Here is a 57,671-nt window from a genome sequence, read left to right as displayed (position 1 = left end):
ACGTTCCAGGCAACGCTGGGCGCAGCACAGAACACGTTCCAGGCTGCGATCTCGACGACGCAAACCCAGGCAACCAACATGACCGCCGCTCGCTCGCAGATCACCGACGCGGACTTCGCGACGGAAACGGCGAACCTGAGCAAGGCTCAAGTGCTGCAACAAGCTGGTATCTCGGTTCTGGCGCAAGCGAACTCGCTGCCGCAGCAAGTCCTGAAGCTCCTCGGCTAATCGAGCAGCACCCGCGGCGGGCCACGTGCCCGCCCGCCTCCGGGCACGGCGGCGTCGCCATGCGACGCATCGCGACGCCGCCGAAACCGCCCAGACCGGAATTCTCCAGGGAGGCACGCCTCCCTCTTTGCATTGAACCGCGGCGCCCCGCCGCATCGCGCACGTTGATTGCGCGGACGACCGGAGCAACGGCATGGCCACCACCCCCGTCAGCAGCACGGACATCAGCACCATCCTGGCGAATGCAGGTCAATCGATCATCAGCGGCGCGACCAATTCGACGCTCGACGTCAATACGCTCGTCACGACGCTGGTGAACGCGAAGACGGCCGGGCAATTGCAGGCCCTGCAGACCCGACAGACGAACGACAATACGCAGCTGTCCGCGATCGGCCAGCTGAAGGGCGCGCTGTCCGCGCTGCAGACCGCGCTCACCGGCCTCTCGGACGGCACCGCGCTCGGCAGCCTCGCCGCGACGGCGAGCGGCACGGGCATCGCGACGACGATCAAGAGCGGCAGCGGCGCGGTGGCCGGTTCGTATTCGGTCAATGTCACGCAGCTCGCGACCGCCAACAAGCTGTCGTCGGCCGGCGTGACGTCGGCGGACACGATCTCGGCCGGTTCGCTGAGCATCACCTTCGGCAGCAACCCCGCGTTCAACGTCAACGTGGCGGCCGGCGCATCGCTGTCCGACATCGCGTCGTCGATCAACTCCGCGTCCGGCAATGCCGGCGTCACCGCGTCGGTCATCACCGGTTCGGACGGCCAGCATCTCGTGATGCAGTCGAACGTCACCGGTGCAGCCAACACGATCTCGATCACGGGCACCGGCGTCAACTCGAAACTGACGTCGGGGTACACGACGGTCACGTCGGCCGCCGACGCGAAGCTGACGATCGACGGCACGCCGGTGTCGAGCGCGTCGAACAACGTGTCGGGCGCGCTGACGGGTGTCACGCTGGCGCTGTCGCAGGCCGCGGTCGGCACGACGCAAACCATCACGCTGTCGCAGGACACGGCCGCGGCGACGACCGCGATCAACAATTTCGCGACCGCGTATACCAACTTCGTGAATACCGCGAAATCGCTGTCGAGCTACGACTCGACCGCGAAGACCGCCGGCCCGCTGCTCGGCGACGCGATGCTGAACACGATCAGGAGCACACTCGCGACGACGCTCAGCAGCGGCGTCACGACGGGCGGCACGACCTATGCGCTCGGCAGCATCGGCATCAACGTGGACTCGACCGGCGCGATGTCGGTCGACACCGCCGCGCTGACCACCGCGCTCAAGTCGAACAGTTCCGCGGTGACGGCGATCTTCAACCAGACGAACGGCATCGCCCAGGCGCTCAATGCGAACATCAACTCGTACACGCAGACGTCCGGCCTGATCGACCAGCGCACCAACGCGATCAACGCCGATCTGAAGAGTGTGCAGGGTCAGGCGACGCAGCTGCAGAGCTACTCGGACCAGTTGACCAAGCAATACAATGCGCAATTCACCGCGCTGAACACGCTGATGGCGACGATGGCGAACAACACCCGCTACCTGACCCAGCTGTTCGGCGGCCAGAACAGCGCCGGCGCGATGGCCAACAACAAGTAAGCGTTGGCCGCCCCCTTCGGAGCAGAACCATGACGAACGACACCCTGTCCCGCGCCTTCGACCTGACCCGTGCCATGCAGTCGGCGGCCGATGCGCGCGACTGGGTGCGCGTCGCGGCCCTCGCCGACGAACGCTCGCCGCTGCTGATGAACCTGTCCGGCGAGCAGACCCCGGACGTGCTGGACCAGGTGCGGCAGATCATGGCGATCGACGCGTCGATCACGGAGCATGCGCAGACGGACCGTGACCGCCTGGCTGCGGAATTTGCGCAGTCCCGGGAGCGGATCAAGGCCGCGAGCCAGTACCAGAAAGCCGGCATGCTGTGACCGGCCGGGCGTCTCGCCCGCCGCGCATTTCGAATTAAAAGACGCCGCCAGTCGAGCGGTCCGTTGTCGCCGTACCGTCGAGCCGCTTCAATGCGGCTTTTTTTTCGCGTGCAAGCGGGAGCGCGAGCCGGATCGCGCCGGCTACGCCCGCGTCGCCCGCTCGCCGGCCGCGTCGATCATCTCGGGCGGGCGGCCCGACGATGCGCGAGCGCGGCTTCCAGCCGTGGCGCGATCCCGCTCGTCACGCGTCCCGGGGCGCCGTCTCGCCGGCCGCGTAGCGGGTCCACATGCCGTGCAGCGCGTCCTCGAGGTTGCGTGCGAAGCGCGACGCATCGCACAGCGGCGACGCCAGCGCGCGCTCGCGCAGCGTTGCACGCAGCGTCGCCAGCCCGTCGCGGTCGCGCGCGAACGCGACGGCCTTCGCGAGGTACGCGTCCTCGTCTTCCGCGATCCAGTCGCCCATGCCCGCCGCGTGCAGCAGGCTTTCGCAAATGTGCGTGACGAACCGGCCGCCCTTCATCCCGAGCACCGGCACGCCCATCCACAGCGCTTCGGCCGTGGTCGTGCCGCCCGGATACGGGAACGGGCTCAGCGCGATGTCGATGCGGTTATACGCGGCGAAGTACTCCGCACGCGGCGAACCGCCTTCGAGAATCAGCCGATCCGCGCCGATGCCGTGCCGCGCGAAGCGGTCGAGCGTCGCCTGGTTCACGTCGCCGGCGCCGAGCTCATGGGCCTTCAGCAGCAGGCGTGCGTCCGGCAGTGCGTGCAGGATGCGCGACCACAGCGCGACGACCTCGTCGCTGATCTTGATCAGCTTGCCGAAGCAGCCGAACGTGACGCCGCCATGAGCCGCCATCGGCAGCGGGCCGACCGCGACATCGTACGGCGGCGGCGTGAAGCATAGGTAGCTGTCCGGCAGCCGCCACGGCCGCTCGGTGAAGTGATGCGCCTCGTCGGCCGGTAGCGTATACGCATCGCCGATGAAATAGTCGATCGCGCGGCAACCGGTCGTCGCGAAGAAACCGAGCCAGCTCGCCTGCACCGGCGCGGGCTTGTGCCCGAAGATCGGCAGGCCGCTCCAGTTGGTATGGCCTGCCATATCGATCAGGATGTCGATGCCGTCGTCGCGAATCAGTTGCGCGGCCTCCTCGCGGCCCAGGCTGACCACCTTCTTCCAGCTCGCGAAGTTCGGCCTGAGCCGCGCGGTCACGTCGTCCTCGCCGACGAAGGTCACATAGGCATGCGGCTCGATGCGCGACCGGTCTATCCGCGCGAGCACGCTTTCCAGGAAGATGCCGACCGGGTGCTGGCGCAGGTCGCCCGACACGAAGCCGACGCGCAGCGGCCGCCCCTGCGCCTGCGCGACGCGCTGCGCGCGGTCGTGCTCGAACGGATGCGCGTCGCGCTCGAGATGCTCGCCGTAGCGGCGCGCTTCGGCGACCCACTCCTGCGGCTCGAACGCGGGTGAGCTCGACATGTTGAACAGCATCCGCGAGTACGCGCGATGCAGGTCGTGCCGGATCGCCGAGCGGAACGCATCCAGCGCGCCGGCGAGATCCCCTTTCGCCCACAGGATGTCACCGAGCGTCATCTGGACCTTCAGCGGATCGATGCCGAGCGCCCTCGCGATCTCGGTGTGCTTCATCGCCTCGTCGAGCTTCTCGAGCCGAAACAGCGCGGCGGCGAGATTGTGATGCGCGTCGGCGTCGTCCGGGTTCAGGTCGATCGCATGCCGATGGCTCAACTCCGCGGCGGCCAGCAAGTTGAGGTTGTGATACGCGAAGCCGAGGAAGTTGTATGCGTCGGCCAGTTCGGGATCGACCTCGATCGCACGCCGGCACACCTGCACCGCCTGCCCGTATTCGCCCTGCTGGTTGCGCAAATCGCCGAGCCACGCCCATGCCTGTGCATGCGCGGGGTCGATCGCGACCGCCTGCTCGAGCAGTTCGAGCGCCTTGTCGAAATCGCCGATGCGCTGCAGCAACCTTGCCAGCACGCAGTGCGCGTCTGCGTCGCCCGGATCGAGCCCTTCGCGCGCATGGTCGATCGCGCCGTGCAGATCGCCGGCCGCGCGCAGCGTCGCGCTCAGCCCCCGGTGCGCGACACGGAAGCCCGGTTGCAGCGCGATGGCGCGGCGATAGGCATCCGCGGCATCGTCGAATTTATCCTGCGCATGCAGCGCGTTGCCGAGATTGCAGTACGCATCCGCGTACTGCGGCTGGTGCGCGACGGCCTTGGCGTAGCTCGCGGCCGCCGCTTCGTGCTCGCCCAGGTCCTGCAGCGCATTGCCGAGGTTGTTGTACGCCTGCGCATAGCCGGGGCGCAGCTCAATCGCGCGCGCGCAGCTCTGCATCGCGGCCGCCGGCTCGCGTGCGTCGCGCAACGCGTTGCCGAGGTTGTTGTGCGCCTCCGGATAGTCCGGCCGCAGCGCCACCGCGCGCCGATAGTGCGCGATCGCGTCGTCGAGCCGGCCGCTTTCGCGCAGCATGTTGCCCAAGTTGTTGAAGTACGACGCATCCGGCCGCTCGACGAGCGATTGCTCCATCAGCGCGAGCCCCGCGTCGTACTGCTTCAGCTGGCATGCGAGCAGCCCGAGGAAATGCAATGCATCCGGCTGGCCCGGCTGCGCGGTGAGGATCGCGTCGTACAGTGTCTTCGCTTCCGCGAGACGCCCCGCCTGATGATGCGCGAGCGCGGACTGCAGCGTGTCGTGGATATCGTTCATGCTTCCTGCTCCGAGTTCGTATAGCGTTGCCACATGGCGAGGAACGCCGCTTCGAGATGCGCCGCGAACCGGCGCGCGTCGCACAACGGCGACGCGAGCAGCTGCGCACGCAGGCTCGCGCGCAGCGCCGCGAGGCGCTCGCGATCGTGCACCGCCGCGATCGCCTTCGCGACATAGCTGTCCTCGCCGTCAGCGACCCATTCGCCCATGCCCGCCGCGTGCAGCACGCTTTCGCAGATGTGCGTGACAAAGCGTCCGCCCTTCATGCCGAGCACCGGCACACCCATCCACAGCGCTTCGGCCGTGGTCGTGCCGCCCGGATACGGGAACGGGCTCAGCGCGACGTCGATGCGGTTATATGCGCGGAAGTATTCCGCGCGCGGCGAACCGCCCTCGAGGATCAGCCGGTCCGCGTCGATGCCATGCCGCGCGAAGCGCGCGGCGGTCGCGTCGCGCACGCCCTCGCGACCGAGTTCGTGCGCCTTGAGCAGCAGCCGCGCGTTCGGCAGCGCGTGCAGGATGCGCGACCACGCGCGCACGACGTCGTCGCCGATCTTCACGAGCTGGCCGAAGCAACCTAACGTCGGATGGCCGCTCGCCGCCATCGGCAGCGGGCCGACCTCGACGTCGCAGGCCGGCGGCGTGAAGCACAGGAAGCTGTCCGGCAGCCGCCACGGCTTCTCGACGAAGTGATGCGCTTCGGCGTCCGGCAGCGTGTAGCGGTCGCCGATGAAGTAGTCGATCGCGTCGCAGCCGGTCGATGCGAAGAAACCGAGCCAGCTCGCCTGCACCGGCGCGGGTTTCCAGCCGAACACCGGGAGCCCGCTCGACTGCGTATGGCCCGCGAGGTCGACGAGAACGTCGATTTCGTCGTCGTGGATCATCCGCGCGGCCACGTCCGGACCCAGCGCGGCGATCGAGCGCCAGCCGTTCGCGTGCGGCTTCAGTTTCGCGGTGATCGCGTCCTCCTCGTCCGTGGTCACGTACACGCGCAGGTCGATGCGCGTGCGCTCGAGGTGCGCGAGCACGCTTTCCAGGAAGATCCCGACCGGGTGCAGGCGCAGGTCGCCGGACACGAAGCCGACGCGCAGCGGCCGCCCTTGCGCGCGCGCGCGCCGCTCGCGCGGATCGTGCGCATGGCGCGTCGAACGCGCGGCCAGGTGCCGGCCGTAGCGCCGCGCGTCGGCCAGATAGTCGGCGGGGTTCACGCAAGCGGACGCCGCCGCGCTGAACAGCAGCCGGTTCAGCACGGTCGCCGCCACGTCGTCGGCATCGTCGCGCACCAGCGCAAGCGCGTCGCGATACGCGTGAACCGCGGCATCGACGTTGCCCTGCGCGCGCAGGATGTCGCCGAGATTGACGTGCATCAACACGGCCGGCGGGCCGGCCTGCAACGCCTGCCGGCAATACACGAGCGCCTCGTCGAGCCGCTGCAGCTTCAACAGCACGACGGACAGGTTGTGGCACGCGCCGGCGTCCGCCGGATTGAGCGTGACGGCCGTGCGATGGCACGCTTGCGCATCCTCGAGCCGGTTCAGTCCGTGATACGCGTTGCCCGCGTGGTTATGTGCGTCGCCGAGGTTCGGCGCGTGCCGGATCGCGTCCTGCGCATGCGCGAGCGCTTCCGCGCAGCGCAGTTGCTTGTGACGCACGGCGCTCAGGTTCGCATGGGCCATCGCCATCGACGCATCCAGCTCGATCGCGCGGCCGTAATGCGCGGCGGCGCCATCGAGGTCGCCCAGATCCTGCAGCGCATTGCCGAGGTTGTTGTACGCCTGCGCATAGCCGGGGCGCAGCTCAATCGCGCGCGCGCAGCTCTGCATCGCGGCCGCCGGCTCGCGTGCGTCGCGCAACGCGTTGCCGAGGTTGTTGTGCGCCTCCGGATAGTCCGGCCGCAGCGCCACCGCGCGCCGATAGTGCGCGATCGCGTCGTCGAGCCGGCCGCTTTCGCGCAGCATGTTGCCCAGGTTGTTGAAGTACGACGCGTCCGGCCGCTCGACGAGCGATTGCTCCATCAGCGCGAGCCCCGCGTCGTACTGCTTCAGCTGGCACGCAAGCAGCCCGAGGAAATGCAGCGCATCCGGCTGGCCCGGCTGCGCGGTGAGAATCGCGCCGTACAGCGTCTTCGCTTCCGCGAGACGCCCCGCCTGATGATGCGCGAGCGCCGCCTGCAATGCCTGTCCTGTTCCGTCCATCTCGTCTGTCCTGCTCAATAGGGATGCGGTTCGCGTCGGAAGTCGATCGGCCTGCCGCCGTGCCGATCATCACGGCCGGCGCCGCAATCCCATCGCGCGCCATCCCGACGACGGTGTCGCGCACGCGCCGCCGGTCGGCATGACGATCGCGTCGGCCGGCGCGGTGTTCGGCGCGAGGGGCGCCATGTTCCGCTTGCCGCCAACGTGGAAATGCCCACGCACGTCAAGTCGCGAGCGGCCTCACACGGTTGCGGCCGGCGTGGCTTCGACGTGCTGCGCCCACATGCCGTGCAGTGCGTCCTCGAAGTGGCGCGCGAAGCGGGGCGCGTCGCACAGCGGCGACGCGAGCACCAGCGCGCGCAGCGTCGTGCGCCGCGCCGCCAGCTCGGCAGGCTGGCCGACCTGCGCGACGGCCTTCGCGACATACGCGGCGTCGTCGTCCGCGATCCACTCGGGCAGCCGCGCCGAATGCAGCAGGCTCTCGGCGATGTGCGACAGGAAGCGCTCGCCGCGCCGGCACAGCACGGGCACGCCCATCCACAGCGCTTCGGCGGTCGTCGTGCCGCCCGGATACGGGAACGGGCTCAGCATCAGGTCGACACGCCCGTACGCGGCCAGATATTCGGCGCGCGGCGAGCGGCCTTCGAGGATCAGGCGCTGCGCGTCGATGCCGTGCGCAGCGAAGCGCGCGGCAAGCGCCTGCTGCTCGCGCGGATCGTCGAGATGCTCGGCCTTCACGAACAGCTTCGCGCCCGTGACCGATTGCAGCACGCGCGACCAGACCGCGACGACGTGATCGGTGATCTTCGCGAGCTTGCCGAAATAGCCGAAGGTCGGATGGCCGTTCGCGAGCATCGGCAGCGCGCCGACGTCGACAGGCTCGGCCGGCGGCGTGAAGCACAGATAGCTGTCCGGCAGGTGCCACGGCCGCTCGGTGAAATGCGCGGCCTCGGCGGGCGGCAGCACGTGACGGTCGCCGATCACGTAGTCGATCGCGCCCACGCCGGTGCTCGCGAAATAACCGGGCCAGCTCGCCTGCAGCGGCGCCGGCTTCCACGCGAACAACGGCAGGCGGTTGTAGACCGTGTGGCCCGCCGCGTCGAGCAGCACGTCGATGCGGTCCGCGCGGACACGCGCAGCCGCCGCTTCGTCGCTCAGGCCGGCGATGCTGGTCCATGTCGAGAAGGCCGGCTTGATGCGGGCGGTCACGTCGTCCTCGACGTCGCGCGTCGGGTACGCATGCATCTCGATCCGGTTCGCGTCGAGATGCTTCAGCATGCTCTCGATGAAATAGCCGACCGGATGCGACTTCAGGTCGCCCGACACGATGCCGACCTTCAGCGGCCGCCCGCCCCGGGGAGCCAGGTCGACGAGCCAGTCCGTCCACGGCTTCGCGCAGCGCGTGACGAGTTCGTCGTAGCGCGCGGCCTCGGCGAGATAGGCGTCGTGGTCGAACGCTTCGCTGAAGTGGCTCGCGAACAGCAGGTTGCTGCGCGGCTCCGGCAGTTCGGGGCGCAGCGCGACCGCGTGCCGGTAAGCCTCGAGCGCGGCCGGAATCTCGTTCAGGTCGAACAGCGCATTCGCAACGTTGTTGTAGGCCTGGCCGTTGTCCGGCTTCAGCGCAATGGCCTGGCAGAACGCATCGACGGCCGCGCGGACGTCGCCGGCGAGCCGCAGCGCGTTGCCGAGGTTGTTGTACGCATCGACGTAGTCGGGTCGCAGCTCGATTGCGAGACGGAAGCACTCGGCGGCGGCGGCGTAACGGTTGTCCGCCTGCATCACGTTGCCGAGGTTGTAGTAGTACATCGCGTCCGGCCGGATCTCGATCGCCGCCATGATCAGGTCGGATGCCTCCTGATAGCGCCCGTACTGATGGCCGATCAGGCCGAGGAGGTGAAGCGCGTCCGCGTGCCGGGGATCGGTGTCGAGGATCTGCCGGTACAGCGTCTCGGCCTCTTCCAGCCGTTCGGCCTGATGGTGCGCCAGCGCCTGTTCGATCGTGGCGGCGGCGGGGGAGGTGAGCATCATGAGCTATGTCGTCCTGGTAGCCAATACGGGATTCGAATCGCGGCCGGCGCCGCTGCGTCGGCACACGTCTTCGCCCGCGGACGCACGCATCGACGGTCTCCGACGTGTCCGAATTCTCCACGCGCACGCCGCGTTCCAATTTGGCGAGCAGGTGCTGGAATTGGTCGCTATTCCCGCGACTGCAAGCCGCGCCCGCGGGCGCCCCGAATTCGCGCCGGACACGCGCGCATCCATCGAAATGCGGGGTGAAACCACCCGCTAATCCGACATTCGATCCTGGCGGCGCTCGCTAGACTTGATCGTAGAAAGATGTCCGACCTGCGACGCTCGGACGGTTGCGCATTCCGATGCCACCGCGCCGACACGCGCTCGTCCGGTCACACCCTTTGTGCCTGGAGCCCTGTGTATGCACGAATCAGCGATCATCACCAACGCAGATGGCGATCAGCTCGCGGCGCGCCGCGAACTGTTCGACCTGATGCAGACCTACCCCGCGACGCGCGAGGAACTGGAACGGTCGCTCGGCCTGTTCGTGCGCGGCTCGCTCCTCGCACGCATTCTCGCGACCTTCGAGATTTATCAAAAAATCGTGCCGCTGCCGGGCGCGATCCTCGATCTCGGCACGTGGCGCGGGCAGACCGCCGTGCTGTGCGAGAACTTCCGCGCGATTCTCGAGCCGCTGAACTTCCAGCGTCGGATCCACGCATTCGATACGTTCACGGGCTACACGGGCTTCGCCGAGCACGACACGCGCGACCGCAAGCTGTTCTCCGACGGCACGTACTCGCTGTCCGGCGAGTACGCCGACCTGCTGCGCAAGCTGCTGAACCTGCACGAGCGCAGCAACGCGATGGGACACGTGCATGACAAGCACCACGTGTGGGAAGGCGACTGCCGCGACACGCTGGCGGCGTTCGACGAAGCGCATCCCGGCGAGATGGTCGCGCTCGCGTGGTTCGACCTGAACGTGATCGAGCCGACCCGGCACGCGTTCGACGCGGTGATGGAGCGGCTGGTGCCCGGCGGCGTCGTCGCGTTCTGGCAGCTCACCCGCGGCGGCCAGCTGCCCGCGGAAGGCGTCCATTACCTGCGCGACCTGCTCGGCAACCGTCCGCACCAGATCCACAAGGCTGCAGCCTATCCGTCGCTCTGCTACCTGTCATTCCCCGAAGGTGGGGGCACACGCAAATGAAAATCGCAATCCTCGGCAACGGCATTCTCGGCCTGATGACGGCCCGCGCATGGCAGCAGGCCGACGCGGGCGTCGAGCTCGTGATCGTCGGCCACGCGCACCGGCCCGGCTCGGCCACGCGCGCCGCGGCGGCGATGCTCAATTCGTTCACCGAGCTGGAAGGCGATTCGCTCGGCACGCCGATCGACCGCTTCAAGTTCGAGCTGAGCCGCGGCGCGACGGCGGCCTGGCCCGCCGTATTCGCTGAAATCTGCACGCCGGAGCGCGCGGTCGCGCACGGCTTCGGCACCTTCGTGCTGAACAACGCGGCGACCGACGCGCTCGACGACGAGAACTTCGCGGCCATGCAGCGGTTCTGCCGCGAATTCGAGGAGCCCTGCGAGGCGGTCGATCCGTCAGGGATCCCGAACTATCATCCGGACCCGCGCTATCGCGCGCTGAAGGCGGTCTTCCTGAAGCGCGAAGGCTGGGTCAATCCGAAACAGTTTCTCGACGCGCTGACCGCGTCGGTCGCGCAAGCCGGCAACGTGCGCTTCATCGACGCCGAGGTCGAGCGGCTCGACACCGCGGCCGGACGCGTCACCGGGGCGCGCCTGTCCGATGGCAGCGTGCTCGGCGCGGACCGCTTCATCCTCTGCAACGGCGCCAACGTGACGCGCGTGCTGCAGGCGAGCCTGCCCGAGCTGCCGGTGCAGCGGATGTTCTACGGCATCGGCATGTCGATCGAACTGCAGAGCACGGAGAACGTGCACACGCACTGCGTGCGCACGACCAACCGCGGCCTCGCGTGCGGTGTGTATTCGGCGCCGTACGGGCCCGACCGGACCCTCGTCGGCGCCAGCAACTACATCAGCCCGGTGCCGCACGAGCACGGCCACGCCGGCAGCGCGTACACGCTGCTCAAGTCCGCGATGGACCAGATCAACACCCGCTTCTCGCGCGCGAACCTAGTCAATGTCAACGTCGGCTGGCGACCGACGACGTCCGACCTGTATCCGCTGTTCGGCGAAACCAGCGTGCGCGACCTGTGGATTCTCGGTGGCACCAAGCGCGACGGTTTCCACCTGTCGCCGGTGCTGTGCCGCGATCTCGTCGCGGCGATGCGCGGCGAGCCGATCGATCCGCGCTACGCGGAACTCGCGCCCGAACGCCCGCTGATCCGCAACATGACGCGCGAGGCCGCGATCGCGAAGACGGTACGCCATCAGCTCAATGCCGCGTACCAGCACGACTTCGTGCCGGCGCGCAACCGCATGGTCGAACAGCTTCGGAACGCGATGCGCGCGGACCTGGAGGCGCTGCACGACAAGCTGGGCGCAACGGACTGGGGCATTCCGCCCGAGCTCGTCGACATGTACCGGTACGGCCACATTCCGGCATGAGCGGTGCGACCATGAACCGCGACGCGAAGCGGGTAGCGATCGTCCAGTCCAACTACATTCCGTGGAAGGGCTACTTCGACCTGATCGCCGCCAGCGACGAGTTCATCCTCTACGATGACGCGCAGTACACGCGCCGCGACTGGCGCAACCGCAACCAGATCAAGACGCCGCAGGGCGTGCAATGGCTGAGCGTGCCGGTAAAGGTGAAGGGCAAGTATCACCAGTCGATCCGCGAAACCGAGATCGACGGCGCCGACTGGGCGCCGCTGCACTGGAAGGCCCTGCAGCAGAACTACGCGCGCGCGCCGCACTTCGCGCGCTATGCGGACGAGCTCGAAGCGCTCTACACCGGTCGCACCTACGGGATGCTGAGCGAGCTGAATTTCGCGATGCTGACGTGGGTCCTGCGGCAACTGGAGATCGGCACGCGCGTGTCGTCGACGTCGGACTATGCGCTGCACGGCGACCGCACCGAGAAGCTGCTGAACCTGTGCGTGCAGGCGAGCGCGTCCGAGTACCTGTCCGGCCCGGCCGCGCGCAGCTACCTCGACGAGAGCCTGTTCGCCGATGCCGGCGTCGCGGTGCGCTGGTTCGACTATCCGAGCTATCCCGAGTATCCGCAGCAGTGGGGCGACTTCGTCCACGGCGTGACGGTGCTCGACGTGCTGTTCAACTGCGGTCCCGACGCGCGTCGGTACGCGCTGACCTCGAAAGACTGAGGCGATGTCCATGAGCGAATCCCGGCATGCGAGCCTGCTGGAAGAAGTGGCCGCGTACTACAGCGCGCGGCTGGCGGAGCACGGCGCGACCGCGCGCGGCGTCGACTGGAACGGCGAAACGAGCCAGTTCCTGCGCTTCGAACAACTGACGAAGATCCTGCCCGAGTCCGGCGGCCACTCGATGAACGACATCGGCTGCGGCTACGGCGCGCTGGTCGATTTCCTGAAGGCGCGTGCGCTGCCGGACGGCTTCGCGTATGCGGGCTACGACATCTCGTCCGATATGGTCGACGCCGCGCGGCAGCGCTATCGCGAAGACGCGAACGTCGCATTTCATGTCGGCGCGGTGCCGCAGGCCGCGTCGGACTACGGGATCGCATCCGGCATCTTCAACGTCAGGCGCGGTCACGGCGACGACGCATGGCTCGACTACATCCACGCGACGCTCGACACGCTGCACGCGACGAGCCGACTGGGCTTCGCGTTCAACTGCCTGACGTCGTATTCCGATCCGCCGTTCATGCGCCCGGACCTCCTGTACTACGCGGACCCGTGCGCGCTGTTCGATCGCTGCAAGCGCCGCTATTCGCGTCACGTCGCGCTGCTGCACGACTACGGCCTGTACGAGTTCACGATTCTCGTCCGCAAGGACATCTGAGCGGCGCCGCGCGCAAGCCGCGCGGCCGAACGTCCCCCTTACTGCGGAGCCTGACCATGTTCGGCCCACCCAATCTCGACGTCATTCCGTTCGGCCGCCCGTTCGTGGTCGGCAAGGAGCTCTACTACATCGCGAAAGCGGTCGAGCAGGGCGGCCTCGCCGGCGACCAGGCGTTCACGAAGCTCTGCCACCGCTGGCTGGAAGCGCGCATCGGCTGCCAGCGCGCGCTGCTCACGCACTCGTGCACGGCCGCGCTCGAGATGGCCGCGATCCTCGCCGACGTGCAGCCCGGCGACGAAGTGATCATGCCGTCCTACACGTTCGTGTCGACCGCCAACGCGTTCGTGCTGCGCGGCGCGACGCCGGTGTTCGTCGACATCCGCCGCGACACGCTGAACCTTGACGAGACGCAGATCGCCGCCGCGATCACCCAGCGCACGCGCGCGATCGTGCCGGTGCACTACGCGGGCGTCGCATGCGACATGGACGCGATCGGGCAGCTCGCGGCGGACCACGACCTGTGGGTGATCGAGGACGCCGCTCAGGCGCTGCAGTCGTCGTGGAACGGCAAGCCGCTCGGCAGTCTCGGCCACCTCGCGTGCCTCAGCTTCCACGAGACCAAGAACGTGATCTCGGGCGAAGGCGGCGCGCTGCTGGTCAACGACCCGCGCCTCGTCGAGCGCGCGGAGATCATCCGCGAGAAGGGCACCAACCGCAGTCAGTTCTTCCGCGGGCAGGTGGACAAGTACACATGGGTCGACGTCGGTTCGTCGTTCCTGCCGGGCGAGTTGATCGCGGCGTTCCTGTACGCGCAGTTCGAGCACGCGGACGTGATCACCGCGCAGCGGCGCGCGACCGTGCAGCGCTACCAGGACGCACTGCAGCCGCTGCGCGCGGACGGGCTGATCGAGCTGCCCGCGATTTCGCTCGCCGAGCGCGGCAACGGCCACATGTTCTATTTCCTCGCACGCGACCTCGCCGAACGCACCGAGCTGCTGCAGCAGATCCGCGCGGTGGGCGTGAACGCGGTGTTCCACTACGTGCCGCTGCACAGTTCGCCGGCCGGCCAGCGCTATGGGCGCTGCGGGTCCGGCATGGCGGTGACGGACCTCGTCGCCGACCGGCTCGTCCGGCTGCCGCTTTACCACGACATGACCGAAGCCGAACAGGATCGCATCCTCGACGTGGTCTTCGATTTCTACCGCACCCGATAACGATGACGACTCCCAAACCTGGCCTGGCGCACGGCGGTTCGCGCATCTTTACGCGACTCGGCCACCCGTACTACATCCTCGCGCCGAATTTCCGGCAAACCTCCGGCGGGATCCGCGCGATGCACTACCTGTGCCACGTGCTGAATCTGCTCGGCCACGAAGCGTACGTCTGCACGCCGATCGTGCATCCTGACCTGCGCACGCCGCCGCTGACCAACGACATCGTGCAGGCGCACGCCCGCGCGAATCGCAGCCCGATCGTCGTCTACCCTGATGTCGTCACCGGCAATCCGTTCAACGCGCGCTGCGTCGTGCGCTACCTGCTGGCCGAGCCCGGTCGCATCAACGGCGAACCGATCGCCCTGCAGCCGAACGACCTCATCTTCACGTTCGGGCCGTCGCTGGTGCCCGAAGAATGGAAGGCGGACCTGCTGCGCATACCGCTGGTCGACACGCGCATCTTCAACAGCGACGGTGTCGACAACGCCCGCCGCAACGGCACGGCCGTCTTCATCAATCGCCACCTGCGGCGCGGCGGCACGCTGCATCCGGTCACCGCCGAGTCGATCGAAATCTCGACCCGCGTGCCGGAACGTTCGGCGCACGAACTCGCGGCGCTGTTCCGACAGGTCGAGTGCGTGTACATGTACGAATGGTCCACCGCCGTGTTCGAAGCGCTGCTGTGCGGATGCCCGGTCGTGTGCATCATGAATGACGCGTCGCTGTCGGAGCCGACCCGGTGGGTGATGGACGGCAAGGGCATCGCGTGGGGGCTCGACGAACACGAGATCGCGCACGCGAAGGCCACCGTTCACGAAGCGCGCGGCGTCTACCTGAAGGAAGAGGACGCGTTCTGGCAGCAGTTGCAGAACTTCGTCGAGCGGACCCAGGCACACGCGGACAAGCTGGATGCGCAGGCCGTCGCGACGGGCGCCGCCGCCCAGGGGCAGCCGGCGTCCGCGCCGTGCTCGTGCATCGCGGTCGTCACCGCCGGACCGGCCGACCACGCGCGCACCAGCCTGCGCTTCGCGCAGCCGTTCGCGCGGCTGGACCGCGAATGGGCACTGACTTTCCCTGTCACGCCAGCCGGCATCGATCCCGAGGCGCTGCAGCGCGCCGACCTGATCGTGCTGCAGGGCGACACGCCGGGCCTGCTGTCCCCCGCCACGCTGGAACACCTGTTCTCGCTCGGCAAGCCGGTCGTCCTCGAGATCGACGCGCCGCTCGACACGCTGCTCGCCGACATCCCCGGCGCGGCCGACAACGCGCGCCGCAAGGCGGGCATCCGCAGCGCCGTGCAGCGCGCGCATGCGCTCGTCGTGTCGTCGGAAGCGCTGGCGCGGCAGTACCGTCATGTCAACGCATCGGTCCACGTGCTGCCGACCGGCGTCGATCTCAAGCGTCTGCACCGCGCGGCGCCCGGCGTGCGCGACCGCGTGAACCTCGCCGTTTCCGGCGCCGGTCTCGACGGCGTGCGTCTCGAGCAGGTCCGCCAGGCGCTGGCCGAGCTCCGCCGCCGGTTTCCGGGGAAGCTCCGGGTGTCGTTCGTCGGCGCGGCGCTGCCGGCCGGCTGGGACCGCGAACCGGACGTCACGCTGATCGCCGAGCCTGCCCCTTACGACAGCTACGCCGACGCGCTGAAGCGCGCGGACCTCGACATCGCGCTGGTCGCGACGCCGGTCACGTTGCGCGACGATGCGCCGCCGCGCGCATGGCTCGAATGCTCGGCGGCCGGCGCGGCCACGGTGCTCGTCGCCACGCCGACGGAAGGTTGCCCGGTTGTTCACGGCCGCACGGGCTGGCTCGTCGCCGACACCGCCGACGCGTGGGTCGACGCGATCGCGCACCTGATCGAGCATCCGCAAACCCGCGCGCAACTCGCCGCGGCCGCGCAGGATGCGATCCGTGCGCAGCACGACATCGGCCGCAACGCCGCGCGCCACGGCGTGCTGTACACGCGGCTGCTCGCGGAGAACCGGACGCTGGCGCCTGTCGCCGCGACTGCGGACGCCGCACCGCGCCGCAAGCGCCTGATCGTGTATTCGATCGATCCGGACGCGTGCGCGTCATCGCGAATTCGCCTCACGCTGCCGTTCGGTCTGCTGAACGACGAATGGGAACTCGTCCCGGGCATCCGGGACGGCCAGATCGACAGCAGCGTGCTGGCCACGGCCGACGCCATCCTGCTGCACCGGCTGACGCCCGGCATCCTGACGGGCAACGACCTGTATACGATCTTCAAGCATGAAAAGCCGGTGATCTACGAGACCGACGACCTGCTGACCGACCTGCCGGCCGCGCACCCGCTCGCCGCGCAAGGCGGGATGGCCCGCGCGGGGATCGAGCTCGTGCTGCGCAACGCGGACGCCGTGATCGTATCCACGCCGTTCATCGCCAGCCGCTACCGGCTGTCGCACCCGCGCGTTCACGTGCTGCCCGACAGCGTGGACTTCGACCGGTTCTACCGCCCCGTGACGGCGCGCGGCGACGACTGCGTGACGATCGGCATCGCCGGCGCGTCGCTGCGCGCCGACAACTTCGCGCTCGTCGACGCGGCGCTGCAGGCGGTCTGCGCGCGCCATCCCGGCAAGGTCAAGGTGAGTTTCGTCGGCGCGGACGTCCCGCCAGGCTGGGCCGGCCACCCGGACGCCGGGTGCGAGCCCGAGCTTCACGACTACGACGCGCACGCACGACGCCTGCCGGAACGGTGCTGGGACATCGCGCTGCTGCCGCTCGCCGACCACGACTACAACGCCGGCACGAGCACGATCCAGTGGCAGGAATACGCGGCGGCCGGCATCGCCTCGATCGTCAGCGACCGGCCAGCCTATCGCCTCGCGCTGCACGACGGCTGCGACGGCCTGCTGGTCCCGGACGAGCCGCAGGCGTGGGTCGACGCGCTCGACCGGCTGATCGCGAACCCGGCGCTGCGCCGCGGGCTCGCGCGCACGGCGCAGGCGAAGGTCCGCAAGCATCACGCGCTACAGCAGGCGCTGCCGCGCTATCGCCATGTGTATCAGCAGTGCATCGACAAAGGCGCTGCCGGCAACGCGCCCGGCCGGCCGGATGCGCCGATCCCCGGCGCGCTGATCCTGGACGCCGAGGGCGACCTCGACAAGGTCCGGCTGAGCCTGCAGGAAATCGCAAGGCGGCCGGAACAGGATCTGCTGGCGGTCGTGCTGACCACGTCGCAGGCGACGCTGCCCGAATGGACCGACAAGGTGCGCTACCTGCACGCGCCCGTGCACGAGTACACGGCCACCGTCGAGCAGCTCTGCGCCCTGCCGGCGTTCGACTGGACGCTGATCGTCGAGGCGGGCGACGGGCGTGCTGCGCAGGCACGAACGCCCGCCGATGCCGCAATCGCGTAGTTCGGCGCGCGCCGTGCCGCTTGCCTGACGCAGGCGGCCCGGCGCGCTATCCCGGCAGCGCGCCCTATGCTCAGTTGCTCGAACAGCCGCCGCAACTGCTTGAGCTGCATGAGCTCGATGAACTGCACGAACTCGAACTGCCGCCGGCGTCGGAGCCGGAGTCGGACGGACCGCTCGACCCGCCGGTGTTCACGGCGACGGGCGGCGGCGCCATCAGCACGCTCGAATGCGCGGCCCACACGGTGCCGGCGAGCGCGCCGGCGCCGAACAGCGCGGCCGTCCACAAGAGGCCGTCCGGCATCGCGCGGTCGCCCCGGCGTTCGTCGCGGTGCGCGGCGAGCGCCGCCTCGCCGCCGCGCGTCATGCCGCCGCGCCCGAAGCCGGGCAGGCGGCCGACCATGAAGTGGTACGCGACCATGAACGCCGTCATGAAAATCATCAGCAGCAGCACGGGCCGGCCGCGGGTCAGGCCGACCGCGAGCTTCGCCGTGCCCGCGCCGAACACGAGCAGCAGGATCGCGCGCGCGGCCATCCGCGTCGCCCGCATCTCGCCCGGCGCCCAGAGCCAGCCTTTGCGCTGCAACGCTGCGGCGCAGTCGGCTTCGCGCCACGCGAGACGCTGACCGAACGCGTGGCAGCTCGTCTCGCCACCAGGTTGCCTCTTCAGCCATTCCCAGTCGGCGCCATAAGCGCCTGCATGTCGCGGATCGTCGATCCGCACCCGCGCGCCGTGGACCTTGCTCATCCGCAGTTCGATCGCACCGGCATGCGCGAGCGACAGCATCGCGACCTGCGCCATCCGCGCGCCGCCGCCCGCGAGATACGCCGCTTCCTCCGCGCTCAGGTCGGGCGACGATTCGGGGGCACGCGTTCCCCACGCACGGTGGCGGTATTCGATCCACTGCAGGCCGGCGATCAGCAGCAGCGCGGCGATGCAGAGCGGCACGTAGAACAACCCGAGAAAGTCCGGCCCAGAGAAGTCCAGCACATTGAAATCGCTCGCGCTCGCGCAGGTCGCCGCGACGCTGATCGCCGCCGTTGGCCACGCGAACCTCGCGAAGCGCCGCCAGCGTCGCGTGCGCGCGGCGGGCGCGCTCGAAGGGCCGTCGCGCAGTTCTGCGCGCTGCTGCACCGGGGCGTCGGCGGGCACGGCCGGCTCGGCCGCGGGGCGCGGCCATATCGCTTCGGGCGGTTCGCAGCCCAACAGCCGGCGGTAGCTGTCGAGCGTCTGCCGATAGTGCCACGCGTACTGCGCGGCCTCGTCGGGCGCGCCCGCGCCCGGCACGTGATGCAGCGGCGCGCGCAGCACGTCGGCACAGAACACGTCCCAGTATTCGCGCGTGTATTGCAGGTGCAGGTGCCACGCGGCATCGACCGCGACCGACGGCGTGACCGGATGGCCGGCTACCTGCGCGAGAAACGCGAAGCGCTTGTATTCGTCGATCACGGCCAGCGCGTGCGCATGCGACCAGCCTTCGGCTTCGGCAACGCGGCGGCTGTATGGCAGCGGCGCGTGCAGATCGTCGGGAGAATAGGTGTTCAGACGCGCGAGCAGCGCCTGCTGCGCATCGGTCAGCGCGCAGCCAGCGACTTCGGTCGAGGTGGACGGAATGGCAGCCATCGGAGTCGGCGCGATGCGCGGACGGCCGCCGCGATCGACGCTTTGAGTTGTCGTTGCGGGCGATTCTCGCACAATGGAAAGGTGGGGGAATACCGGGGGAAATGACGGCGCGATACCGTGCGGTGATGTTACGCCTGGACGACTTCAGGAAAACGGATCGGGAAAATCGACGCCTGGAATCAGGCTATTTGGCGCGCCCGGCTGGGATCGAACCAGCAACCCCTGCCTTCGGAGGGCAGTACTCTATCCATTGAGCTACGGGCGCGTGAGACAGTGAAGCGACCCCATATACAGGCCGCCCACGATTGGCAAGACGGCAAGGATACCCGGTTTCCCATGACGCGTCCACCTTGCCCGCCGAATCGCCGCCGGGCGAGCCTGCGTGCGGGTAAACACGCGCCATCGCACCGCTCGCCGTGATGTAAACGTTCCGTCTATAATCGTCCGTGCTTCATTGGACTGCCATTTTGCCGTTGCACCGCGCTCACAATTCCTATTCATGGAGACGAGGCAAGCATGAGCGAAGCACCCCACGAATCTCCCGTCAAAACCCCCGGGCAGCTGATTGCCGTCATCATCGCGTCGTTCGCGATTCCGATTGTCCTGATCGTCCTGTTCGCCAATTACGCGAACCATGCGTTCCGTTCCGGCGCCGGCACGGACGCGCTATCCGACGAGCAGGTCGCCGCGCGTATCGCCCCGCTCGCGAAGGTCGACGTGAAGGACGCCAACGCGCCCCACACGTACAAGACCGGCGAGGAAGTCTACAAGGCCGTCTGCGTGACCTGCCACGGCACCGGCGCCGCCGGCGCGCCGAAGTTCGGCAACAAGGACGACTGGGCGCCGCGCATCTCGCAAGGCTTCGACACGCTGCTGAAGACGGCCCTCGCGGGCAAGGGCGCGATGCCGGCGCGCGGCGGCACGAGCCCCGACGACGTCAGCGACTATGAAATCGCCCGCGCGATCGTCTACATGGCGAACAACGACGGCGCGAATTTCCCCGAACCGGCCGCGCCGGCCGCCAACGCGGCGCAGCCCGTCAGCGGCGCACCCGCGTCGGGGGCCGACGCGTCGAACGCGCAGGCCGCCGCCGCCATGGCTGCGATCGCCGCGATCCCGAAGGCCGGCGAAAAGCCCGCGGCCGCCCCGGCCGGCGCCGATGCGGCAACGGCCGGCAAGGCGCTGTACACGTCGACCTGCCAGGCCTGCCACGCGGCCGGCGTGCTCGGCGCGCCGAAGTTCGGCAGCAAGGAAGACTGGGCGCCGCGCCTGAAGGATTCGATGGATACGGTCTACAACTACGCGCTGCACGGCAAGGGCGCGATGCCGCCGAAGGGCGGGTCGAGCGCGTCGGATGCCGACGTGAAGGCGGCCGTCGACTACATGGTCAACGCGGCGAAGTAACGCGCCCACCCGGCCATCCGTAAAAAACCCCCGCGACGCACGCGCATCGCGGGGGTTTCGTTTTCGTGTTGCCGGTTCGTCGCGCCGTCGTGCTCGCGGCGGCGCCGCCGCGTCACTTTTGCAGCAACGCCTTCAGGCTCGCGAGCCGGTCCTTCGGCGACATCGGCGCCTCTTCCGGCGTCGGCGGCGGCGCGTCGTCGAGCCCCATCTCCGGAATGAACCGCGACGGTTCGCACACGACCGTCTCCCGCGCCCGCTTGCGCTTCTTGCACCAGTTCAGGTGCAGGCTGCGCTGCGCGCGGGTGATCGCGACATACATCAGCCGTCGCTCCTCCTCGATCCGCTCGTTGTCGATCGGGCCGTCGTCCTCGCTGCCGCCGCGGTGCGGCATGATGCCTTCCTCGACGCCGACCAGGAACACGTGCGGATACTCGAGCCCCTTCGACGCATGGACGGTCGACAGCCGCACGGCGTCCGGATCCTCGTCCTTGCCCTCGAGCATCGACATCAGCGCGACGGTCTGAATCAGGCCGAGCAGGTTCTTGCCCGTATCGGCGAGCCCGTCCGCGTTGTGGAAGCCTTCGGCCTCGCCGTCGACGGCCTCTTTCTCGGGCTTCGTGCCCTTGCGCTTCAGCCATTCGAGGAATTCGAGCACGTTCTGCCACTTCGACTGCGCCTGCCGCTCGTCGAACGCGTCGTACAGGTACGCCTCGTAGTGGATCGCCTCCATCATGTCGTCGAGCACGACGGTCGCGGGTTCCTTGTCCGCGCGCTCGGTCAGGCGCTGGATGAAGTCGCAGAACATTCGCAGCGGCTCGACCTGGCGCGCCGACAGCCGCGCCTCGATCCCGCCCATGTATACGGCCTCGAACAGCGACACCTTCGCCTGCCCCGCGAACGAGCCGAGCGCCTCGAGCGTCGTGTTGCCGATGCCGCGGCGCGGCGTCGTGACCGCGCGGATGAACGCGGGATCGTCGTCGGCGTTCGCGATCAGCCGCAGGTACGCGCACAGATCCTTGATCTCGGCCTTGTCGAAGAACGACTGGCCGCCCGACAGCACGTACGGAATCCGCTCGCGCCGCAGCACCTGCTCGAAAATCCGCGCCTGGAAGTTGCCGCGGTACAGGATCGCGTAGTCGCGGAACTGCGCGCGCCGCTCGAACTTGTGCGCGGACAGCCGGAACACGACCGATTCGGCCTCGTGTTCCTCGTCGTTGCACGGCGTGACGGTGATCGAATCGCCCATCCCGTGCTCGGACCACAGCTTCTTCTCGAACAGCTTCGGGTTGTTCGCGATCACGTTGTTGGCGGCGGTCAGGATCCGCACCGTCGACCGGTAGTTCTGCTCGAGCTTGATCACGTGCAGCTTCGGGAAATCCTTGCCGAGCTGCGCGAGGTTCTCCAGCGTCGCGCCGCGCCAGCCGTAGATCGCCTGGTCGTCGTCGCCGACCGCCGTAAACGCGGCGCGCGGGCCCGCGAGCTGCTTCAGCAGCTCGTACTGGCACGCATTGGTGTCCTGGTACTCGTCGATCAGCAGGTAGCGCAGCTTGTTCTGCCAGCGGTCGCGTACCTGCTCGTTCTTCGCGAACAGCTCGGCGGGCAGGCGGATCAGGTCGTCGAAGTCGACCGCCTGGTACGCGTGCAGCGTCGCCACGTAGTTGCGGTAGACCAGCGCCGCCTGGTGTTCATCCTCGTTGGCCGCGATCGCCATCGCCTCGTCGGGCATGATCAGGCCGTTCTTCCACAGCGAGATGATGCTCTGGACCTTGCGGATCAGCCCCTTGTCGGTCGTGCCGAGCTGCTCCTGGATCATCCCGAAGCAGTCGTCCGAATCCATGATCGAGAACTGCGGCTTCAGGCCGACGTGCTCGGCCTCCTGCCGCAGGATCTGCACGCCGAGCGAATGGAACGTGCAGACGGTGAGCTGGTTGACGGGCACCTTGCGGCCTTCCTTGCCGGGCGTGGTGAGCGTCTTGCCTTCCAGCAGCTTCGACACGCGCTCGCGCATTTCGGCGGCGGCCTTGTTCGTGAACGTGACGGCGGCGATATGGCGCGGCTCGAAGCCTTTTGCTTCGATCAGATGCGCGATCTTCTGCGTGATCACGCGGGTCTTGCCGCTGCCCGCGCCGGCGAGCACGAGGCAGGGACCGTCGAGGTAGCGCACCGCTTCATTCTGAGCGGGATTGAGGCCTGCGGACATGATGGCGGATGGTGTTGCGGTTGACGGCGGAACGCCGGGAGGATGCCGTGCGCGGCAAGCTGGCGAAGCAGACGGACACGCGGGCAGGACGCGCATGTTAACACGTCGGCGGCGTGTATTTCGGGCACGCCGCCGGACCGGGGCGCGCAGGCTTGCCGGGCGGGCGCCCCCTGTCCGTTCGCCGTAGTCGTGCCTGTCCGTTCGGCCAATCCGGTCCCTTCCGCGCTGCGATCGGACACAATACGTACTCCCCGGCGCCACTGAACCGTCACCGGATCGATCTCATGGGATACCCGCTCGCCACCGCCGCCCTCGGCCCGCCGCTGTTCGTGCAGGGCGCTACGTGCGCCGCGTCATGCCGCGGCTGCCGTCCCCCGCAAAATGCCGGCATTCCTTGCGCAAACGCCGCATCGCTTCGTGCGTTTCGCCCGACGCGTCTGTGCAAGCGGCGGCGCCATGCCAAAATAGCCGGTCGTCTTCGTGCCGTTTCGGCGCGCCATCCTTTAGTTTCCTTCGCAGCCAGGAATTGCCATGTCGTCATTGCTCAGGATTGGTTTGATGGGTTTCGGTTTCGCCGGCGCGACCTTCCACGCGCCCGTGATCGCCACGAGCGGCCGCACTGAAGTCGCCGCGATCGCGACGAGTCAGTCCGATCGCGCGCACGCCGCATATCCGGGTGCGCGCATCGTCGCCGACCTCGACACGCTGCTCGGCCTCGACGATATCGAATGCGTGGTAATCGCCACGCCGAACGACACGCATTTCACGCTCGCGCGCCAGGTGCTCGAAGCCGGCCGCCACGTGGTCGTCGACAAGCCCGTCACGCTCACCGCCGACGAGGCGCTCGCGCTCGCGCGGCTCGCGAACGCGCGCAGCCGGCTGTTCGCGCCGTTCCACAACCGCCGCTGGGACGGCGATTTCCTCACCGTGCGCCGGATCGTCGAATCGGGCGAGCTCGGCCGCCTCACCTGCTTCGCGTCGCACTTCGACCGCTTCCGGCCGACGCCGCGCACGCGCTGGCGCGAGGAGCCGGCCCGCGGCGGCGGCCTGCTGCTCGACCTCGGTCCGCACCTGATCGATCAGGCGCTCGCGCTGTTCGGCACGCCGGAAACTGTGAGCGCCACCGTCAAGACGCGCCGCGACAACGGCACGGCGCCCGATTTCGTGCACCTGCTGCTCGGCTATCCGGACAAGGACGTCGCGCTGCATGCGAGCGCGCTGTCGGCGATCGAGCCCGCGCGCTTCACGTTGCACGGCACGCGCGGCAGCTACCAGAAATTCGGGCTCGACACGCAGGAAGACCAGCTCAAGGCCGGCCTCACCGCGGACGACGTCGAATTCGGCGGCGGCAATCCGCCCGGCCTGCTGCGCGTGCTCGACGGCGACGTCGAGGTCGAACGTCCGGTGCCGACGCTCGACGGCCAGTACGCGGAGTTCTACCGCGCGCTCGCCGCGTCGATCCGCGACGGCGCGCCGTTCCCCATCACCGCGCAGGACGCGGTCGACGTGATGACGATCATCGAGCTCGCCGCGCAGAGCGAGCACGACGGCCGCCGAGTGCCGTTCGTGCGCCGCATCGTCTAATGGTTGCCGCCGGCCGGGTCGGCGCCGCGCCGGCCGCCAACCCGCGCCACGTGCGGCGGCGGCGCAGCGTCTGCCGGCCGCCGCCCCGCCGGCACGGCCGCCAACATTCCGTTACAAATGGTGCGGGAACGAAAGTCAGCGCTCATCCGGTCTGACGCGTTTCTCAAAAAGTCGATCCGACACCCATCCGTCAGGAGAATTCGATGCAACGGTTGATTCGCGCAGCGGCATGCTGCGTCCTGGTTTCCTCGCTCGCGGCCTGTATCGTGCAGCCGCAGCGGCCGGCCCGGCAGGCGCCGCCGCCCCGGCCGAATCCGCAGGTCGTGGCGAATGACCGCATGCAGGAGGTCCAGGGCCGGATCGACAACCTGCACCGCCGGATCGACGCGCGCGTGAACGGTGGCTACTATCCGCCGCCGTATGGTGCGCAGCTGCACCACCGCCTCGACGTGATCCGCCAGGAAGCGAACGACATGTCGGCCCAGCACAACGGCGGCCTGTCCGGCGACGAGCAGCGGGTGCTGAACCAGGAACTCGACACGGCCGCACGCGCGATCGGCGAGTAACGCGCCTGCGCCTGCCGGAGCGGATGAAGCGGCGGCGCCGGTTGCCGCCGCTTGTCGCGAAGCGACATTCTTTTGCCCAAATTGACAATGCCCACCCGCTCGCGTACAGTCGCCCGCACGCGTCGGGAGAGCGTGTGACCGGGTGTTCCGACACCGGTTGCGCCGCCGAAGGGGCACACCCGCAAACTCTCAGGCAAAAGGACCGACCGCGTCGGGGATCGCGTCCGCGCAGTGCGCGGGCAATACTCTCCCCGCACTCTGGAGAGCGGCAGTAGCCCGCAGCGCATCGGCTGCGCGGGCAAGCTGCCCACCGAAGGGGCGCGCGTTCGCCGGGCTTCGCCCGCAGCGCAATCTCTCAGGTATCGAGGACAGAGGGGCATGTACCGGATCGCTCGAGGCCATCGGCCGCGGCGGTCGGCACATGGCCGTTCTGATCCGCGCGCAAGCGCTTGCCTGAGGCCTCGATGACTGCACTGAATCACACCCCGCTCAACGCCGCGCACCGCGCGCTCAATGCCCGCATGGTCGACTTCGGCGGCTGGGACATGCCCGTCAACTACGGCTCGCAGATCGAAGAACACGCCGCCGTGCGCACCGACGCCGGCATGTTCGACGTGTCGCACATGTGCGTGGTCGATTTCACCGGCACCCGCGTGCGCGCGTTCTTCGAACATGCGATCGCGAACCACGTCGGCAAGCTCAAGACGCCCGGCAAGGCGCTCTACTCGTGCCTGCTCAACCCGCAGGGCGGCGTCATCGACGATCTGATCGTCTATTACTTCACCGAAGAATTCTTCCGCGTGGTCGTCAACGCCGGTACCGCCGAGAAAGACATCGCGTGGTTCAACCAGCTGAACGAGCAAGGCGGCTACGGCCTGACCATTGCACCGCGCCGCGATTTCGCGATCGTCGCCGTCCAGGGTCCGAACGCCCGCGAAAAGGTCTGGGCGACGGTGCCGTCCGCACGCGCCGCCACCAGCGAGCTCAAGCCGTTCAACGCCGCGCAGGTCGCCGCCACGCCGTTCGGCGATCTCACGGTCGCGCGCACCGGCTATACCGGCGAAGACGGCTTCGAAGTGATCGTCCCGGCCGTGCACGTCGAGGCGCTGTGGAATGCCCTGCGGCAAAACGGCGTGCGTCCGTGCGGGCTCGGCGCGCGCGACACGCTGCGCCTCGAAGCCGGCATGAACCTGTACGGCCAGGACATGGACGACACCGTCTCCCCGCTCGACGCGGGCCTCGCATGGACGGTCGACCTCACCGCGCCGCGCGACTTCGTCGGCCGCGCCGCACTGGAAGCCAACGGCACACGCGCCGCGTTCGTCGGCCTAATCCTGCAGAAGGAAAACGGCAAGGCGGGCGGCGTGCTTCGCGCACACCAGAAAGTCGTCACGCCGCACGGTGAAGGCGAGATCACGAGCGGCACGTTCTCGCCGTCGATGCAGGAATCGATCGCGTTCGCGCGCGTGCCGGCGGCCGTCCAGATCGGCGACACCGTTCAGGTGCAAATTCGCGACAAGAATCTTCCCGCGCGCGTGGTAAAACTGCCGTTCGTGCGCAACGGCAAGGTCCTCGCTGCGTAACGGCCGGGGGGCCTCCTCCCGGGAAGCCGGGAGATGGCGCCCGGCGCAAACCACATCCGGCACGCCCCGGCGGCGCGCCAGCAGAACGAATCACACCCTTTTATCCAGGAGCATCCGATGAGCAACGTCCCGGCCGATCTGAAATACACCGAAGAACATGAGTGGATCCGCACCGAGTCAGACGGCACGCTGACGGTCGGCATCACCGATCACGCGCAGAGCACGCTCGGCGACATCGTCTTCCTCGAACTGCCCGAAGTCGGCAAGTCGGTGAACGCGGGCGACGCGGTTGGCGTCGTCGAATCGGTGAAGGCGGCATCCGACATCTACTCGCCGGTGTCCGGCGAGATCGTCGCCGTCAACGAAGCAGCCGCCGATGCACCGGAAGGCGTGAACAGCGACGCGTACGGCGTGTGGCTCTTCAAGATCAAGCTCGCGTCCGGCGCATCGACCGACAAGCTGATCGACGCTGCCGCCTACACCAAGCTGATCGACTAACTTCCTTACCGAACCGCGCGGGGCAGCTACCCCGCGCGGGACCAGAGTCACGCCATGAAGCTCGAACACCCGGACCGCCTGATGAACCGCACGCCCCTCTCGCTCGCCGCGCTCGAAACGCACGACGCGTTCGCCGAACGCCACATCGGCCCCGACGCCGCCAGCCAGCAGGCCATGCTCGACACGCTCGGCTTCGCGTCGCGCGCCGCCCTGATCGACGCCGTGATCCCGGCCTCGATCCGCCGCGCCGAAACGCTGCCGCTCGGCCCGTTCGCGCAGCCGAAGAGCGAGGCCGAAGCCCTCGCCGCGCTGCGTGCGCTCGCGGACAAGAACCAGGTGTTCCGCTCGTATATCGGCCAGGGCTACCACGACACGCACACGCCGGCCGTGATCCTGCGCAACGTGCTCGAAAACCCGGCGTGGTACACGGCCTACACGCCGTACCAGCCCGAAATTTCCCAGGGCCGCCTCGAGGCGCTCCTGAACTTCCAGCAGATGGTGGCCGACCTCACGGGCCTCGCGATCTCGAATGCATCGCTGCTCGACGAAGCCACCGCCGCGGCCGAAGCGATGACGCTGCTGCAGCGCACCGGCAAGCCCGCGTCGAACGTGTTCTACGTGGCCGACGACGTGCTGCCGCAGACGCTCGAAGTGATCCGCACGCGCGCGCTGCCGGTCGGCATCGAGGTCAAGACGGGCCCGGCCGCCGATGCCGCGCAGGCAAACGCGTTCGGCGTGCTGCTGCAGTACCCGGGCGTGAACGGCGACGTGCGCGACTACCGCGCGCTCACCGAAGCGATCCACGCGGCCGGCGGCCACGTGGTCGTCGCGGCCGACCTGCTCGCGCTCACCGTGCTGACGCCGCCCGGCGAATGGGGCGCGGACGTCGCGATCGGCAACACGCAGCGCTTCGGCGTGCCGATGGGCTTCGGCGGCCCGCACGCCGCGTATCTCGCGGTGCGTGACGAATTCAAGCGCCAGATGCCGGGCCGCCTCGTCGGCGTAACGGTCGACGCGCAGGGCAAGCCCGCGCTGCGCCTCGCGCTGCAGACGCGCGAACAGCACATCCGCCGCGAGAAGGCGACGTCGAACGTGTGTACCGCACAGGCGCTCCTCGCGATCATGGCCAGCATGTACGCGGTCTACCACGGCCCGCACGGCCTGAAGACGATCGCGCTGCGCGTGAACCGCATCGCGGCGCTGTTGGCCGCCGGCGTGAAACAGCTCGGCTTCGCGACCGTCAACGACACGTTCTTCGACACGCTGACGATCGACACCGGCGCGCGCACCGCGCAGGTCCACGAATTCGCGAAGGGCAAGCGCATCAACCTGCGCCGCGTGAGCGACACGCAGGTCGGCGTATCGGTCGACGAAACGACGACGCGCGACGACCTCGCCGATCTTCTCGACGTGTTCGCGCAGGCCGCGGGCGGCACCGCGCCGGCCGTCGATGCGCTGGACGCGGGCCTTGCCGGCGTCGCCGCACTGCCGGCCGGCCTCGAGCGCACGAGCGCGTACCTGACGCACCACGTGTTCAACCGCCACCATTCCGAAACCGAAATGCTGCGCTACCTGCGCAGCCTGTCGGACAAGGATCTCGCGCTCGACCGCTCGATGATTCCGCTCGGCTCGTGCACGATGAAGCTGAACGCGACGTCGGAAATGCTGCCCGTCACGTGGCCCGAGTTCGGCGGCATCCACCCGTTCGCGCCGGCCGAGCAGACCGTCGGCTACCGCGAGATGATCGACCAGCTCGAACAGATGCTCGTCGCGGCCACCGGCTACGCGGCCGTGTCGCTGCAACCGAACGCGGGCTCGCAGGGCGAGTACGCGGGCCTCCTGATCATCCACGCGTACCACGCGTCGCGCGGCGAAGCCCATCGCGACGTGTGCCTGATCCCGGCATCCGCGCACGGCACGAACCCGGCGTCCGCGCACATGGCCGGCATGAAGGTCGTGGTCGTCGCGTGCGACGCGCAGGGCAACGTCGACATCGCCGATCTGAAGGCGAAGGCCGAGCAGCACTCGAAGAACCTTGCGGCGATCATGATCACGTATCCGTCGACGCACGGCGTGTTCGAGCAGAACGTCCGCGAGATCTGCGAGATCGTCCATGCGCACGGCGGCCAGGTGTACGTCGACGGCGCGAACATGAACGCGATGGTCGGCCTGACCGCGCCGGGACAGTTCGGCGGCGACGTGTCTCACCTGAACCTGCACAAGACCTTCTGCATCCCGCACGGCGGCGGCGGCCCGGGCGTCGGCCCGGTCGCGGTCGGCGCGCACCTCGCGAAGTTCCTGCCGAACCAGCGCTCGACCGGCTACGCACGCGCGGAAGACGGCATCGGCGCGGTGTCGGCCGCGCCGTACGGCTCGGCGTCGATCCTGCCGATCTCGTGGATGTACATCGCGATGATGGGCGCGAAGAACCTGACCGCCGCCACCGAAACCGCGATCCTCAACGCGAACTACATCGCGAAGCGCCTCGCGCCGCACTACCCGGTGCTGTATTCGGGCCCGGGCGGGCTGGTCGCGCACGAGTGCATTCTCGACCTGCGTCCGATCAAGGAATCGAGCGGCATCAGCGTCGACGACGTCGCGAAGCGCCTGATGGACTACGGCTTCCACGCGCCGACGATGAGCTTCCCGGTGCCGGGCACGCTGATGGTCGAGCCGACCGAGTCGGAATCGCAGGAAGAACTCGACCGCTTCATCGCCGCGATGATCGCGATCCGCGAGGAAATCCGCGCGGTCGAGGAAGGCCGCGCCGATCGCGAGGACAACCCGCTGCGTCACGCGCCGCACACCGCCGCCGTCGTCACCGCGAACGAATGGCCGCACGCGTACTCGCGCGAGCAGGCCGCGTACCCGGTCGCCTCGCTCGGCACGAACAAGTACTGGCCGCCGGTCGGCCGCGCGGACAACGCGTACGGCGACCGCAACCTGTTCTGCTCGTGCGTGCCGATGTCGGACTACGCATAACGCGCGTCAGGCCCGGAGCCGACCGATGGTGATCGCACCGCACGCAACGCCATGTTGCGTGCGGTTTTTGCTTTCGCCGCTCGAACCGGTGCGCGTTCGTCCGCCAATCCGGCTAACATCACACGCGATCCAGCCAATGAAGGAGTTCCGCATGGTGCGTCCGATGTTTCCGGGCCATGGTGCAACAGAGCGGCCGCGCACGCGCGCCGGCCGCTACGTGCCGATGCTCGTCGCGTCGCTGTCGCTGGCCGCCGCCGGCCTCGGCGTGTCCGGCCGTGCGCACGCAGCGATGAATTTCTGCGCGGCGCCGGCGCTGCAGGCGAGCGAGACGACGCAGGCCGAGCCGGGCGTGCAGGCGCTGATCCGCAGCGTCGACGCGCGCATCGGCGAGCAGCCGAAGGCGATGCCGCGCGTGCATACCGAGGGCACGCTGCCGCACGAAGGCATCTACGACCAGAGCGCCGCCGCGCTCAAGGACATGGACCTGATGCGCGACGCGGCGCTCGCGTGGCGCGTGACGAACGCGCCGCGCTACCTGCAACTCGTCGACCGCTTCCTGTCCGCGTGGGTCTCGACCTATCAGCCGAGCTTCAACCCGATCGACGAGACGCGCTTCGAGAGCCTGATCGTCGCGTACGACATGACCGCGAGCGCGCTGCCGGTGAAAACGCGCAACGCGACGGCCGCGTTCATCGCGAAGCTCGGCGCCGGCTATGTCGCGCAGGTCGACGCGCAGAAGCGTCCGCTCGCCGGCACCTGGCGCAACAACTGGCAGAGCCACCGGATCAAGCTGATCGCGCTGTCCGCGTTCACGCTCGGCGACCGCAAGATGATGAACGCCGCGCAGCGGCTGTTCGTCGAGCATCTCGCCGACAACATCGGCCCGGACGGCAAGACCTGGGATTTCGAGGAACGCGATGCGCTGCATTACGCGGTCTACGATTTGCAGCCGCTGGTGACGGCCGCGCTCGCCGCGCGCCGCTTCAACCGCAACTGGCTGCGCGAGCGCGGCGCGAACGGCGCGACGCTCGCGGCCGCGCTCGACTGGCTCGTGCCGTATGCGCTCGGCGAGAAAACGCACGAGGAATTCGTGAATTCGCCGGTGCCATTCGACGCGAAGCGCCGCGAGGCCGGCCTGCCGGGTTACACGGGGCAGTGGGACCCGAAAAACGCCACCGAACTCTTTCATCTGGCCGCGCGGCTCGACGGGCGCTACGCCCGCGTCGCGCAGCAGCTTTCCCCAACGCCGCCCGCATGGCTCGCCGCGTGCCTGCCATTGCAGGCGCGCTAGCCTCATTCTTATCGCAAGGCAGGTATCGAAATGGCAGTCAGCGTATTTGACCTCTTCAAGATCGGCATCGGTCCGTCCAGTTCGCACACGGTCGGACCGATGCGCGCGGCGCTGATGTTCGTCCAGGGCCTCGAGCGCGACGGGATGCTCGACGCGACGGCCCACGTGAAGGTCGAGCTGTACGGCTCGCTCGGCGCCACCGGCAAGGGCCACGGCACCGACCGCGGCGTGATGCTCGGCCTGCTCGGCGACGCGCCCGACACCGTGAATCCCGACACGATCGATGCGCGGCTCGAAGACGTCCGCAAGTCGAAGCAGCTCGCGCTGCTCGGCACGCATCCGGTGCCGTTCGTGCTGAAGGAGAACATCGCGTTCTACCGCCAGGCGCTGCCCGAACATCCGAACGGGATGAAGCTGCGCGCGTCCGACGCGAACGGCGCGGTGCTGGTCGAGCGCACTTACCTGTCGGTCGGCGGCGGCTTCGTCGTGACGGCCGGCGCGCCGAACACCAAGGTACTGAGCGCGGCCGAGCAGATGACGCACCCGTTTCGCACCGGCGCGGAGCTGCTCGCGCTGACCGCATCGACCGGCAAGTCGATCGCGCAGCTGATGTGGGAAAACGAGCGCGCATGGCACACCGAGGAGGAAACGCGCGACGGGCTGCTGAAGATCTGGGCCGTGATGCAGTCGTGCGTGTCGCGCGGCTGCGGGATCGGCAATCCCGATGCCGACGGCAACCTGCCCGGCCCGTTCCAGGTCAAGCGCCGCGCGCCGCAGCTGTACCGCACGCTGACGGGCAGCCCGGAGCGCGCGCTGCAGGATCCGCTGTCGATGATCGACTGGATCAACCTGTACGCGATCGCGGTCAATGAGGAAAACGCGGCCGGCGGCCGCGTCGTCACCGCGCCGACCAACGGCGCGGCCGGCATCATCCCGGCCGTGCTGCATTACTACACGCGCTTCACGCCCGGCGCGAACGAACAGGGTGTGATCGACTTCCTGCTGACGGCCGCCGCGATCGGCATTCTCTACAAGCTCAACGCGTCGATCTCGGGCGCGGAAGTCGGTTGCCAGGGCGAGGTCGGCGTCGCCTGCTCGATGGCGGCCGGCGCGCTCGCAGCCGTGCTCGGCGGCACGCCGCAGCAGGTCGAGAACGCGGCCGAGATCGGGATGGAACACAACCTCGGCCTGACCTGCGACCCGGTGGGCGGGATGGTGCAGATTCCGTGCATCGAGCGCAACGCGATGGCGTCGGTGAAGGCCGTCAACGCGGCGCGCATGGCGCTGCGCGGCGACGGCTCGCACTACGTGTCGCTCGACTCGGTGATCAAGACGATGCGCGAGACGGGCGCCGACATGAAGACGAAGTACAAGGAAACGTCGCGCGGCGGGCTCGCGGTGAATATCGTCGAGTGCTGATGCCGGCCCCGGCGGCGGCGCGGGGTGGATCGACACCCTGCCTTGCCGCCGGGCATGGCGCCCGATGCTAGTCGTTCAGCCAGTTCTCCAGTCGCAACCTCGGATAGCTGACGAAATCCCGCTCGTTGTTGGTGACGAGGACGACATCGAGCGACACCGCATGCGCGGCGATCAGTTTGTCGAGGTGATCCTTCTTCCGCTCGCGGGTGGCCTCGCGGACCGGACCGTACGCTTGCGCGGCCGCGGCGTCGAAAGGCGCGACGGGAATATCCTCGATCAACGCGGCGAGATTGCGGCGCTCACGGGCCGGGCTCGCACATGCGGTCACGCCGTACTCGAGCTCCGCATACGTGATCGCCGACATGACGACGTCGCCTGTGTAGCATTGCGCAAATCGTTTCGCGACCTGCTCCGGCTGATGCTTCATCAGATAAATGCACATGTTGGTGTCGAGCATGAAGCGCGGCATCACAAGCCCTCGCGTTCGGCCTGCTCGTGGTCGCCGCGCCCTTCGGCCATGAAGTCCGGCCCGAATTTCGCGAATTTCTCCAGTACGCGGGTCAAAGGCCGCCGCATCGGCCGAATGCGGATTTCGTCACCGACGCGCTCGATTTCCAGTTCGATATCGCTGCGTTCATAGGCCAGGTCGGCAGGAATTCGCACGGCCTGCGAGTTGCCGTTCCGGAATACCCTCGTAGTATGCATGTCGATCTCCGCTCGGATGTACAGTGTATGTACATTATACGATGCGGGCTTCGATGTAAATCCATGTGTGTACATAACAGGTCTTCCATTGGCTGCCGAACCGGCAGTGAATATCGCGCATCACGGCCATTGCCGTCGCGCATGCCGCCGTCAATGCCTCCGCGCGATCGGGCCGGGTGGCCCGGCGGGCCGCCGTCTCGACACAAGCATCCGGGTCGTCGTCCGTAGCGCTTACTTTTCACCGTCGCGTCGGCGTGCACAAGCTGGCCGTTCGGCCAGCCGAAGCCGAAACGCACTCGCCGAACCGCCCGGTGTTCCGACACTTTTCGGCGGCCGGCGCACCGGCGCCCGGCCAACCGGCGTAAGCTGTACGTCCCGCTACCCAGGGAGACGGCAGCCCATGTCGCATTCCAAGGATCTCGAGCCGCGCGCCACCACCGGTGCGCGACTGCTCGTCGATGCGTTGCTCGCCAATCACGTCGAACGCGCGTTCTGCGTGCCGGGCGAGAGCTTCCTCGCCGTACTCGATGCGCTGGCGGACGACACCGCCCGCATCCAGACGGTCGTCTGCCGCCACGAGGCGGCCGCCGCGAACATGGCCGAAGCGGTCGGCAAGCTGACCGGCCGTCCCGGCATCGCATTCGTCACGCGCGGGCCGGGCGCGACGCATGCGTCGATCGGCGTTCACACCGCGTTTCAGGATTCGACGCCGATGATCCTGTTCGTCGGTCAGTGCGCACGCGAGCACCTCGACCGCGAAGCCTTCCAGGAAATCGACTACCGCCGGATGTTCGGCCAGATGGCGAAATGGGTCGCGCAGATCGACGACCCGCGCCGCATCCCCGAATACCTGAGCCATGCGTTCCACGTCGCGACGTCCGGCCGGCCCGGCCCGGTCGTGCTCGCCTTGCCGGAGGACGTGCTGTCCGACGCGTGCGCACCGCAGCCCGTCGTGCCGGCCGCGAAACGCGTCGCAGCGGCGCCGTCGGCCGCGCAGATCGACGAGCTGCGCGAACGGCTCGCGCGCGCGCAACGGCCGTTCGCGATCGTCGGCGGCAGCGGCTGGACGCCGGACGCCTGCGCGAACCTGCGCACCTTCGTCGAACGCTGGCAATTGCCGGTCGCGTGCGCGTTCCGCTTCCAGGACACGATCGACAACGCGCACCCGAACTACGCGGGCGACGTCGGGCTCGGGATCAATCCCGCGCTCGCGAAACGCATCCGCGACGCCGACCTGCTGCTCGTGATCGGGCCGCGCCTCGGCGAAGCGACGACCGCCGGCTACACGCTGCTCGACATCCCGAAGACGCGCCAGACGCTGATCCACGTGCATCAGGGCGCGGACGAACTCGGCCGCGTGTACGCCGCCGATCTGCCGATCGTGTCGGGCATGCCCGAGATCGCCGCGCCGCTGGCCGCGCTCGAGCCGCCCGAGCGGCCCGCGTGGGCCGGCGCGGCCGCCGACGCGCACCGCGCGTACCGCGAATGGCATGCGCCGCTGCCGATGCCCGGCGACGTGCAACTCGGCGACGTGATGGTGCAGTTGCGCGAGCGCCTGCCGCACGACGCGATCCTGACCAACGGCGCGGGCAACTATGCGATCTGGCTGCATCGCCACTTCGCGTACCGGCACTTCCGTTCGCAGCTCGCGCCGACGAGCGGCGCGATGGGCTACGGGCTGCCGGCCGCGCTCGCCGCGAAGTCGCTGTATCCGTCGCGCGCCGTCGTCGCGCTCGCCGGCGACGGCTGCTTCATGATGGCCGGCAACGAGCTCGCGACCGCGATGCAATACGGGCTGAACATCGTGGCGATCGTCGTCAACAACGGCCATTTCGGCACGATCCGCATGCATCAGGAGCGCAACTACCCGGGCCGCGTGCACGGCACAGGGCTCACGAACCCGGATTTCGCCGCGTATGCGCGTGCGTTCGGCGCGCATGGCGAGACGGTCGAGCGCACCGCCGATTTCGCGCCCGCGCTTGAACGCGCGCTGACCTGCGGGCTGCCCGCGGTGATCGAGATCCGCATCCCGCAGGACGCCAGCACGCCGGCCGCGACGCTCGAGCAGATCCGCGAGCAGGGCCGCCGCGCGCGCGGCGCATGACGGTGGACATGCATACCTCTCCGCCCGTCGCCGCGCTGTCGCACGACGACGCGCTGGCCTGCCCCGGCACGCTGCTCGCGCCCGACGGCATGCTCGTCGCGCCGTACGACCTCGAGCATGGCGACGCGCGCGCCGAAGGCTACGTGCCGGCCGCGCCGGCGCTCGGCCTGCTGCACGCCGCACACCGGCCGTTCCGGCTCGATTACGGCGAGGCGCGGCACGTGCACGTGATCAACGGGATGGGCGTCGCGCTCGGCGATTCGGTGATCGGGCTGACGGCCCTCGCCGCGCTGCGGGCGGCACATGCGGACCTGCGCTTCACGCTCTACCGGCCGGCGCGCGCGCCGCGCTATGTCGATGCGCTGTACGCGCTCGCGGCCGACGTCGTCGCGCCGTCACGCTTGCTGCCGTGCGCCGCCGAAGCGCTGCCCGCCGACGCGCACTGCATCGACGTCGGCAATCAACTGTACTGGCCCGCATTCGCGCGGCTGCCCATGATCGATTTCTTCCTCGACGCGCTCGGCGTCGACCCGGCCGCCGTGCCGGCCGCCGCGAAGCGCAACCGCTGGCTCGCGCGGCTGCCGCTGCCTGCGCTGCCGGCCGCGTGGCAGCGGCCGTACGTACTGTTCTGCCCGAATGCGAGCACGGCGGTGCGCAGCGTGCCGCCCGCGCTGTGCGTCGCGTTCGTGGAACGGCTCGCGCAGCGTTACGGGCTGCCGGTGGTCGGCTTCGGCCCGCTCGCGCATCCGGCTTACGTGGACGTGAGTCGCGACGCGACCGACACCGCGCGCTTCATCGCCTGGATCAAGGGCGCGAGCCTGCTGTTCGCGCCGGACACGGCGGCCCTGCATCTCGCCGACGGTTTCGACGTGCCGACGCTCGCGTGCTTCACGACGATCGGGCCGGCATTGCGCGTGCGCGACTATCCGCATTGCGTGCCGGTCACGCTGGACGTGCCGGCCGAATTGCACGGGCTGCATCGCAGCGAGCGGCCCGACGATCTGGCGGCGGTCGAAGCCGCTTATCGCGCAATCGACTGGGACGCGCTGGCGTGGCCCGCACCGCGCGACGCGGCAGCGATAGCCATCTGAGCGGAGCCGACGCGGCGGCGAGCGGAACGATCGAACCGGCAGCACGCGCCCAGCGCGCGCCCCGCCACGGGCGCCGTGCCGGCCACCCGGCTCACCGTGCCGAGCGCCTCATGCGCGATCGCGCAGCGTCTCCGACGGCCGCTTGCCGAACAGGCGCCGGTAATCGGTCGCGAACTGACTGAGATGCCAGAAGCCCCACGCCTCCGCGACATCCTGCACCGAACCGGCCGCGCGGCCGCATAGGTCGCGCCGCGCGCCGTTCAGCCGCAGCGTGCGCAGGTAGGTCGCGGGCGCCATCCCGAGCACGTCCTGGAAGCAGTACTGCAGCGTGCGCCGGCTCACGTGCAACTGCTCGCACAGCTCGGGCACGCCGACCGGGCGCGTACGGTGCGCGAGCACGTAGTCGCGCGCCTGGTCGACGAGCCAGCGGCGCGTCGACGGCGCACTGCCGCTGCCGTCGTCGGCCGGCTGCGCGCACGCATCGAACAGCGCGGCCAGCACTTCGGCCTGCAGGTCGTCGCGCTGCGCATCGGGCAGCGGGCCGGCCATCGCCACCGCACCGTCGAGCCGGCGGCCGAGCAGCGCGCACAGGCGCGCGAGCCGCGCGTCGCCGACCTGCATCACGCGCTGCGTGAACAGCCGCTCGTCGAGCGCGCGACGCTCGACCTCCTCCGCATAGCGGCGCAGCACGTCGCCGCGCACGACGACGCCGTAGATCGAGAACTGCGCGGGGGTCACGAGTTCGAATTCGACGTTGCCGGGCCGGAACGCGAGTGCGCCCGGGCCGATGCGGCACGCATCGACGCGCGCCGAGCCGTCGCACACGAGCGGGATGCCGAACCAGTACGCGTCGCCGCGCACTTCGCACGCCTGGCGCAGCAAGTGGCTGGTCGATTCGCGAAACAGCTTCATCGTGTCGAGCGGCAGCTCGGTGAGCGTGCCGACGAAGCGGCCGGCCGCGAGCTGGTCGTAGGTCTGCCGCCAGCCGATCAGGTTGCGCGCCTGCTCGTCGGCATCGTGCGCGACGCTGACGACGGCCTGCCCGGCGAACGCGTCGTCGCCCTGCGCGCTGCGTCGCGTGTCTTCGGCGGTCGGTTCTTCCGTACACGCCACGTGTTGATCCATCGTATCCTCCCTCACCTGCGCGGAACCCTGCGCATCACGCAAGTCCCGTGCCGAACCGCACGGCCCGGCGAGCCGCCCGCCATTCCACGCTGTCCGGCCGATGCGCGCCATGGGGGCGCACCCGAAGGCGGCATGTCGCGCACGCCGCCGGTGCGATCCGCGCGGCGACCGCGCATGCGCGCCGCCGGCGCCCGGATGCCCGTGCCCGTGCCTCGACGCCGACGCCCGGATGCCGATGCCCGGATGCCGATGCCCGGATGCCGATGCCCGGACGACGACGCCCGGATGCCGACGCCCGGACACCGACGCCCGAACGCCGGCTACCAGGCCGGCTTCAGCCGCACGACCCGCGTGCCGCAATTGCCGTATGCCTGCGCGATCGCCAGTTCGACGATCGCGCTGCCCGCCGCCCACGGCGCAGCGTCCGCTTCCGGCAAATCGGCGCGCAGCGTGGCGCGCCCGTTGATCCGGTAGCGCAGGCCGCGCACGAAATCGACGAACAGCAATCCGACACCGCTGCCGTCGCAGGCGGCCGCGTCGATCCGGCCGCCGTCGCCGTCATGCGCGGCGGGCAACGCGAACCGCAGCGTCTTCGTATCGATCACGCGCACCACCGGCAACCGATCGCCGTTCGCGTCGCGCCGGCTCAACACGATGTCGCAGGTCATCGACGCACCCACGCCGGACGCCGTGCCGACGAACATGAACGGTTGCGATTCGACGAACTGCCGTACGCCGACGCTCAGCCGCGTGGTCACGGCGTCGCTCATCCGCTCGGCTTCGTCGGCGACGCCGAAGCGGTGTTGCGCGTCGAGTTCGCCCGGATGGAATACCGGGTGACGCGGAAAGGATCGGGGCGGTTCTGCCATGCCGGGAGTCGTCACACGTATCGGCGCGCCGTGCCGTCGCGCATGCGCGACGGCCGGCAGCGTTGCCGGCGCCGGCCGCCGGAAACGCAACCGGCGCCGCCAGTCGAACAGGGAAATCGAACCGGACGACGTGCCGGGCCCAAGCGGCCCCGGCACGTCGCCCCGGCTGCGGCGATCAGAAGAACCCGAGCGCCTCGGCTTGGTAGCTGACCAGCAGACACTTCGTCTGCTGATAGTTCGACAGCGCCATCTTGTGCGTCTCGCGGCCGATCCCCGATTGCTTGTAGCCGCCGAACGCCGCATGCGCGGGGTAAAGGTGGTAGCAGTTGGTCCACACGCGGCCAGCCTCGACCTCGCGGCCCATCCGGTACGCACGCGTGCCGTTGCGGGTCCACACGCCCGCGCCGAGCCCGTAGAACGTGTCGTTCGCGAGTTCGATCGCTTCCTGCTCGTCCTTGAACGTCATCACCGACGCGACCGGCCCGAAGATCTCTTCCTGGAACACGCGCATCTTGTTGTTGCCGAGCAGCATCGTCGGCTTCACGTAGTAGCCCGTGCCCAGCTCGGCGGTCGGCGCCGCGCGCTCGCCGCCCGTCAGGCATTGCGCGCCTTCGCCGCGACCGATGTCGATGTACGACAGGATCTTGTCGAGCTGCTGCTGCGACGCCTGCGCGCCGATCATCGTCTGCAGGTCGAGCGGGTGGCCGGACTTGATGCGCTCGACGCGCGCGACGGCCTTCTCGATGAAGCGTTCGTAGATCGATTCCTGGATCAGGATCCGCGACGGGCACGTGCACACTTCGCCCTGGTTCAGCGCGAACATCGCGAGCCCTTCGAGCGCCTTGTCGAGGAACGCGTCGTCCTGGTCGAGCACGTCGGCGAAGAAGATGTTCGGGCTCTTGCCGCCCAGTTCGACCGTCGACGGGATCAGGCTCTCGGCCGCCGCGCGCAGGATGTGCTTGCCGACCGGGGTCGAGCCCGTGAATGCGATCTTCGCGATCCGCTTGCTGGTCGCGAGCGCTTCGCCCGCTTCCTTGCCGAAGCCGTTCACGATGTTGATCGTGCCTGCCGGGAACAGGTCGCCGATCAGTTCCATCAGCACGAGCACCGATGCCGGTGTCTGCTCGGCCGGCTTCATCACCACGCAGCAGCCGGCCGCGAGCGCCGGCGCGAGCTTCCACGCGGCCATCAGCAGCGGGAAGTTCCACGGGATGATCTGGCCGACCACGCCGAGCGGCTCGTGGAAGTGGTACGCGACGGTGTTGTCGTCGATTTCGGAGATGCCGCCTTCCTGCGCGCGGATGCAGCCCGCGAAGTAGCGGAAGTGGTCGATCGCGAGCGGCAGGTCGGCCGCCATCGTCTCGCGCAGCGGCTTGCCGTTGTCGATCGTTTCGGCCACGGCCAGCAGCTTCAGGTTCTTTTCCATCCGGTCGGCGGCGGCGAGCAGCAGGTTCGCGCGCTCGGCGACCGAGGTCTTGCCCCACTTGCGACGCGCCGCATGCGCCGCGTCGAGCGCCAGCTCGATGTCGTCGGCGCCGGAGCGCGGCACGCGGCAGAACGGCTGGCCGTTGATCGGCGACACGTTCTCGAAATACTCGCCCTTCACGGGCGCTACCCACTTGCCGCCGATGTAGTTGTCGTATTGCTGACGGTACGGGTATTCGACGTCGAGGCCCAGTTGTTTCAGGTCAAACGGGTTCATACATGTCTCCTGTTCATCGTGCTTGTGTGAGTACAGCGCCGGTTGGAATGCGCTGGTCCCGTTTACGCAACATGCGTGCCAAACGGAACGGGCGCACGTCGATCGCGGCCGGCGCGTGGTCGCACCGTGCGGTGTTCACGCACGCAACACGGCGGGTGTACCGATTCTGAACACCGCGGTTGCGCAGCGATGCGGCCGGTGTTCGGAATTTTCACAGTGCGCGGCGGTGCGTTGCCCGCGCACGGGCGCCGCGCCGCGTGGCATGTCGCTTGCGTGCGAATCGCGGATCCACACGCACGGCGCACACGCCGACCGACACCATGAACGATCGCGGCCCCCTGACCGACGACGCCATCGCGTTCATCCGTGAGCAGGCTTTCCTGATCGTCGCGACCGCCGACGCGGCCGGCAACGCCGACTGCTCGTACCGCGGCCGCCAGCCGCACGCGGACGGCTCGTTCGCGCCGCTCGTCGATATCCCGGACCGCCGCACGCTGGTGCTGCCCGATTTCGCGGGCAACAACCTGCTCAACACGATCGGCAACCTGCTCGTGAATCCGGCCATCGCGCTGCTGTTCGTCGATTTCGTGCGTCAGACGACCTGGCTCGTGCAGGGCCGCGCGACGCTCGACGAGGATGCGCAAGGGCGCGCGCGCCTGTGGCCGGATGCGTTGCGCTGTCTGGTGATCGATGTGGAATGCGCGCAGGCGCGCACGGATGCGGCCCTGCCGCCGCTGGTGCTGGCGTGACGCGCGGCGGGCGACGCGTCTACCGACGGACCATGCGGGCACGGCGGCCGGGTTGACCGAAATACTGAAATACCGAAATGCCGAAGCACCGATGCGCCACGGCGCGATGCTCACCGCCCGTGCGTCTGCGCACAGGCCGGTTCGACCCGGCCGCGCGTCGACGCATCGGCGTGCGCGTGGCCGTCCGCGTCGTCGCCCGTTTCGTCGGCGGCCGGCCGCCCGCCGAGAAACCCGAACACCACCACCGCACACAGCACCGTGACGACGGCCAGCCCGGTCAGCAGCCGGTCGAACGCGTGCGAGTAGCTCGCGATCAACACCGCGCGACCGACGCCCGGCAACGCGGCAGCCGCGCCCGCGAGATCGCCGGTCGCAAGCCGCGCGGCGGCCCGCAGCGTCGCGTCCGGCGTGCCGGCAGCCGCTGCCGCGTGCGCCAGCCCCGTTTGCGCGAGCGCGGCCAGCACCGCGCCGACGATCGCCAGCGCGATCCCCTCGCCGGCCACGCGCGTCGTGCTGAAAATGCCCGTCGCCATCCCCGCGCGCTCTTTCGGCACGACGCTCACCGACAGCCCGTCCATCAGCCCCCACGGCATGCCGGCGCCGACGCCGATCGCGAGCATCGGCGCGATCGCCGCCGGCCCCGCGCCGCCGCGCAGCGCGATGCCGAGCCACACGAGCCCGGCTGCCGCGACCAGCAGCCCGAGCCCCGAAATCACGCCGGCCGACAGCCGGCGCGCGAGCGTCGCCGCGCCGAACGGCACGACCAGCATCGGCGCGGAGATCGCGAGCATCAGCCAGCCGGCGTCGATCTCGCTGAAGCCGTCGATGCCGATGAAGCGCAGCGGCAGCACGACGAGCAGCACGATGTAGCAGCAGCAGGTCGACACCGGCAGCACCTGCACGCCGACGAAGCGCGCGATGCGGAACAGCGACAGGTCGAGCATCGGCCGCGCGACGCGCGTCTCGATCGTCACGAACGCGCACGCGCCGAGCGCCGCGCCGGCCAGCAGCGCGATCACGAGCGGGCTCGACCAGCCGCGCGCGGGCGCCTCGATCACGCCGAACGTGAACAGCGTCAACGCGGCCGTGAATGCGGCCGTGCCGGGCCAGTCGAGCCCCGTCGCGTGCGGATCGCGCGACTCGTGCATGCGCGGCAGCCCGAACGCGAGCGATAGCACACCGGCCACCGCGCTCGTCACGAAGATCGCGCGCCAGCCGTAGTGCCCGATCAGGCCGCCCGCGAGCACGGGCCCGAACGCGAGTCCGATCCCGAACGTCGTGCCGAGCAGGCTGAAGGCACGCGTGCGCGTCGCGCCGTCGAATTCCTGCGCGAGCGCGGCCGTGCCGCCGGCCAGTGCCGCGGCCGCCGCGAGCCCTTGCGCGGCGCGCAGCAGATCGACCGCGAGCATCGACGGCGCGAACGCGAGCGCGATCGACATCAGCGTGAAGCCGCCGACGCCGATCGCGAACAGGCGCTTGCGGCCGAACTGGTCGGCCAGCGCGCCCGACGCCATCAGGAAGCTGCCGAACGCGAGCATGAACGCGTTGGTGATCCAGTTCATCGCGACCGGGCTGCCGTGCAGGTCGCGGCCGATCGCCGGCGTCGCGACCGCGCCGCCCGAAAACGACAGCGGCAGCGCGACGGCGGCCATGCAGACGGCGGCCAGCACCCATGCGCGCCGGCGCGCCGCCAGGGTCGAAACGGCGGAAACAGGATGATCCATCATCGCTCCTCGAAAAAAGCCGGCGCGGAGGCGCCATCAGAGCGACAGAAGATAAATCCGATTCAATCTGCGAAAACCACGCGAAGTTCCGCATATAACGGACTAAAATTCCGCAATTCACGTGGCCGCGTGCGTCGCCGCACGCCGTTCGATTCGATGGAAAACCTCACCGGCATCGTCGCGTTCGTCCGCACCGCCGAAGCGCTGAGCTTCGTCGCGGCCGGCCGCGCGCTCGGCATCTCGGCGTCGGCGGTCGGCAAGACGATCGCGAAACTCGAGCAATCGCTCGGCGTACGGCTGTTCAACCGCACGACGCGGCGCGTGACGCTCACCGAAGAGGGGCGGCATTTCTACGAGCGCTGCCAGCGCATCCTCGAGGATTTCCGCGAGGCGGAGGCGACCGTAACGGCGTCCGCGCAGCGCCCGCGCGGCAAGCTGCGCGTGAGCCTGCCGGTGATCGGTTACCGCTTCCTGCTGCCGGTGCTGCCCGAATTCCGGCAGCGCTATCCGGACGTCGAACTCGATCTCGATTTCAACGATCGGATGGTCGACGTCGTCGAAGGCGGTTTCGACGCGGTGATCCGCAGCGGCCCGCTGTCCGACTCGAGCCTGATGTCGCGGCGGCTCGGGCCGTTCGCGTTCGTGCTGTGCGCGACGCCCGCGTATCTCGCGCGGGCCGGCGCGCCGCGCACGCCGCGCGACCTCGAGGCGCACGACTGCGTGCGCTACTGCTTCCCGACCACCGGCAAGCTGCAGGACTGGGCGCTCGCGGCCGACGACGGCCTGCCGCTCGCACTGCGCACCGCGATGACCTGCAACAACATGGAGGCGCTGCGCGGCGCCGTGCTCGCGGGGCTCGGCATCGGCTACATGCCCGACTTCCTCACGCGCGACGCACTCGAGCACGGCGCGCTCGTCACCGTGCTCGACGACTACCGGATCGCGCCGGGGCAGTTCTCGATCGTGTGGCCGTCGAGCCGGCAGTTGTCGCCGAAGCTGCGCGTGTTCGTCGATTTCCTGTGCGAACGGCTGTTCAGGTAGTCGCGCCGATCCGCTCCGCTTCCGCCGGCGGCAGCAGCGCGTCGCTGTCGTCCTTCAGCCCGACGCCGGTCAGCCCGAGGCGGCGCGCGTGCGTCATCAGGTAATGCAGCTTGTGCGCGGCGGCCGCGTGCGGCAGCCCCTCGGGCCGCACGTTCGAGATGCAGTTGCGCAGCGCGTCGTGACAGCCGACCTTCGGCGCCCACGTCAGATATACGCCGAGGCTGTCCGGCGAACTGAGTCCGGGCCGTTCGCCGATCAGCATCGCGACCACCTTCGCGCGCAGCAGCTCGCCGATCTCGTCGCCGAGCGCGACGCGCGCCTGCGTCGCGACCACCACCGGGCCGATCCGCCAACCGTCCGCGTCGAGCCGCGGCCGCACGGCCTGCAACAGCGGCAGCGCCTGCTTCGCGGCGGCGAACGCCGACAGCCCGTCGCCGACCACGAACACGACATCGGGCGCATCGTCGAGCGCCGCCCCGTAGCCGGCCAGCAGCCCGCGGCTGTCGTCCGACAGCTTGCGGCCGAGATCGGGCCGGCGCAGGTAATGGTCGCGGTCCGGCGCGGCACTCTGCACGCCGAGCGTCGGCAGCAGGCCGGCCGCCTCGATCTCGCGCCGCAGCGCGTCCACGTCGAGCGGCTGGTGCACCGCGTCGCGCGCCTGCGCATGCGACAGGTTGAAGGCCAGCAGCGGCGCGGTCGGCAGGCTGTTGCCCGCGCGGCCGAGCGCGATCCGCGCGTTCGTGAACGACTTCAGCTGCGCCCACGGGTTCTTCTCGACGGCGTCGCTCATGCGGACACCCCCATCCAGTCATTCGCGCCCGCCAGCAGCGGCACACGCGACGTCGCGGCGCGCAGCGCGCCGTGCGCGTCGGCGATCTCCATCGTCTCCAGCCATTCCTCGAACTCGGGCGCGCGGCGCAGGCCGAGCACCTCGCGCACGTAGAGCTGGTCGTGGAACGACGTGCTCTGGTAGTTCAGCATCACGTCGTCCGCGCCCGGAATCCCCATGATGAAGTTGATGCCGGCCGCGCCCAGCAACGTGAGCAGCGTGTCCATGTCGTCCTGGTCGGCTTCCGCGTGGTTCGTGTAGCAGATGTCGCAGCCCATCGGCACGCCGAGCAGCTTGCCGCAGAAGTGATCCTCGAGCCCCGCGCGGATGATCTGCTTGCCGTCGTACAGGTATTCGGGCCCGATGAAGCCGACCACCGTGTTCACGAGGAACGGCTCGAACTTGCGCGCCACCGCATACGCGCGTACTTCGCAGGTCTGCTGGTCGACGCCGAAATGTGCGTTCGCCGACAGCGCACTCCCCTGGCCCGTCTCGAAGTACATCAGGTTGTTGCCGACGGTGCCGCGCTTCAGCGACAGCGCGGCCTCGCGCGCCTCGCCGAGCAGCGCGAGCGAGATCCCGAAGCTCGCGTTCGCCTTCTCGGTGCCCGCGATCGACTGGAACACGAGATCGACCGGCGCGCCCTTTTCGATCGCCGCGATCGTGTTGGTCACGTGCGTGAGCACGCACGACTGCGTCGGCACGCCGTAACGTTCGCGGAAACCGTCGATCATCGCGAGCAGCTTCACGATCGCCGCGAGGCTGTCGGTGGCCGGGTTGATGCCGATCATCGCGTCGCCGCAGCCGTACATCAGCCCGTCGAGCATCGATGCGGCGATGCCCTTCACGTCGTCGGTCGGGTGGTTCGGCTGCAGCCGCACCGACATCCGGCCGGCCAGCCCGACCGTGTTGCGAAAGCGCGTGACCACGCGGCGCTTGCGCGCGGCCGCGATCAGGTCCTGGTTGCGCATCAGCTTCGACACGGCCGCGACCATCTCGGGCGTGAGGCCCGGCGCGATCCGCTCCAGCGCGGCGCCGTCGGCCGCGGGCGACAGCAGCCAGTTGCGGAAATCGCCGACGGTGAGGTGCGAGATGTCCGCGAACGCCTGCGCGTCGTGATCGTCGATGATGAGGCGCGTGACCTCGTCGTGTTCGTACGGGATCACCGCTTCGTTCAGGAACGCCTTCAGCGGCACGCCCGCCAGCGCGATCTTCGCGGCGACGCGCTCCTCCTCGCTCGCCGCCGCGACGCCGGCGAGCTGGTCGCCGGAACGCAGCGGGCTCGCCTTCGCGAGCAGCGTCTTCAGGTCCGCGAAGCGGTACGTGCGCGGACCGATCGTCTCCGTATAGGACATCGTTCGAATCTCCTTGCCAAAAGCCGACGGCGCGCCCGTTCGACGGGGCGCGCCGGATGCCGTCAGGAACGGCCTTTCACGTTCGCCTGCACCGTCGTCATTCCGTTCACTCCTCCAGCAGCGCGTCGCCGGGCGCGCTCGCGCGCTGCGCGCGGGTCGCGAGGAAGTACGCGTAGCCGAGCGCGAGGAACGCGACGAACACCATCGCCACCAGCCCGTTGAAATACACCATCGTGCCGAGGCAGACCAGCGCCGCAAGAATCGCGAATGCCGGGAAGATCGGGTACAGCGGCGCGCGGAACGGCCGTGCCATGTTCGGGTGCGAGCGGCGCAGCTTGAACAGCGACGCCATGCTGACGATATACATCACGATCGCACCGAATACCGACATCGTCACGATGTTCGCGGTGAGCGTCTGCCCGCCGAACTGGATCAGCTCGTCGCTGTAGATCGCCGCGATGCCGACCACGCCGCCCGCGAGGATCGCGCGATGCGGGGTCTTGAAGCGCGGATGCACCTTCCCGAGCCATTCCGGCAGGTAGCCTTCGCGGGCCAGCGCGAAGATCTGGCGCGAATAGCCGAGGATGATCCCGTGGAACGACGCGACCAGCCCGAACAGTCCGAGCCACACGAGCATGTGCATCCAGCCGCTGTTCGCGCCGACGATGTACTTCATCGCCTGCGGCAGCGGGTCGTTGATGTTCGCGAGCTTGGTCCAGTCGCCCGCGCCGCCGGCGAACACCATCACGCCGATCGCGAGCGCCACGAGGGTCAGGATCCCGGCCACGTACGCGATCGGAATCGAGCGCTTCGGGTTCTTCGCTTCCTCGGCGGCCATCGCGACGCCTTCGATCGCGAGGAAGAACCAGATCGCGAACGGAATCGCCGCGAACATCCCGTGGAACGCGCCCACGCTGAAGTGATCGGCGCCCGACCAGCCGCCCTTCGTGAAATTGCTCCATGCGAAGCCCGGCGACACCACGCCCATGAACACCAGCAGCTCGAAGATCGCGAGCAGGGTCACGACGAGCTCGAAGGTCGCCGCGATCTGCACGCCGACGATGTTCAGCGCCATGAACACGAGATACGCGCCCATTGCCGCGTGTTTCGGTTCGAGCCCCGGAAACTGCACGTGCAGGTACGCGCCGATCGCGAGCGCGATCGCGGGCGGCGCGAACACGAACTCGACCAGCGTCGCGGCGCCCGCCAGATAGCCGCCGGTGGGGCCGAACGCGCGGCGCGCATACGCGAACGGGCCGCCCGCGTGCGGGATCGACGTCGTCAGCTCGGTGAAACTGAAGATGAAGGTGGTGTACATCGCCGCGACGAACAGCGCGGTGATCACGAAGCCCAGCGTGCCGGCGCTCGCCCAGCCGTAGCTCCAGCCGAAGTATTCGCCGGAAATCACGAGGCCGACCGCGATGCCCCACAGTTGCCAGGTCCCGAGCGTCTGCTGTAGCGCGGGCTGACCGGACGACTTGGCGCCGGCGACGGGCCGGCCATTCGACTCTGCTTTCATCGGACTCTCTCCTCAAAGGCGCCGGGCCTGCGGACCCGCGCGACTGAGAATCGATGCTAGAGAGTCATTAAACGACGTGTTATCGAAATTCGGCAAAGATCGCGGCTGACGTTTCGCTTGCGAAAACGCCGGCCGCGCGCGTTGCCACGCCGATCCGGCCGCGCGATGCGGCCGGATCGGCCGTGCTTACTGGCCGCCGCCGCGCTGGTTGAACCAGCGGTCGAGCAGCTTGCCGGCCGCCTCGCGGCCGCCGAGGCCGAACGACAGCGCGACCGCCACCGCGATCGCGCCGAGCACGAGGCCGAACGCGAGCTGGACGATTTCGTTCGCGATGCCCATCGCGCGCAGCCCCATCGCGAACACGAGGCCGAGGATCGCGAATTGCGCGATGCGCGCGAACAGCACGCTGTGCTCGCGGTCGGCCTGCTCGATCACGCGGCGCGCAAGGCCCGCGAGCCACACGCCGATCACGAGGATCACGCCGCCCATCAGCACGTGGCCGCCGAATTCGATGAACAGCGTGACGACGTCGCGCACCTGCGAGAAGCCGAGCCGGTTCGCGGCCTCGACCGACGCGAACAGCATCGCGAAGAACACGATCAGCCGCGCGACCAGCACCGACGGCTGCAGGATGCCCGAGAACACGCGCTCGACGCCGAGCAGGGCCGGCAGCCCGTCGACGCCGGCGGCTTCCAGCAGTTTCTGCGCGAGCGACGCGACGAAGCGCGCGAAATAGAAGGTGACGAGCACGATCACGATCGCCGCGACGATGTCCGGCACCGCGCCGAGGAACTGATTCAGCATGTTGGTCGCGGGGATCGAGATCGCGTCGATCTTCAGCGCGTCGAGCGCGGAAATCAGCGTCGGCACGAACACGAACACGTAGACGATCGTGCCGACCAGGCTCGACACGCGTACGGGCGTCGGGCTGTCGATCCCTTGCGTGAGGCGGTCGGCGCCGGCGGCGACCAGCAGGTTCGTCACGAGGCCGCGCAGCACGCGCGCGACGATCCAGCCGACGAAGCCGATCACCGCGGCCGCGAAGATGTTCGGCACGATCGCGAGCAGCTTGTCGACCATTCCCTGCACCGGCGACAGCAGGCCCGACAGCGCGAACGACCCGAGGATCGCCGGCAGGAACATTAGGATCACCAGCCAGAACAGGACGTCGCCGAGATAGCCGCTCATCGGCTGCATGCCGGCGCTTTCGGACAGCGTGGCGTCGACCTTGCTGGCCTTCAGCGCGCGGTTCGCGAGGCTGCGCAGCAGCGACGCGATCAGCCACGCGATCAGCGTCAGCGCCGCGCCGCCGATCAGGTTCGGCAGGTAGTTGACGATGTGCGTGACGAGCAGCGAGAACGGATTGGAGACCGCGTACAGGTTGAGCACGTTGAAGATGCCCACCGCGGTGACGAGCAGCACGAGCCAGAACAGGCCGCCGGCGATGATGCGTTCGACGCACGCGCCCTGGCCGGTGCTTTCGTTGATCCGCTGATCGACCTTCAGTGCGTTGAGCAGGCGCAGCGCGCCGGCCCGCACCACCACGGCGATCAGCCAGCCGACTACCAGGATGCCGATCGCGCCGGCGATCTTGGGCAGGTATCCGCCTAGCGTGGTCTGCAGCGACGTGATGAAGCTGGAAGCATCCATTTCTTCTTCTCCCGAAAACGTGGTGGTGCGATTGAACATCGACGAACGACCTGCGTACTTCGAAAAGCGTGGTGCTCCGTCCGAGCAACTTACCCGAGAAAAATGACGGGATCACCCGATTTCACCGTCTTTAACTTTAGTTCTAGATCGCAGCGGGACAAGACCCTATTTCGGTGAAATAAAAAGGGGCGGATTTCGGACCGCTACGCTTTTCCGCAAGATTTGTCCATTCGGGCCGTGCTACCGTGGCGTCGGGTTCCAGCCACGACACGTCGATGCCCGCAGCCGAAACGAAAACCGATCCGCCTGCATGGGTCCGCTACGCGGCGAGCGTGGCGCGTGTCCATGCGTACATCGGCGCGCATCTCGACGGCCCGCTCGACCTGAACCGGCTCGCCGAAGTCGCGTGCCTGTCGCCGTATCGCTGGCAGCGATCGTGCTGATGGTGCGGCGGATACGGATGGTGCGGGCATCCGAGGATCCGGTCTGCACCGCGCGGCCGCTCGACCAGATCGCGCGGCGCGCGGGCTACGGTTCGACGCACGCGTTCGCGCGGGCGTTTCGCGACGCGTACGGCGTGCTGCCCGCGCAGCACTGGCGCACCGGCACCCACCGGCCGATTTATCCGTTACAGAGAGGAGAGGCAGACATGTTCAAGCATGAGGTCGAGATCCGGCGCCTGCCGGAACAGCGCGGCTACGCGGTCGCGCACACCGGCGCGTACATGAAGGCCGGCGACGCGTTCGGGCGGATCGGCGCGTGGGTCGGGCAGCACGGGCTGATCGGCCCGGGCGCGAAGATGATCGGGATTTTCTACGACGATCCGGACACGACGCCCGAAGCGCAGTTGCGCGCGAAAGCGTGCTTCGTGCCGGCCGACGGCGCGCCGGACGTCGAACCCGAGCCGCCGGTGGAGCGTGCGACGATCGCGGGCGGCGAATACGCGGTGCTCCTGCATACGGGGCCGTATGCGGACCTGAAGACGGCCTATCAGTGGCTCTACGGCGACTGGCTGCGTCACTCGGGCCGCGAAGCCGCCGACGCGCCGCCGTTCGAGCTGTACCTCAATACGCCGATGGACACGGCGCCAGCCGACCTGCGCACCGAAATTCACCTGCCGCTGCGCTGAGCGGCGGGCCGGTGCGCTGAGCGGCGGGCCGGTGCGCTGAGCGACGGGCTGCTGCGCTGAGCGCCGGGCCGCCGCGCCGGCCGTCGAACGCAACGTGCCGGCCAATGCTCATGCGCGGCCGGCGCGAACGCACGCAGATCTAAGCAGCTGGCGTCCCGCAGCCGGGACAGAACCGCGCGTCGGCCGCCAGCGCCGCATGGCAGCGGCTGCAAGCCTTGCCGCGTTGAGCGCGCCGCAGCCCGCGCACGCGAGCTGGCTCAGCGGCACGTTGCCGCCGTGGCCGCCTCGCCCGCCACCGGCATCGCCCGGCGCCTGCCAGCCCCAGCCGTGGCGATCGCGGCCACGCACATCGTGGCCGCCATGCCCGCCCTGGCGCGGACCGCCGTGATGGCCGTTGCCGCTGCCGGGGCCGCCGTGGCTGCCGGGACCACCGTTTCCGCTGTTTCCGCTGTTTCCGCTGTTTCCGCTGTTTCCGCTGTTTCCGCTGTTTCCGCTGTTTCCGCTGTTTCCGCTGTTTCCGTGCCCGTTGCGGTGCCCGCTGCGGTGCCCGCTGCCATGGCCACCGCCGTGGCCACCGAGCATCCGTTTCAGAAAGCTCATCGCCCAGTCCTCAACGCTTGGCCTGCGCGCCGCCGAACGTCCCGGAGGACGACAGCAGCCGCAAGCCGTTGGCCACGACGAGCAGGCTCGCGCCCGCGTCGGCGAAGACCGCCATCCACATCGTGCCGAGCCCCGCCACCGTCAGGCCGAGGAACACGACCTTCACGCCGAGTGCGAAGCCGATGTTCTGCACCAGCACGCGATGCGTCGCGCGCGACAGCCGCACGAACGCCGGGATCTTGCGCAGGTCGTCGTCCATCAGCGCGACGTCGGCCGTCTCGATCGCCGTGTCGGTGCCCATCGCGCCCATCGCGAAGCCGATGTCGGCGCGCGCGAGCGCCGGTGCATCGTTGATCCCGTCGCCGACCATCCCGACCGCGCCCGCGCCGCCCACCGACAGTTCCTCGACCGCCGCGAGCTTGTCTTCCGGCAATTGGTTGCCGCGTGCGTCGTCGATGCCGGCCTGCCGCGCGATCGCCTGAGCGGTATGCGGGTTGTCGCCCGTCAGCATCGCCGTGCGGATGCCGAGCGCATGCAGATCGGCGATCGCGTCGCGGCTCGTGTCCTTGATCGTGTCGGCCACCGCGAAGATGCCGAGCACGCGCGTGTCGTCGACCAGCACGACGACGCTCTTGCCCTGCCGCTCCAGTGCGTCGAGCTTCGCCTCGAGCGCCGCCGAACAACGCTCGAGCTCCTCGACGAGCCGGTGGTTGCCCAGCCAGTAGCGCGTCCCGTCGATCGTGCCGCGCACGCCGCGCCCGACGATCGCTTCGAATTCCTGCACATCGGCGAATGCCGCCGTGCCGGCGTCGCGGGCCGCGGCGGCAATCGCCTGCGACACAGGGTGATCGGAGCGCGCGGCGAGGCTCGCGCCGAGGTGCCGCACGCGCGCCGCATCGGCGCCGTCCGCATGAACGTCGAAGTCGGTCTGCACCGGCTTGCCGTGGGTGATCGTGCCGGTCTTGTCGAGCGCGAGCCACGCAAGCTTGCGCCCTTCTTCCAGATAGACGCCGCCCTTCACGAGAATCCCCCGCCGCGCCGCGGCCGCGAGGCCCGACACGATCGTCACCGGCGTCGAGATCACCAGCGCGCACGGGCACGCGATCACGAGCAGCACGAGCGCGCGGTAGATCCAGTCGTGCCACGCGCCGCCCATCACGAGCGGCGGCGCCACCGCAACCAGCAGCGCGACCGCGAACACGATCGGCGTGTAGACGCGTGCAAACTGGTCGACGAAGCGCTGCGTCGGCGCCTTCGCGCCCTGCGCTTCCTCGACCGCGTGGATGATCCGCGCGAGCGTCGAGTTGGCCGCGACGGCCGTCACGCGATATTCGAACGAACCCGATTCGTTGATCGTGCCCGCGTACACGGCGTCCCCGGCCGTCTTTTCGACGGGCAGGCTCTCGCCGGTGATCGGCGCCTGGTTGACCGTCGAGCGGCCCGCGACGACTTCGCCGTCCAGCCCGATCCGCTCGCCCGGCTTCACGCGCACGACCGCGCCGAGCGCGACCTGCGCGGCCTCGATCGTGCGCCAGGCGCCGTCGGCCTGCCGCACGGTCGCGGTATCCGGCGCGAGCTGCATCAAGCCCTGGATCGCATTGCGCGCACGGTCGAGCGACTTCGCCTCGATCAGCTCGGCGATCGTGAACAGCACCATCACCATCGCGGCCTCCGGCCACTGGCCGATCGCCATCGCGCCCGTCACCGCGATGCTCATCAGCGCGTTGATGTTCAGGTTGCCGTTGCGGATCGCGATCCAGCCCTTCTTGTACGTGGTGAGCCCGCACGCGAGCACCGCGGCCAGCGCGAGCGCCGCCGACAGCCACACCGGGAGCCCGGCCCAGGTCGCGCCTTCGGACGCGAGCGCGGCGACGCCGGCGAGCGCCAGCGGCCACCACGGCTTCGCAGGCGCGTCGGCGACGCGCGCCGCCGGGGCGCCGGCCGTGGCGGCCTCCGGCGTCATTCCGAGCGTGCGGATCGCGCCCTCGATCGCCGGCTGCGCGCCGGGCACGTGCTCGACGGTCAGCATCCGCTGCATCAGGTTGAATTCGAGCGCCGACACTTCGCCCATCCCGCCGAGCTTTTTGCGAATCAGCGTTTCCTCGGTCGGGCAGTCCATCTGCATGATCCGGAACGCGGAGCGCACGTGGCCCGACGCGGTCGCCTGCGCGACCGGCAGCGGCGCGAGCGTCAGCGAGGCCGGCGCGCAGCACTCGCCGGCCGCGTGGTCGTGGTCGTGGTCGTGGTCGTGGTCGTGGTCGTGGTCGTGGTCGTGGTCGTGGTCGTGACCGGCATGGTCATGCGCGGCGTGGTCGTGCGAGCACGTGGCGCCGTGTACATGCTTGCCGTCGCCAACATGGTCGCGATCGTGGTCATCACCCGCATCGCCGTGAGCTGCGTGAGCTGCGTGAGCTGCGTGAGCGTGCCCGTGATCGTGATCGTGGCCATGGCCGTGCGCGCGCTCGCCGGCCGCCGGCGCCGCGTCGGCTACGGTCGCCGTCTGCGTGTCGCGCGAATCGGCGCGGCAGGCGTCGGCGCCGCCGGCCTGACGGTGTCGTGGGTCGTGGGGACGCTGGGCGTCGGTCATGACAACCTCCTTTGTGGCTTGACGGTGTAGAGTTAACACCCTGAAGCCACTACAAGGTCAACCCTTACACGGGAGAAAGGCATGAAGATTGGCGAACTGGCCAAAGCGGCCCGCTGCACCCCCGAGACGATCCGTTTCTACGAGAAAGAGGGTCTGATGCCGGACGCGGAGCGCACCGATTCGAACTATCGCAACTACACCGACGTGCACGTCGAGCGGCTGCGCTTCATCCGCAATTGCCGCGCGCTCGACATGGCGCACGACGAAATCCGCGCGCTGCTGCAACTCACCGACACGCCGGCCGATCGCTGCGATTCGATCAATTCGCTGCTCGACGATCACATCGGACACGTCGATGCACGCCTCGCGGAATTGACGCATCTGCGCGATCAGCTCACCGAATTGCGCCGCCGGTGCGTCGGCGAGCATTCGGTCGAGGATTGCGGAATCGTGCACGGCCTCGCGACGATGGAAACCGTCGCGCCGGCCGCGAAGCGCTCGCACCTCGGCTGAAACCCTTGTCAAACAGGATAGTCTTCTTGAGAATAGTTATATTCTTACTAGGTATATTTTAACTATTCATGTCTATGAGCCGCCCGTCCCCGCTCGCGCTGGCCGTCCTCGCGACGCTCACCGAAACGCCGATGCATCCGTACGGGATGCTGCAGCAACTGAAGGCGCGCGGATACGACGAAGTCGTCAACGTACGGCAGCGTACGAGTCTGTACCAGACGATCGACCGGCTGCTGCGCGAGGGGCTGATCGCCGTGCACGACACCGAGCGCGCCGGCGCGTTTCCGGAGCGCACGCTGTATGCGCTGACCGAAGCCGGGCACACGGCGGGGCAGGCGTGGTTGCATACGCTGCTCGCGGAGCCCGCGAATGAATTCCCGGCGTTCGGCGCCGGCCTAGCGTTCCTGCCGCTGCTCGATGCGGAAGATGCGCGCCATCAGATCGAACTGCGAATCGCACGGCTCGACGCCGAGCGCGAGCGGCTGGAAGCGCTGCGCGCCACCGCGCAGGCCGATCAGGTGCCGCGCCTGTTCCTGCTGCAAAACGAGCATGCGCTCGTGCTGCTCAATGCGGAGCTCGACTGGGCGCGCAGTGTGGTCGAACACCTGAAGATCGGCGCGCTGCGCTGGGTGGACGGCTGACGCGTCACGAAGGTCGATTCCCGCCGGCAACGGGAATCGCCCTCGTCAAAGCACCTTGCCGGGGTTCAGGATTCCGCGCGGGTCCAGCGCGGCCTTCAGGCGCCGCATCAGCCCGATTTCCGCGTCGCTGCGCGTGTACGCGAGATAAGGACGCTTGAGCACGCCGATCCCGTGCTCGGCCGACACCGAGCCGCCCATGTCGCGCACCACCGCATACACGCAGCGATCGAGCGCATCGGCGTCCGCGTCGGTCATCCCGGCCAGCGACACGCCGATATGCACGTTGCCGTCGCCGACATGGCCGAAGAACAGGCACGTGAGCGCCGGCCAGCGCGCCCGCAACGCCGCCTCGCAGCGCTCGGCGAACGTGCCGAGTTCGCCCGTGGGCAGACTCACGTCGAAGTTGACGAGATGGGGCAGCGCATCGATCGCGAGGCCTTCGCGCAGCGTCCACAAATCGCGCGCCTGCCGCTCGGAGCTCGCGAGTACCGCATCGTCGATGAGCGCTGCATCGAACCCCGCGGCCAGCCCCGTTTCGAGCGCATGGTGCGCATCGCCGCCCGGCGCGCTCGTCGCACATTCGATCAACACCGCGAAACCGCCGTCGCCCGCGAACGGCGCGGTTACGCCCGGCGTATGGCGCGCGACGTAGTCGTAGAACGCCGGCCACATCGCCTCGAAACTGACGACCTCCGGCAGCGCGCGCATGCGGTTCCACAGCCCGACCACCGCATCGTAGTCGCGCACGCGGCACAGCGCCGTGGCCGGCGCCGCGAGCAACGGATGCAGCCGCAGCACCGCGCGCGTGACGACGCCGAGCGTTCCTTCGCTACCGATGAACAGTTGCTTTAGGTCGTAGCCGGCGTTGTTCTTCAGCATCCGGTTCATCGACGACACGACCGTGCCGTCCGCGAGCACGACCTCGAGCCCGAGCACCTGCTCGCGCATCATCCCGTAGCGGATCGCGCGCGTGCCGCCCGCATTGGTCGCGAGCATGCCGCCGATCTGGCACGAGCCGCGCGCGCCGAGATCGACACCGAACGTGAAGCCCGCCGCTTCAGCGGCGTCCTGCACCGTCTGCAGCGGCGTGCCCGCGCGCACGGTGATCGTGCCGGCCGCCGCGTCGAGCGCCTCGATGCCCGCGAAGCGCTCCATCGACAGCACGACCTCGCCGCCCAGCGCGACCGCGCCGCGCGCGAGCCCCGTCAGCCCGCCTTGCGGCACGACCGGCTGGCCGAGCCGCATACATGCCGCGAGCGTGCGCGACACGTCGTCGACGCTGCGCGGGCGCACCAGTGCACGCGGCCGCACGCCGGCCGGCTCGTTGTACGCGGTGAAATAACGCGGGTCGATATCGGCCGCACGCGTGACGAGCGCGTCGCCCAGTTCGGCGGCGAGCACGGCGTCGCGTGCATCGCGTGCATCGTCCGGCAGCGGCATGCCGTCCGGTGCGCTGCCCGCGGCGGCCGGGTTCGGGGTCGGCATCGTGCGCGGCCCGCTTACTTCGTCGAGATGTCGATATCGCCGAAATACTTCAGGCCGAGCGACTTCACCGTGCCGTCCGCCTTCAGCTTGTCGATCGCCGCGTCGAGCTTCGCCTTCAGCGCATCGTCGCCCTTGCGCAGCCCGAACGCGATGCCGCTGCCGAGAATCCTGTCGTCGTGCACCGGCTGGCCGACGAACGAGAAGCCCTTGCCGTCCGGGCGCGACAGGAAGCCGCGCTGGCCGGACGGCGCGAGCACGAGCGTCGCGTCGAGGCGGCCCGCGACCAGATCCGCATACGCCTGGTTCTGGTCCTGGTACGCGAGGACCGCGACGCCGGCCGGCTCCCAGTGCGCCTTCGCGAAGGTTTCCTGGATCGACGCCTGCAGCACGCCCACGCGCTTGCCCTTCAGCGATTCCGGCGTCGGCAGCAGGCCGCTGCCGGTGCGCGCGATCAGCTGGGTCGGCACGCGATAGATGATCGTCGTGAAGTCGATCGCCTGGCGCCGTTGCTCGGTGGCGTTCATCGCCGAGTTGATCGCGTCGAACTTGCGGCCCTTCAGCGCCGGAATCAGCCCGTCGAACGACGTCTCGACCCATTTGCACGACAGCTTCGCCGTCTGGCAGACGGCATTGCCGACGTCGATGTCGAAGCCCTGCAGGTCGCCGTTCGGCGCCTTCGATTCGAACGGCGGGTATTGCGCTTCGAGGCCGAAACGCAGCGTCGGCGCATCGGCGAGCGCCGCGCCGGAGCCGATTGCGCACGCAAGTGCGAACGCGAGTTTCAGGGTGGCCGTGTGCTTCATCGTGATCTCCTGTGTCTGGTCGATGCGACGTGCCCGTCGCCGGTTGCCCGTCGCCGGTTTTTCTACAGCGAACGCAGTCGCCGCGCGCCTTCGACCAGCGTCGCGTCGTCCTTCGAAAAACTGAGCCGGATCACGCCGGCGTCGGTGCCGTCGGTATAGAACGCCGACAGCGGAATCGTCGCGACACGCGCGTCGCGGATCAGGCGCAGCACGAAATCGCTGTCGCTTTCGTCCGAAAAGTGGCGAAAGCGCGCGAGCATGAAGAACGAGCCTTCGCTCGGCAGCAGCTCGAAACGCGAATCGGCCAGCTCGCGCGCGAGCAGGTCGCGCTTGGCCTGGTAGAACGCCGACAGGCCAAGATAGCTGTCCGGCCGCGCGAGGATTTCGGCGAACGCGACCTGCATCGGCGTGTCGGCCGAGAACACCATGAACTGGTGCACCTTGCGGATCTCGTCCATCAGCTCGGCCGGCGCGAGGCAATGGCCGACGCGCCAGCCGGTCACGTGGAACGACTTGCCGAACGAAGACACGATCACGCTGCGCTCGGCCAGCTCGCGGTGGCGCGCGACGCTCTGGTGCCGCGCGCCGTCGAACACCACGTGCTCGTAGACTTCGTCGGACAGCACCACGATGCCCGTGTCGCGCGTGAGCT

Annotated in this window: 45 protein-coding genes, 1 tRNA gene, 2 pseudogenes and 2 riboswitches (2 of these 50 cut by a window edge); of the genes and pseudogenes, 27 read left to right on the top strand and 21 right to left on the bottom strand. The window is 68.9% G+C overall.

All coding sequences use genetic code 11. From position 1 onward, the window contains the following. The 3 genes from HWX09_RS31190 to HWX09_RS31180 all read left to right on the top strand — a co-directional run. Positions 1 to 228 carry the final stretch of a flagellin domain-containing protein gene (locus tag HWX09_RS31190; RefSeq protein ID WP_027783219.1) on the top strand. Its footprint begins 591 nt before the window's first position, so only the last 228 of its 819 coding nucleotides appear in the window; its start codon lies beyond the left edge, outside the window; the stop codon is at positions 226 to 228. A 193-nt stretch (positions 229 to 421) separates the two neighbouring features. After that, entirely contained in the window at positions 422 to 1,837 is a 1,416-nt protein-coding gene (gene fliD, locus HWX09_RS31185; protein WP_027783218.1) for a flagellar filament capping protein FliD, read from the top strand. Between the two features lie 29 nt (positions 1,838 to 1,866). Further along, positions 1,867 to 2,163: a flagellar protein FliT gene (locus HWX09_RS31180; protein WP_027783217.1), complete on the top strand. Its 297-nt coding sequence runs from the start codon at positions 1,867 to 1,869 to the stop codon at positions 2,161 to 2,163. Positions 2,164 to 2,404: 241 nt separating this feature from the next. Here HWX09_RS31180 and HWX09_RS31175 read toward each other — a convergent pair whose 3' ends face one another. The 3 genes from HWX09_RS31175 to HWX09_RS31165 all read right to left on the bottom strand — a co-directional run bounded on the left by HWX09_RS31175 (position 2,405) and on the right by HWX09_RS31165 (position 9,114). Continuing rightward, complete coding sequence (locus tag HWX09_RS31175) at positions 2,405 to 4,891, bottom strand: tetratricopeptide repeat protein (RefSeq protein WP_027783216.1); 2,487 nt, start codon at positions 4,889 to 4,891, stop codon at positions 2,405 to 2,407. Continuing rightward, positions 4,888 to 7,086: a tetratricopeptide repeat protein gene (locus HWX09_RS31170; RefSeq protein ID WP_027783215.1), complete on the bottom strand. Its 2,199-nt coding sequence runs from the start codon at positions 7,084 to 7,086 to the stop codon at positions 4,888 to 4,890. Before HWX09_RS31170 ends, HWX09_RS31175 begins: the two co-directional genes overlap by 4 nt. Positions 7,087 to 7,326: 240 nt before the next feature. Then, a complete protein-coding gene (locus HWX09_RS31165; protein ID WP_027783214.1) occupies positions 7,327 to 9,114 on the bottom strand; it encodes a tetratricopeptide repeat protein in 1,788 nt (595 codons plus the stop codon). On the opposite strand from HWX09_RS31165, the gene HWX09_RS31160 reads away from it, so the two are divergent. From HWX09_RS31160 to HWX09_RS31130, 7 genes are all read left to right on the top strand, one after another. Next, a complete protein-coding gene (locus tag HWX09_RS31160) occupies positions 9,113 to 9,376 on the top strand; it encodes a hypothetical protein (RefSeq protein WP_027783213.1) in 264 nt (87 codons plus the stop codon). The genes HWX09_RS31165 and HWX09_RS31160 overlap by 2 nt on opposite strands. A 144-nt stretch (positions 9,377 to 9,520) precedes the next feature. Continuing rightward, positions 9,521 to 10,306 carry a class I SAM-dependent methyltransferase gene (locus HWX09_RS31155; RefSeq protein ID WP_014722216.1) on the top strand — a complete coding sequence of 262 codons (786 nt, stop codon included), beginning with the start codon at positions 9,521 to 9,523 and terminating at the stop codon, positions 10,304 to 10,306. After that, entirely contained in the window at positions 10,303 to 11,688 is a 1,386-nt protein-coding gene (locus tag HWX09_RS31150; RefSeq protein WP_027783212.1) for an FAD-binding oxidoreductase, read from the top strand. Before HWX09_RS31155 ends, HWX09_RS31150 begins: the two co-directional genes overlap by 4 nt. Next, positions 11,685 to 12,407 carry a WbqC family protein gene (locus HWX09_RS31145; protein ID WP_027783211.1) on the top strand — a complete coding sequence of 241 codons (723 nt, stop codon included), beginning with the start codon at positions 11,685 to 11,687 and terminating at the stop codon, positions 12,405 to 12,407. The genes HWX09_RS31150 and HWX09_RS31145 overlap by 4 nt, the downstream gene beginning before the upstream one ends. 10 nt (positions 12,408 to 12,417) lie before the next feature. Next, positions 12,418 to 13,065 (top strand): class I SAM-dependent methyltransferase, encoded by a 648-nt coding sequence (locus HWX09_RS31140; RefSeq protein ID WP_027783210.1) that lies wholly within the window; start codon positions 12,418 to 12,420, stop codon positions 13,063 to 13,065. A 56-nt stretch (positions 13,066 to 13,121) separates the two neighbouring features. Continuing rightward, the gene (gene rffA, locus HWX09_RS31135) at positions 13,122 to 14,279 is read left to right on the top strand and encodes a dTDP-4-amino-4,6-dideoxygalactose transaminase (RefSeq protein ID WP_027783209.1); all 1,158 of its coding nucleotides are present in this window, start codon (positions 13,122 to 13,124) and stop codon (positions 14,277 to 14,279) included. 2 nt (positions 14,280 to 14,281) lie between these two features. Then, positions 14,282 to 17,650, top strand: a complete 3,369-nt coding sequence (locus HWX09_RS31130) for a glycosyltransferase (protein ID WP_027783208.1) — start codon at positions 14,282 to 14,284, stop codon at positions 17,648 to 17,650. Positions 17,651 to 17,720: 70 nt separating this feature from the next. Here HWX09_RS31130 and HWX09_RS31125 read toward each other — a convergent pair whose 3' ends face one another. Then, a complete protein-coding gene (locus HWX09_RS31125) occupies positions 17,721 to 19,271 on the bottom strand; it encodes a TIGR04222 domain-containing membrane protein (protein WP_027783207.1) in 1,551 nt (516 codons plus the stop codon). A 189-nt stretch (positions 19,272 to 19,460) separates the two neighbouring features. Then, positions 19,461 to 19,536: transfer RNA gene (locus tag HWX09_RS31120), tRNA-Arg, on the bottom strand. Between the two features lie 251 nt (positions 19,537 to 19,787). Between HWX09_RS31120 and HWX09_RS31115 the strand changes: the two genes are divergently transcribed. Continuing rightward, positions 19,788 to 20,675: a c-type cytochrome gene (locus HWX09_RS31115; RefSeq protein WP_027783206.1), complete on the top strand. Its 888-nt coding sequence runs from the start codon at positions 19,788 to 19,790 to the stop codon at positions 20,673 to 20,675. 112 nt (positions 20,676 to 20,787) lie between these two features. Here HWX09_RS31115 and HWX09_RS31110 read toward each other — a convergent pair whose 3' ends face one another. Next, positions 20,788 to 22,875 (bottom strand): UvrD-helicase domain-containing protein, encoded by a 2,088-nt coding sequence (locus HWX09_RS31110; RefSeq protein ID WP_027783205.1) that lies wholly within the window; start codon positions 22,873 to 22,875, stop codon positions 20,788 to 20,790. Positions 22,876 to 23,406: 531 nt separating this feature from the next. Between HWX09_RS31110 and HWX09_RS31105 the strand changes: the two genes are divergently transcribed. The 7 genes from HWX09_RS31105 (at position 23,407) to HWX09_RS31075 (ending at position 32,798) form a co-directional block, all read left to right on the top strand. Beyond that, entirely contained in the window at positions 23,407 to 24,459 is a 1,053-nt protein-coding gene (locus tag HWX09_RS31105; protein WP_027783204.1) for an oxidoreductase, read from the top strand. A gap of 203 nt (positions 24,460 to 24,662) precedes the next feature. Further along, positions 24,663 to 25,025, top strand: a complete 363-nt coding sequence (locus HWX09_RS31100; protein WP_006485676.1) for a hypothetical protein — start codon at positions 24,663 to 24,665, stop codon at positions 25,023 to 25,025. A gap of 113 nt (positions 25,026 to 25,138) precedes the next feature. Then, a riboswitch (glycine riboswitch) is annotated at positions 25,139 to 25,240 on the top strand. A 33-nt stretch (positions 25,241 to 25,273) separates the two neighbouring features. Then, a riboswitch (glycine riboswitch) is annotated at positions 25,274 to 25,407 on the top strand. Positions 25,408 to 25,489: 82 nt separating this feature from the next. After that, the gene (gene gcvT, locus HWX09_RS31095) at positions 25,490 to 26,608 is read left to right on the top strand and encodes a glycine cleavage system aminomethyltransferase GcvT (protein ID WP_027783203.1); all 1,119 of its coding nucleotides are present in this window, start codon (positions 25,490 to 25,492) and stop codon (positions 26,606 to 26,608) included. A 117-nt stretch (positions 26,609 to 26,725) separates the two neighbouring features. Further along, positions 26,726 to 27,106, top strand: a complete 381-nt coding sequence (gene gcvH, locus HWX09_RS31090; protein WP_027783202.1) for a glycine cleavage system protein GcvH — start codon at positions 26,726 to 26,728, stop codon at positions 27,104 to 27,106. Between the two features lie 54 nt (positions 27,107 to 27,160). Further along, positions 27,161 to 30,088: an aminomethyl-transferring glycine dehydrogenase gene (gene gcvP, locus HWX09_RS31085; protein ID WP_027783201.1), complete on the top strand. Its 2,928-nt coding sequence runs from the start codon at positions 27,161 to 27,163 to the stop codon at positions 30,086 to 30,088. 151 nt (positions 30,089 to 30,239) lie between these two features. Next, positions 30,240 to 31,379 (top strand): alginate lyase family protein, encoded by a 1,140-nt coding sequence (locus tag HWX09_RS31080; protein WP_027783200.1) that lies wholly within the window; start codon positions 30,240 to 30,242, stop codon positions 31,377 to 31,379. 30 nt (positions 31,380 to 31,409) lie between these two features. Further along, complete coding sequence (locus HWX09_RS31075; RefSeq protein ID WP_027783199.1) at positions 31,410 to 32,798, top strand: L-serine ammonia-lyase; 1,389 nt, start codon at positions 31,410 to 31,412, stop codon at positions 32,796 to 32,798. A gap of 67 nt (positions 32,799 to 32,865) precedes the next feature. Here the strand turns inward: HWX09_RS31075 and HWX09_RS31070 are convergent, their stop codons facing one another. Next, complete coding sequence (locus HWX09_RS31070) at positions 32,866 to 33,267, bottom strand: type II toxin-antitoxin system VapC family toxin (RefSeq protein ID WP_027783198.1); 402 nt, start codon at positions 33,265 to 33,267, stop codon at positions 32,866 to 32,868. After that, positions 33,267 to 33,503 carry a type II toxin-antitoxin system VapB family antitoxin gene (vapB, locus tag HWX09_RS31065; protein ID WP_027783197.1) on the bottom strand — a complete coding sequence of 79 codons (237 nt, stop codon included), beginning with the start codon at positions 33,501 to 33,503 and terminating at the stop codon, positions 33,267 to 33,269. The genes HWX09_RS31070 and vapB overlap by 1 nt, the downstream gene beginning before the upstream one ends. Before the next feature lie 400 nt (positions 33,504 to 33,903). Between vapB and HWX09_RS31060 the strand changes: the two genes are divergently transcribed. Both HWX09_RS31060 and HWX09_RS31055 read left to right on the top strand, forming a co-directional pair. Then, entirely contained in the window at positions 33,904 to 35,607 is a 1,704-nt protein-coding gene (locus HWX09_RS31060) for a thiamine pyrophosphate-binding protein (protein WP_027783196.1), read from the top strand. Further along, positions 35,604 to 36,698 carry an ADP-heptose--LPS heptosyltransferase gene (locus tag HWX09_RS31055; RefSeq protein ID WP_027783195.1) on the top strand — a complete coding sequence of 365 codons (1,095 nt, stop codon included), beginning with the start codon at positions 35,604 to 35,606 and terminating at the stop codon, positions 36,696 to 36,698. The genes HWX09_RS31060 and HWX09_RS31055 overlap by 4 nt, the downstream gene beginning before the upstream one ends. Positions 36,699 to 36,806: 108 nt before the next feature. Here the strand turns inward: HWX09_RS31055 and HWX09_RS31050 are convergent, their stop codons facing one another. From HWX09_RS31050 to HWX09_RS31040, 3 genes are all read right to left on the bottom strand, one after another. Beyond that, the gene (locus HWX09_RS31050; protein WP_027783194.1) at positions 36,807 to 37,823 is read right to left on the bottom strand and encodes a helix-turn-helix domain-containing protein; all 1,017 of its coding nucleotides are present in this window, start codon (positions 37,821 to 37,823) and stop codon (positions 36,807 to 36,809) included. A gap of 320 nt (positions 37,824 to 38,143) precedes the next feature. Further along, positions 38,144 to 38,692, bottom strand: a complete 549-nt coding sequence (locus tag HWX09_RS31045) for a hypothetical protein (protein ID WP_027783193.1) — start codon at positions 38,690 to 38,692, stop codon at positions 38,144 to 38,146. Positions 38,693 to 38,867: 175 nt separating this feature from the next. Continuing rightward, positions 38,868 to 40,394 (bottom strand): aldehyde dehydrogenase family protein, encoded by a 1,527-nt coding sequence (locus HWX09_RS31040; protein WP_027783192.1) that lies wholly within the window; start codon positions 40,392 to 40,394, stop codon positions 38,868 to 38,870. Between the two features lie 320 nt (positions 40,395 to 40,714). Between HWX09_RS31040 and HWX09_RS31035 the strand changes: the two genes are divergently transcribed. Next, entirely contained in the window at positions 40,715 to 41,143 is a 429-nt protein-coding gene (locus HWX09_RS31035) for a pyridoxamine 5'-phosphate oxidase family protein (protein WP_027783191.1), read from the top strand. Between the two features lie 110 nt (positions 41,144 to 41,253). Here the strand turns inward: HWX09_RS31035 and HWX09_RS31030 are convergent, their stop codons facing one another. Then, positions 41,254 to 42,867, bottom strand: a complete 1,614-nt coding sequence (locus HWX09_RS31030; RefSeq protein ID WP_027783190.1) for an MFS transporter — start codon at positions 42,865 to 42,867, stop codon at positions 41,254 to 41,256. Between the two features lie 156 nt (positions 42,868 to 43,023). On the opposite strand from HWX09_RS31030, the gene HWX09_RS31025 reads away from it, so the two are divergent. Beyond that, positions 43,024 to 43,908: a LysR family transcriptional regulator gene (locus HWX09_RS31025; protein WP_027783189.1), complete on the top strand. Its 885-nt coding sequence runs from the start codon at positions 43,024 to 43,026 to the stop codon at positions 43,906 to 43,908. Here the strand turns inward: HWX09_RS31025 and eutC are convergent. From eutC to HWX09_RS31005, 4 genes are all read right to left on the bottom strand, one after another. Next, complete coding sequence (gene eutC / locus HWX09_RS31020; RefSeq protein WP_027783188.1) at positions 43,901 to 44,698, bottom strand: ethanolamine ammonia-lyase subunit EutC; 798 nt, start codon at positions 44,696 to 44,698, stop codon at positions 43,901 to 43,903. The genes HWX09_RS31025 and eutC overlap by 8 nt on opposite strands. Beyond that, positions 44,695 to 46,092, bottom strand: a complete 1,398-nt coding sequence (locus HWX09_RS31015) for an ethanolamine ammonia-lyase subunit EutB (protein WP_027783187.1) — start codon at positions 46,090 to 46,092, stop codon at positions 44,695 to 44,697. The genes eutC and HWX09_RS31015 overlap by 4 nt, the downstream gene beginning before the upstream one ends. 106 nt (positions 46,093 to 46,198) lie before the next feature. Further along, positions 46,199 to 47,611, bottom strand: coding sequence for an ethanolamine permease (eat, locus tag HWX09_RS31010; protein ID WP_027783186.1), 1,413 nt, complete (start codon positions 47,609 to 47,611; stop codon positions 46,199 to 46,201). Between the two features lie 186 nt (positions 47,612 to 47,797). Further along, entirely contained in the window at positions 47,798 to 49,261 is a 1,464-nt protein-coding gene (locus HWX09_RS31005) for a mechanosensitive ion channel (RefSeq protein ID WP_027783185.1), read from the bottom strand. 275 nt (positions 49,262 to 49,536) lie between these two features. Between HWX09_RS31005 and HWX09_RS31000 the strand changes: the two are divergent. Next, positions 49,537 to 50,390: pseudogene (locus HWX09_RS31000) on the top strand (AraC family transcriptional regulator). A 139-nt stretch (positions 50,391 to 50,529) separates the two neighbouring features. Here HWX09_RS31000 and HWX09_RS33735 read toward each other — a convergent pair. Continuing rightward, a pseudogene (locus tag HWX09_RS33735) lies at positions 50,530 to 50,813 on the bottom strand (zinc ribbon domain-containing protein); the annotation flags it as partial. A 187-nt stretch (positions 50,814 to 51,000) separates the two neighbouring features. Next, positions 51,001 to 53,109 (bottom strand): heavy metal translocating P-type ATPase, encoded by a 2,109-nt coding sequence (locus tag HWX09_RS30990; protein WP_230469112.1) that lies wholly within the window; start codon positions 53,107 to 53,109, stop codon positions 51,001 to 51,003. A gap of 4 nt (positions 53,110 to 53,113) precedes the next feature. Between HWX09_RS30990 and HWX09_RS33730 the strand changes: the two genes are divergently transcribed. The 4 genes from HWX09_RS33730 (at position 53,114) to HWX09_RS30980 (ending at position 54,731) form a co-directional block, all read left to right on the top strand. Next, complete coding sequence (locus HWX09_RS33730) at positions 53,114 to 53,278, top strand: hypothetical protein (protein WP_230469111.1); 165 nt, start codon at positions 53,114 to 53,116, stop codon at positions 53,276 to 53,278. Then, positions 53,221 to 53,607, top strand: a complete 387-nt coding sequence (locus HWX09_RS33725; protein WP_230469110.1) for a hypothetical protein — start codon at positions 53,221 to 53,223, stop codon at positions 53,605 to 53,607. The genes HWX09_RS33730 and HWX09_RS33725 overlap by 58 nt, the downstream gene beginning before the upstream one ends. 51 nt (positions 53,608 to 53,658) lie before the next feature. Further along, the gene (cadR, locus tag HWX09_RS30985; protein ID WP_027783182.1) at positions 53,659 to 54,090 is read left to right on the top strand and encodes a Cd(II)/Pb(II)-responsive transcriptional regulator; all 432 of its coding nucleotides are present in this window, start codon (positions 53,659 to 53,661) and stop codon (positions 54,088 to 54,090) included. A 68-nt stretch (positions 54,091 to 54,158) separates the two neighbouring features. After that, entirely contained in the window at positions 54,159 to 54,731 is a 573-nt protein-coding gene (locus tag HWX09_RS30980; protein ID WP_027783181.1) for a PadR family transcriptional regulator, read from the top strand. A 45-nt stretch (positions 54,732 to 54,776) separates the two neighbouring features. On the opposite strand, the gene HWX09_RS30975 is transcribed toward HWX09_RS30980, so the two are convergent. The 3 genes from HWX09_RS30975 to HWX09_RS30965 form a co-directional block, all read right to left on the bottom strand. Beyond that, positions 54,777 to 56,216: an FAD-binding oxidoreductase gene (locus tag HWX09_RS30975; protein WP_027783180.1), complete on the bottom strand. Its 1,440-nt coding sequence runs from the start codon at positions 56,214 to 56,216 to the stop codon at positions 54,777 to 54,779. A 14-nt stretch (positions 56,217 to 56,230) separates the two neighbouring features. Next, positions 56,231 to 57,019 carry an ABC transporter substrate-binding protein gene (locus tag HWX09_RS30970; RefSeq protein ID WP_027783179.1) on the bottom strand — a complete coding sequence of 263 codons (789 nt, stop codon included), beginning with the start codon at positions 57,017 to 57,019 and terminating at the stop codon, positions 56,231 to 56,233. Between the two features lie 62 nt (positions 57,020 to 57,081). After that, positions 57,082 to 57,671: the 3' portion of a pyridoxal phosphate-dependent aminotransferase gene (locus HWX09_RS30965; RefSeq protein WP_027783178.1), read on the bottom strand. Its footprint extends 565 nt past the window's final position; 590 of the gene's 1,155 nt are visible here — the last part of the coding sequence; its start codon lies off the right edge, out of view; its stop codon occupies positions 57,082 to 57,084.

This window comes from Burkholderia sp. BCC1208 (assembly GCF_902833095.1).
In the GTDB taxonomy this organism is placed as follows: domain Bacteria; phylum Pseudomonadota; class Gammaproteobacteria; order Burkholderiales; family Burkholderiaceae; genus Burkholderia.
This window is presented reverse-complemented; position numbering and strand designations above follow the sequence as displayed.

Bases quoted from the DNA above. Each gene is read 5' to 3' on its own strand.
- fliD (WP_027783218.1), top strand. From the start codon at position 422: ATGGCCACCACCCCCGTCAGCAGCACGGACATCAGCACCATCCTGGCG.
- HWX09_RS31180 (WP_027783217.1), top strand. From the start codon at position 1,867: ATGACGAACGACACCCTGTCCCGCGCCTTCGACCTGACCCGTGCCATG.
- HWX09_RS31175 (WP_027783216.1), bottom strand. From the start codon at position 4,891: ATGAACGATATCCACGACACGCTGCAGTCCGCGCTCGCGCATCATCAG.
- HWX09_RS31170 (WP_027783215.1), bottom strand. From the start codon at position 7,086: ATGGACGGAACAGGACAGGCATTGCAGGCGGCGCTCGCGCATCATCAG.
- HWX09_RS31160 (WP_027783213.1), top strand. From the start codon at position 9,113: ATGAGCTATGTCGTCCTGGTAGCCAATACGGGATTCGAATCGCGGCCG.
- HWX09_RS31165 (WP_027783214.1), bottom strand. From the start codon at position 9,114: ATGATGCTCACCTCCCCCGCCGCCGCCACGATCGAACAGGCGCTGGCG.
- HWX09_RS31155 (WP_014722216.1), top strand. From the start codon at position 9,521: ATGCACGAATCAGCGATCATCACCAACGCAGATGGCGATCAGCTCGCG.
- HWX09_RS31150 (WP_027783212.1), top strand. From the start codon at position 10,303: ATGAAAATCGCAATCCTCGGCAACGGCATTCTCGGCCTGATGACGGCC.
- HWX09_RS31145 (WP_027783211.1), top strand. From the start codon at position 11,685: ATGAGCGGTGCGACCATGAACCGCGACGCGAAGCGGGTAGCGATCGTC.
- HWX09_RS31140 (WP_027783210.1), top strand. From the start codon at position 12,418: ATGAGCGAATCCCGGCATGCGAGCCTGCTGGAAGAAGTGGCCGCGTAC.
- rffA (WP_027783209.1), top strand. From the start codon at position 13,122: ATGTTCGGCCCACCCAATCTCGACGTCATTCCGTTCGGCCGCCCGTTC.
- HWX09_RS31130 (WP_027783208.1), top strand. From the start codon at position 14,282: ATGACGACTCCCAAACCTGGCCTGGCGCACGGCGGTTCGCGCATCTTT.
- HWX09_RS31125 (WP_027783207.1), bottom strand. From the start codon at position 19,271: ATGGCTGCCATTCCGTCCACCTCGACCGAAGTCGCTGGCTGCGCGCTG.
- HWX09_RS31115 (WP_027783206.1), top strand. From the start codon at position 19,788: ATGAGCGAAGCACCCCACGAATCTCCCGTCAAAACCCCCGGGCAGCTG.
- HWX09_RS31110 (WP_027783205.1), bottom strand. From the start codon at position 22,875: ATGTCCGCAGGCCTCAATCCCGCTCAGAATGAAGCGGTGCGCTACCTC.
- HWX09_RS31105 (WP_027783204.1), top strand. From the start codon at position 23,407: ATGTCGTCATTGCTCAGGATTGGTTTGATGGGTTTCGGTTTCGCCGGC.
- HWX09_RS31100 (WP_006485676.1), top strand. From the start codon at position 24,663: ATGCAACGGTTGATTCGCGCAGCGGCATGCTGCGTCCTGGTTTCCTCG.
- gcvT (WP_027783203.1), top strand. From the start codon at position 25,490: ATGACTGCACTGAATCACACCCCGCTCAACGCCGCGCACCGCGCGCTC.
- gcvH (WP_027783202.1), top strand. From the start codon at position 26,726: ATGAGCAACGTCCCGGCCGATCTGAAATACACCGAAGAACATGAGTGG.
- gcvP (WP_027783201.1), top strand. From the start codon at position 27,161: ATGAAGCTCGAACACCCGGACCGCCTGATGAACCGCACGCCCCTCTCG.
- HWX09_RS31080 (WP_027783200.1), top strand. From the start codon at position 30,240: ATGGTGCGTCCGATGTTTCCGGGCCATGGTGCAACAGAGCGGCCGCGC.
- HWX09_RS31075 (WP_027783199.1), top strand. From the start codon at position 31,410: ATGGCAGTCAGCGTATTTGACCTCTTCAAGATCGGCATCGGTCCGTCC.
- HWX09_RS31070 (WP_027783198.1), bottom strand. From the start codon at position 33,267: ATGCCGCGCTTCATGCTCGACACCAACATGTGCATTTATCTGATGAAG.
- vapB (WP_027783197.1), bottom strand. From the start codon at position 33,503: ATGCATACTACGAGGGTATTCCGGAACGGCAACTCGCAGGCCGTGCGA.
- HWX09_RS31060 (WP_027783196.1), top strand. From the start codon at position 33,904: ATGTCGCATTCCAAGGATCTCGAGCCGCGCGCCACCACCGGTGCGCGA.
- HWX09_RS31055 (WP_027783195.1), top strand. From the start codon at position 35,604: ATGACGGTGGACATGCATACCTCTCCGCCCGTCGCCGCGCTGTCGCAC.
- HWX09_RS31050 (WP_027783194.1), bottom strand. From the start codon at position 37,823: ATGGATCAACACGTGGCGTGTACGGAAGAACCGACCGCCGAAGACACG.
- HWX09_RS31045 (WP_027783193.1), bottom strand. From the start codon at position 38,692: ATGGCAGAACCGCCCCGATCCTTTCCGCGTCACCCGGTATTCCATCCG.
- HWX09_RS31040 (WP_027783192.1), bottom strand. From the start codon at position 40,394: ATGAACCCGTTTGACCTGAAACAACTGGGCCTCGACGTCGAATACCCG.
- HWX09_RS31035 (WP_027783191.1), top strand. From the start codon at position 40,715: ATGAACGATCGCGGCCCCCTGACCGACGACGCCATCGCGTTCATCCGT.
- HWX09_RS31030 (WP_027783190.1), bottom strand. From the start codon at position 42,867: ATGGATCATCCTGTTTCCGCCGTTTCGACCCTGGCGGCGCGCCGGCGC.
- HWX09_RS31025 (WP_027783189.1), top strand. From the start codon at position 43,024: ATGGAAAACCTCACCGGCATCGTCGCGTTCGTCCGCACCGCCGAAGCG.
- eutC (WP_027783188.1), bottom strand. From the start codon at position 44,698: ATGAGCGACGCCGTCGAGAAGAACCCGTGGGCGCAGCTGAAGTCGTTC.
- HWX09_RS31015 (WP_027783187.1), bottom strand. From the start codon at position 46,092: ATGTCCTATACGGAGACGATCGGTCCGCGCACGTACCGCTTCGCGGAC.
- eat (WP_027783186.1), bottom strand. From the start codon at position 47,611: ATGAAAGCAGAGTCGAATGGCCGGCCCGTCGCCGGCGCCAAGTCGTCC.
- HWX09_RS31005 (WP_027783185.1), bottom strand. From the start codon at position 49,261: ATGGATGCTTCCAGCTTCATCACGTCGCTGCAGACCACGCTAGGCGGA.
- HWX09_RS30990 (WP_230469112.1), bottom strand. From the start codon at position 53,109: ATGGACTGCCCGACCGAGGAAACGCTGATTCGCAAAAAGCTCGGCGGG.
- HWX09_RS33730 (WP_230469111.1), top strand. From the start codon at position 53,114: ATGATCCGGAACGCGGAGCGCACGTGGCCCGACGCGGTCGCCTGCGCG.
- cadR (WP_027783182.1), top strand. From the start codon at position 53,659: ATGAAGATTGGCGAACTGGCCAAAGCGGCCCGCTGCACCCCCGAGACG.
- HWX09_RS30980 (WP_027783181.1), top strand. From the start codon at position 54,159: ATGTCTATGAGCCGCCCGTCCCCGCTCGCGCTGGCCGTCCTCGCGACG.
- HWX09_RS30975 (WP_027783180.1), bottom strand. From the start codon at position 56,216: ATGCCGACCCCGAACCCGGCCGCCGCGGGCAGCGCACCGGACGGCATG.
- HWX09_RS30970 (WP_027783179.1), bottom strand. From the start codon at position 57,019: ATGAAGCACACGGCCACCCTGAAACTCGCGTTCGCACTTGCGTGCGCA.